The sequence below is a fragment of the Diaminobutyricimonas sp. LJ205 genome, assembly GCF_009755725.1.
In the GTDB taxonomy this organism is placed as follows: Bacteria; Actinomycetota; Actinomycetes; order Actinomycetales; family Microbacteriaceae; genus Ruicaihuangia.
The window spans coordinates 1,031,595-1,086,214 of record NZ_CP046619.1; the positions used below are offsets into that span (position 1 = coordinate 1,031,595).

A 54,620-nucleotide genomic window follows, 5' to 3' on the forward strand; every position below is an offset into this window, starting at 1 on the left:
CTTCGATGTGAACCGGGCGACGTGTTCGGCGAACAGCTGGGTGGTCACCGTGCCGTGCCGGTGCTCGGCTGTCCAGGTGCGCAACATTTCGAAGAACTCGGCGTCGCCGAGCATCAACCGCAGGGTGTGCACGGTGAGCGCCCCGCGCTTGTACACCCGGTCGTCGAACATCAGCTCGGGCCCGGGGTCGCCGATCGCGAAGTCCTGCGGCAGCACGTTCAATCGGGACCACTGCTGCTCGGCGATCCGGTGCGCACTCGGTCCTCCGGACCGCTCTGCCCACAGCCATTCCGCGTAGCAGGCGAACCCCTCGTGCAGCCAGATGTGCTGCCAGGACGCTGCAGTCAGGCTGTTGCCGAACCAGGAGTGCGCCAGCTCGTGGGCCACGAGCCGGTTGTGGGTCCTGAAGCCGTCGACGTGGTTGCGTCCGAACACCGACAGCCCCTGCGCCTCGAGCGGGATCTCCAGATCATCGTCGGTGACGATGACGGTGTAACTGGCGAACGGATACGGCCCGAACAGATCCTCGAAAACCTGCATCATCGCCGGCTGGTCGGCGAAATCGAGCGCGGCATCGCCGTCGAGATCCGCGGGCAGCCACAGGTGCTGCGGAACCGGCCCCGCCTCCAGTTCGCGCGGCACATACGCACCGATCTGCACCGTCGCCAGGTACGGAGCCATCGGCTCGGTCATGAGGAAGACCCACTCGGTCCGGCTGGACCGGGTCCGGGATGCCGCCAGCTGACCATTCGCGATGACCCGGTAGCCCGATTCAGCGGTGATCTGGAACCGGTAGGTGGCCTTGTCGTTCGGGCGGTCGTTGCACGGGAACCAGGTCGGCGCTCCAGTCGGCTGGCCGGCGACCAGCACACCCTCGGTGAGTTCTTCCCAACCGACCGCGCCCCAGTCGCTGCGTCGCGGCGACGGCGATCCGCCGTAACGCACCGTGACCGTGAACGGGGCACCCGGCTCAATCGGGGCGGCCGGGGTGATGGTCAGTTTCCCGCCGGTCTCGGTGAACCTGGGCGCCCGGCGCCCGTCGACGCTGACCTTGAACGCGGTGAGCCCGACCAGATCAAGGCTGACCTTCTCGAGGCGCTCCAGGGCCGTGGCGGTGATCACGGCCGCGCCGGCGAGCCGGTTGCTGGACACCCGGTAGTCCAGCTCCAGGTCGTAGTGCGACACGGTGTATCCGGCATCCCCGCTGCCCGGGGTGTACTCAACCAGGCTCATGCCGTTCGCGCCTGGGTCTGGGCGGGCTCTGCCTTAGCGGAAGCGGCCTTCGAGGATGTCTTCGTCGCCACTGTCTTCGCGGGCACCGGGTTCCACGGCGCGATCGGGTTGCCCGCCCACAGGGTGGAGCCGGGCACCATCTCACCGCGCATGACCAGAGAGGCCGGCCCCACGGTGGCGCCGCCGTCGATGGATGCCGCGGGCAGGATCACGCTGTGCGGCCCGAGTGTGCCGCCGTCGCCGATGTCGACCCGATCCAACTGCATCACCCGATCCTGGAACAAATGCGTCTGCACGACGCAGCCGCGGTTGACGGTGGCGCCGTCGCCGAGCCGCACCAAGTCTGCCTCAGGCAGCCAGTACGACTCCGTCCACACGCCACGGCCGATGGTCGCACCGAGCGAGCGCAGCCACCACGCCAGCGCCGGGGTGCCGGTCGCTGCGGTCGCGAACCACGGTGCGGCGACCATCTCGACGAAGGTGTCCGACACCTCATTGCGCCAGACGAAGGAGGACCAGAGCGGATGCTCCTGCACCCGGATCCGTCCGACGAGGATCCATTTCGCCGCAGTGGTCGCCGCGGCAGCGACAGCGCCGGCCGCGAGCAGCACGACCCCCGACAGCAGGATCGCGGCCCAGATGCCCCAACTGGCGACCATCCACTCGAGCGCCACCAGCACGCCGAGGGCGATCGCCCCGCTGATGACGACCGGCACGAACCGGCAGAGTTCCCACAGCGAACGAGCCAGCTTCAGCCGGGCGGGCGGTTCGAACGTGCGCGCCGCATCGAACTCGGTCACCGTGCGACGCAACCGCACCGGCGGGTTGCCGAGCCACGACGATCCGGACTTCGCCTTCTTCGGCGTCGCCGACAGCACCGCGACCAGCCCGTTCTTCGGCACCGTGCGCCCAGGCCCGGTCATCCCGGAATTGCCGAGGAACGCCCTGCGCCCGACCTTTGCCTCGTCGATCCGCAGCCAGCCGTGGCCGAGTTCGTAGGTGGCCACCATGGTGTCATCGGCGAGGAAGGCGTGGTCGCCGATGGTGGTGAGCTTCGGCACCAGCAGCACCGTGGATGCCTCGACATTGCGTCCGACGCGGGCGCCGAGGAGGCGCAGCCACACCGGGGTGAACAGGCTCGCGTAGAGCGGGAACAACAGCACCCGCGCGGCATCCAGCAGCCGTTCGGTCGCCCACACCTGCCAGCCCACCCGGCTGCGCACCGGGTACACGCCCGGCTTCACGCCGATGCTGAACAGCCGCACGGCAACGACGACGAGCGCCGCGTACGTCGCACCGGCTGCGGCGACCGCGACCGGCAGCCAGAGCAACGCGAGCAGCGCGGCGGCGCTGAGGCTGGCGGCATCCCGGATGCCGGTGCCGATGATCAGCGCACCCAGCACGACCCCGATAGCGGGAAGCATGGCCAGCAGCACCGAGGTGACACCGTAGGCGACCACCCAGCGGCGTGCCTCGGCTGGGCGCTCCTCGGGCCAGTTGTGCTTCGCCTTGCCGATGCGTTCGGCGGGGGAGCCGGCCCAGAGCTGGTCCGCGGGAACCCGCGAGTGCACGGCGGAGCCCGCCGCGACCTCGGCGCCCCGGCCGACCCGGGTGCCGGGCAGCAGGATGCTGCGGGAGCCGATCGTGGCCTCCGCGCCGATGGAGATCGCACCGAGGCGCAGCACGTCGCCGTCGATCCAGTAGCCCGACAGGTCGACCTCGGGTTCGATCGAGGCACCGGCACCGACCTTCAGCATGCCGGTGACCGGAGGAAGCGTGTGCAGGCTCACCCCGGGGCCGATCTTGGCGCCCAGCGCCCGCGCGTAGTAGCCGATCCACGGGGCGCCAGCGAGGTCGGTGGCGCCGGCCAGGTGAGCGATCTGCTCGCTCAGCCAGAGCCGCAAGTGCACGCTCCCGCCCCGCGGGTAGTCGCCCTCCGTGACGCCGCGCAGCAGCAGCCGGGCGGCCAGCACGCTGATCGTCATCCGTCCGAACGGGGTGACGAACAGCAGGAAGCCGACGATCAGCCACCACCAGGACACCGTCGGCGCCCACGGCGCGTCGGTGAACAGGTTCAGCACGTTGTTCGCCGCCAGCAGGTAGATCGTGAAGCGCAACCCGACCAGCACGAACAGGGGAACGCCGAGCAGGGTCTGCACGATCTGGGTGCGGCGAGGTGTCGGTGCCACCACGCGGGCTGCACGCTGAGCGCGGGGGGTCCGCGAGTCGAGTTCGTCGGCGAGGGCGCCGATGCGGGGGTGGTCGTAGATGTCGGTGACCTTGGCATCCGGGATCCGGGTGCGCACCGCCGAGATCAGTTGGGCGGCAGTGAGCGAGCCGCCGCCGTGGGCGAAGAAGTCGTCATCGGCCGAGGCCACCGGGGTGCCGAGGATCGAGGTCCAGTGTTCGGCGAGCCAGGTGCCGGTCGGGCTGAGGCCCTCGACTTCGTCAACGGATGTTGCAAGCGGCCACGGCAGCGCCTTGCGGTCGACCTTGCCTGAGGTGCGGGTCGGCAGTGACTCGACGACCGCGAGCAGCGGCACGTTCGAGGCGGGCAGTTCCTCGCGCAGGTGGGCGTTCGCGGCATCCGTGTCGAACGGCACCGACGGGTCGATCGGGGCGATGTAGCCGACCAGGATCTGGTTGCCGGCCGGGGTGGTCTGCACGACCGCGGCTCCGCCGGCGACGCCGGGCAGCGCAGCCAGGGCGGCGTCGATCTCGCCGAGTTCGATGCGGCGGCCGCCCAGTTTGATCTGGTCGTCGGCGCGGCCCTGAAAGACGAGGCCTTCCGGCTCATAGCGCACCAGGTCGCCGGAGCGGTATGCGCGCTCCCAGCCGAGGGTCGGCATCGGCGCGTACTTCTCGGCATCCTTCGCCGGGTCCAGGTAACGGGCAAGGCCGACGCCGCCGATGATGAGCTCACCCACCTCGCCGTCGCCCACCGGCAGGCCGGCGGCATCCACGACCGCGAGATCCCAGCCGTCCAGCGGCAACCCGATGCGCACCGGCGGCTCACCGGTGAGCTGGGCGCCACAGGCGACGACGGTCGCCTCGGTGGGGCCGTAGGTGTTCCAGACCTCGCGTTCCTCGGTCGCCAGTCGGGCGGCGAGTTCGGGCGGGCAGGCTTCGCCGCCGAAGATCAGCAGGCGCACGAGTTCAAGCGACTCGGCCGGCCACAGCGCGGCGAGCGTCGGCACGGTGGAGACCACGGTGATGCTGTGCGCGATCAGCCAGGGGCCGAGGTCGGCGCCCGACCGCACCAGCGACCTGGGCGCGGGCACCAGGCAGGCACCGTGTCGCCAGGCCAGCCACATCTCCTCGCAGGAGGCGTCGAACGCCACCGACAGGCCGGCCAGCACCCGGTCGCCGGGTCCGATCGGGTCGTCCTGCAGGAACATCCGCGCCTCAGCGTCGACGAACGCGGCCGCCGAACGGTGGCTCACCGCGACGCCCTTCGGCACACCGGTGGAGCCCGAGGTGAAGATCACCCAGGCGTCATCGTCGGGAGTGACCGTGGCCACCATCGGCAGGCTCCCGGTCGGCGTGCCCAGGGTCGGGATGCCCGCGGTCGGCGGTTCCCGGTCGGCCAGGGCTGCGGCAGCCAGGTCGGCACGTGGCGTGAAGACGCCGCCGTCGCCGATCACGCCGACCACCTTGGCCTCGCCGAACACGAGCGCGGCGCGCTCCTCGGGGTCATCGGCGTCGACCGGCACATAGCTCGCGCCCGCGGCCATCGTCGCCAGGATCGACACGTACAACACCCGGGTTCCCGAGGGGATCCGGATGCCGACACGGTCGCCGCGGCGTACCCCGGCGAGGCTCAACCGGGCCGCGGCCGCACTCACCTCACGCAGCAGTTCGCGGTAGCTGAGGGTGCCCTCGGCATCGGCCAGTGCGGATGCCTGGGGGTTCTGTTCAGCCGTCTCGCGCAGCACGTCGATCAGGGTTCGCGGATCCGGAGTCCGGTTCGAGGAGAGCAGCAGGCCCGTTGTCGTATTCACCTGATTGTCTCCCGTCACAGCGCCCTCCAGTCTACGTGCGGCCTCGGCGGGCGGCGCCGGGATCCGCCCGAAGCAGGGTTCTGCTCGACTGTGTCGTTCTGTGACGGCTCGACGTGCGGCAGCGGAATCGACTGCCTACAGTCGTTGCAATCGATCCGTCGTTCCCCGTGATCCGAGCCGGCAGAAGGAGGTCAGCATGACGAATCTCACCCGTGTGGGTAGCGCGCTGCAGTGCAGCCACACCCCAGGCGATTCGTGCGTCAACCGAGGAGCCGGCCACACGATGCAGCCGATGCAGTTGCGCGTGGTCTCAGCCACCCCGAGCAAGTGGGTGGACGGCATCGTGAAAACCGCGACATCCGACGGTTGGATCGGCGTAGTGCCGTTCGACGGCGGCGACACGGTCTGGCTGTGGAACCACGAGGACCTCACCTCGCAGCTGCCGGTCGGCCAGCCGGTCGCCGTGCACTCGCTGTACAACGCACTCGCCGTGGGCGAGGCGAGGATCAGCGTCTTCCAGCTGTAGCGCCCAGCAGGGCTCAGCTGGTGGTGGTCATGTTCTTCATCGACTCCATCATCTTCTGGCAGGCCATCGCGGCCTGACGGCAGACCTCAGCGCACATGCGGCAGTCTTCGCTCACGTCGGCGTGGTCCATGCACTCGTCGGCGCACGCGGCGCACATCGTCATGCAGGCGTCCAGCATCTTGATCATGCTGTTCAAGTGCATGCCGTTCGGGCGCATCATCATGCGCATGGTCGTGTTCGCCATGTCGGCGGCGTTCATGCACATGTTGGCGCACATCATCATGCCGGGGCCCATGGTCGAGCCCGCACACATGGTGCATGCCTGCTCTGCTGCCGAGCCGGCCTCAATACACTCCTGCATCATCATCATGTCCATGCCCTGAACGGGCATGTCCTTCCGATGCATCTCCATCATCTGCATGGTCATGTTCATCATCGGCGGTCGTCCATCCCGGAGTCACCGTGCACCAGCGGATGCTGACGCGTTGCTTGCGGCACCCCACCTTTTCGGATGCTACGCCCGGGCAACCCGCGTCACTACCCAACCGCTGGTCGAGTCCACCACGCCGGTCGAGCCTGCCGAGACCCCGCCCTTGCGAGCCTTCACCAGCGACTGGCTGCCTCACCCAGAAACTCGCGGAATCTCGCAAGATCCGCGACGACATCCGCGGCTGATCCGACGCCGTCCGTGAGACCCGCGGACTGCCCGGCGTACACCGGCGCAACGCTCACATCGCCGGCCACCCGGGCAGCGTTCACCCGATCGGTCAGCTCGTCGCCAGCGTCGACGTCAGCCTCCAGCTCATCCACGTGCTCAGCCCACTGGTCGCTGAACCGGTTGCGCAGCGCCCGTCCGCCGAACTCGTGCGGCCACGGGATCCGCTGTGCCACGTCGAACGCGCGCGTATAGACGGTGTCGTCGACGCTCGCCTGGGCGATGCTGCGTTTCAGCGAGTCGGCCGACAGGGACTCCGCGCAGGCCGCGAACCGGGTGCCCACCCAGGCCGCACTCGCTCCGGCAGCGAGCACCGCGGCGACTCCGCGCGCGGTCGCGATCCCGCCAGCCGCGATCACCGGCTTGTCGGTCTTCTCGAGCACGAACTGCAGCAACGGCAGAGTCGCCACCTCATTCCGGCCGTGCCCGCCGCCTTCACTGCCGCGGCAGACGATCACGTCGATGTCATCCTCGAGCGCCCTGGCCAGGTCTGCTGCGTTGCCGATCTGCATGGCGGTGATCACGCCCGCGTCCTTGGCGAGGGCCGTCGCCGAGCCGGGGTCACCGAAACTCACACAGAGCAGCGCCGGTCGGTGTTCGAGCACCCGCCGTACCGGGTCCAACCCACCATCAAGCACCCAGGCCAGCATCCCGGCTCCCCAGGGACGACCGGATGCCGCGGCCAGCGTCAGCTCGCGGTCCAGCCAGTCCTGCTCGACTCCGCCGCCGATGCCGACCATGCCGAGACCGCCGGCCGCTGACACTGCAGCCGCCAGTCGTCCACCGGCGGCCCCCGCCATGGGTGCGTTCACAATCGGCTCGGCCAGGGTCAGGTCGCTCAGTAGGTGCACGGGCATGCGGTCAGTCTAGGCAGCGACCTCGTCCCACCCTCCGCGGGTGCGCCACGCACGCCGCCGGCCGCGGTGTCTGAGCCAGTTCGGGACGTCTGAGCCTGCGCGCGCGCAGGCTCAGACGCGACAAACGGGCTCAGTCACTCCTCTTCGTCGTCGTCGAGGTCGATGTCCTCGTCCGCGAGGTCGTTCCGTGACGTCGCCGGTTGCGCTTCGCCCTCTGGGGTCTGCCCCTCGACCGTTTCACCGGCGGCGGCGTCATTGGTGGTCGCCTCTTTGCGTTCGTAGGCCAGCTGCTCGGGGGACTCTCCGTTCGGTCCGGTTTCGCTCATGGTGCGCTCCTAACTTGCTTCCGGATGCTCGTGGTGTGTGAGCCCGCGCCCGGTGGGACTGCCGGTCGCGGTGCTGCCGGGGGAGAGTGCCCCGCCCGGCATGCTCGCCCGCTTCTCCTGCTCGACGTCGTCGATCTCGTAGGCGAAGTCGTCGCCGTTCTCGCTGTCTGTGTCCGCGTCCTCTGCAGGCTCGGAGGTCGGCGGCGTCGTTATCGAAGGCATGGTCACAGCTCAGGGGAGGGGTGCCGGGCCGCTCGGCTTGATCTCGTCAGCGACCTCCGGCTTGTGCTTGCCGGTGGACTCGTCGCTGTCGTCATCGTGAATCGTGTCGGCGTCGGTTGCCTCGTTCAGCCTTCCGGCACCGGGCATCGCGTCGATGAGAGCGTCGCGGTCGTCGTCTTCGGGCACATTGCCGCTGCGAATGAGGGACGGGTCGTCGGGGTTGTCGCGCTTGGTCATGCCGCCAACCTACGCACGCCCTCTCGACGGTGCCGTAAACGCTCAGCGAACGCCCAAGAACACCGCCCTGCCGCCCGCGGACCCCCGAGCGTACGGTGGGCCGCAACGATAGGGAGCCGTCATGACCGTCACCAAAGACATGCTTGAGAGGCATCCGATTCAGGTTCCGGATGCCGCTTCCCTCGCCGTCGCGATCGACGCCTGCTTCGAGTGTGTGCAGGCCTGCACGACCTGCGCCGATGCCTGTCTCAGCGAGGACAACGTGGCCGAGCTGACTCGGTGTATCCGCACCGACCTGGATTGTGCCGATGTCTGCGCCGCGACCGGTACCGTGCTCAGCCGCCAGACCGCGCCGGACAGCAATTTGATCGCCGCCGTCCTCGCTGCGTGCATCACCGCGTGTTCGACGTGCGCCGATGAGTGCGAGAGCCACGCCGACATGCACGTGCACTGCGGCATCTGCGCCGAAGCCTGCCGCCGGTGCCAGCAGGCCTGCCGGGAACTGCTCGAGTCCATCGACTGAGGCGTTCTCCACAGGCTGGAGTTGTCCACAGGCGTGTCGGAAGCGGGTGCAGACGCGAGCGAGAAGCCGAAGGTGGACGCATGAAGACCTTCGACGACACCTCCCTCGGGCCCCTCACCACCGACGCGCTCATCGAGCAGCGCGTTGGCGAGATCGTCGGTCGAGCGATCAGCAGGCAACTCTGGTTCATGTTCGTCGACGAAGACAATCTGCAGCTGCCGATGATCATCCCGATGGATCTCCCGAATCATCCCGGCGACGACCTCGACCTGTTCGCCGCGAAGATCAAACGCACGTCTGAACTGCTCGACGCCGCCGCGGTGATCGTGGTGATCGAACGACGTGCCGGTGATGACCTGACTCCGGTGGACATCGCCTGGGTGCGGGGAATCGCGAGCTCGTTCGAAACGGTCGGGGTGACCCTCCGCGGCATCGCGCTCAGCCACCAGCACGGTGTCCGCTGGATCGCCCGGGACCACTATTCCGCCCGCTGATCGAGCTCGCCGAGATCTCGGCAGGCTCGATCAGCGGCTCAGGCCTCACCAAGTAATGCGAAACTCGGTGTCCCCGGCCACGTCCAGATCCGCGACATCCACTCGCTCCACCCGTGCACCGCGCGGTCCGGCGCGCAGCCAGCTCACCATGTGGGCAACGGATTCCTCGTCGCCTTCGAGCTGCGCCTCGACTGCGCCATCCTGGCGATTGCGCACAAAGCCGGTGAGGCCGAGTCGGGTCGCTTCCGCCTGCGCCGAATAGCGGAAGCCGACTCCCTGCACGAGACCGAACACGGTCACCTGTTTGCGAATCACCCTGAGAACGGTTCGAAGCCCTTATCCCGGTCGACGCCGTGCCTTCCGTCCCGCGGGCCGGGGTCGGGCAGTTCGGGATAGTCCTCATGCTCGTTGGGTACAGCCGCCGGCCGGTGATTCCGCACCCGCCGGGGCACCGGCGTGGTGGACAGGGCCTTGGCGGAGGTTGCGCCGCTCCCTTTCCTCCTGGTGCCGCGCGGGGGCGCCAGACGGGCGACAACAACGCCGTTGCGGCTGAGCAGAACCTCGTCGCCCATCTCGATGCGCATGATGAGCATGCCCAGGTGCCGCTTGGCATCTTCAATGCTCACTGTGAGGGCGCCGACGCCAGTGCTCCCACCCATTCGATACGGCGGATACGGGTCGTAGTCCTCGTCCCGATCGACACCGTGCCGGCCGTCGCGGGGTCCGAAGTCAGGGAGCGGTGGAAGCTGGTCGCTGTCGTCGTTGTAGTACACGCGCGGCTCCTGTTCTTCGTCGACGGATGCCTGAGGCTGACGGTACGCCCCAACCGCAGTGCGCGCCAGCACCCGGACACGCCCGACCGAGCACTAGAGAAATGACCGGGGTCGCAGTACCGTTCAGTGATCCCACTGCCCGAGGGAGGCGCCGGTCATAGGCGATCGGCGCGTACCCACCCTTGGCGGTGACCATCCAAGGAGTGATTCCATGCGTGTCCTGTTCCTTGTTCTAAGCATCCTGATGTTGATCGCCCTCACCGTGCAGTTCTACCTGGCAGGCATCGGCGTGTTCTCCGACCCGGCGGATGAGCTGTTCGCCATTCATGGCATGAACGGCCGATTCGTGCTGCCAATCGTCGGCCTGCTCCTCTTCATCAGCGCGATCCTCGCCAAGGCGGGCGGCCGCACCATCGGCCTCGCGTCGTTGCCGCTCGTGCTGGTGCTGTTCCAGACGCTCTGGTTCATTCTGTCCGGGATGCTCACCGGTGGCGAGGAAGGGGACGTGAACATGGCGGCCACGATCATGGTCAGCTTCCACGTGCTGATCGGTCTTGCCGCGTTCGTCGTCACCTACATGCTTGTCAGCCGCGCCCGTCGACTGATCGCGACCGGCAGCGCCACCGTGGCACGTGACCAGGAGACCGTGCGCAGCGTCTGATGCCCACGCAGCTCCTGCTCGGTTTGGACCTCGCGCTCGTCGCGGTCGGAACCGGGCTGTGGCTCACGGGAGCGGTGCTCGTTCTTCGAAGCAAGCGAGCACTGCTCCCGCTCCTATGCGCGGCGGGTGCCGTGGCGATCGTGCTCGGCCGCATCGCGACGACGGCAGCGCTCGCCGCGGCCGGCTGGTGGTTCGCCGCCGAGAAAGTGTTGCTCGCGGTCCCGCTCGCCATCGCGGGTTGCATCGTCGCGATCGTTCTCTCCGTGCCACCGCTCTGGCGCGGGGTCCGGTTGCGGCATCCGCCCGACGACCGCGCCCGCATCGCGACCGGCCTGTTCTGCGCGGGCTATGCCTCTGTCGCCGGCCTGGTCACGACACTGATCCTCGGCTATCCGGTGACCCCGATCGCGGCGGTGGTGCTCATCGGCGCGGTCGTCCTGGTGTCGGCCGTCACCTGGGCGGTGCTCACGCATCGCGGCGGGCGAACGATCGGCGGGCTTGCCGGGCTGACCGTGCTCGTGCTGCTCGCCGGCGTCGGGTACGGCTGGCTCGGTTCGGCCGCGGGTGCCACGGATGCCGCCGCCAGCCACGGGCATGGCCCGCAGCCGGCACAGCCCGAGTCGCCACCGACCGCCACTGTGTCCGTGGACGAGCTACGCACCCCGCCCGCCGTCGGTGAAGTCGTGCGCTACGAACTCGAGGCGCGGATGGAGCAGGTGCGCCTGGCATCCGGCACGACCGTGAACGCCTGGACGTTCGGTTCGCTGCCCGGCCCAGCGATCGAGGCGACCCTCGGACAGACCGTCGAGGTCGAGCTGCGCAACCGGGACATTGACGACGGTGTGACCGTGCACTGGCACGGGTACGACGTTCCGAACGGCGAAGACGGGGTCGCCGGGGTCACCCAGGACGCCGTCCTGCCCGGTGAGAGCTTCACCTATCGGTTCGCGGCCGACCAGCTCGGCAGCTACTGGTTCCACACCCACCAGCACTCCGCGGAGGGCGTTCGTCGCGGACTGTACGGCACGCTCGTGGTGCGGGCTCCGGATGCCGAGGCCGAGGCATCCGATGTAGACCTCACTTTGCCGTTCCATACCATCGGTGACGCGGCGCTGCTGGGGGCGAGCGACCAGCTCGAGAAGCAGCAGGTCGCGCCAGGCGAGCGGGTGCTGCTGCGGCTGATGAACACCGACCAGGTGCCGCGCTTCTTCCGACTGAGCGGAACCCCGTTCCGCGTGGTCGCGGTCGATGGACGCGACATCGACGGAGCCACCGATATCGAGCGGCAGAGCCTTCGTGTGCCGGCTGGCGGACGGCTTGACATCGCGTTCACGATGTCGCAGGAGGCGGTGTCACTGCGGGTTGCGGGCGCCGCGGGAGCCGGCCTCGATCTCGTCACCGGGGATTCGCCTGCTGCCGAGCCGGACGATGGACGCTGGCTGGAATTCAACCTGCTCACCTATGGCAGTCCCGGTGAAATGCTGTCTGGCCCGTTCGATGTGGACGAGACCCTCGTGCTCGATCGCACCATGCGGTTCCTCAATGGGATGCCGGCCTTCGGCTACACCGTGAACGGCGCCGTGTACCCGTTGATCCCGGCGACCCGGGTGACCGAGGGCGACCTGGTGCGGCTGACCGTCGTCAACCGCGGCTCGGAAACCCATCCGATGCATCCGCACGGACATCACGTGCTCGTGCTCTCCCGCAACGGGGTGCCGGTGACCGGTGCGCCGCTTTGGATGGACACCTTCGACGTGCAGCCGGGGGAGGTGTGGCAGGTGGCTTTCCGTGCTGACAATCCGGGAATCTGGCTCGATCACTGCCACAACCTCGACCACGCGGCCGAAGGGATGCTGCTGCACCTCGCCTACACCGGCGTGAGCTCGCCGTTCCAGCACGGTGGGCCGTCAGGTAACACCCCCGAGTGAGGCAATCTCGCGCCTTAGTGTTCGCTGGGAATAGACTCCGAGCACACAACTGAAGGGGTTAGTCGTGATTCCTGAGATCAACTACCTGGCCGTCATCCTCGCCACGCTCTCCAGCTTGGTCATCGGCAGCATCTGGTATGCCCGTCCGGTATTCGGCACGTGGTGGGAGAAAGCCGCCCGAGTCGAGGCTCCCGCGAACGCGGTCGTCGCCATCGTGGTCACCGTGGTCGTCAGCTTCGTGACGGCGTGGGTGCTCGCCGGGGCATCCGCGATCGCCCAGGAGTTCTACGGTGGCAGCTTCCTGCTGAACAGCCTGCTCACCGCGCTGATTCTCTGGGCGGGGTTCACCGCTGCGCGGTTCATCACCCACGACGCCTTCGAGAACCGGCCGAGAGCCCTCACCCTGCTGAACATCGCCCACGAACTGGTAACGGTGCTGGTGATGGCGCTCATCATCGGCCTGTTCGGGATCTAAGTCGCCGAAAGTGTTGAGCGCCGCCACAAACGTGGCGGCGCTCAACACTTCATGTTGGCGCTGGCCCCCGATGCTCTAATCCCCGAGGGCCGCTCACGGCATCTACTTCTGTATTTACTTCTGTGCGCCGGAGATGAGCTCGACGAGCTCGGCCTTGCTGAGCTTCGAGTATCCGGTCAGGCCGAGCGACTTCGCCTGCTCGCGCAGTTCGGCGACCGTGACGGCGGTGGCTGCGGGCTTGGCGGCAACGGGCTTGCCAGCTGCGGTCTTCGCGGCTGGCTCGCTGGCGGCGGTCTTCGCAGCTGCCGGCTTGGTGGTTGCGGTCTTGGCGGCTGCGTCGGTGGCCGGCTTGGCTGCGGCAGTCTTCGCGGCGGTGGTCTTGGGAGCGGCGGTCTTCGCGGCGGCAGTCTTGGTTGCGGCCGTCGTGGGCGCTGCGGTCTTGGCAGCTGCGGTCTTGGTGGCCTCGCTCGTCGCAGCAGGCTTCGTCGCAGCAGGCTTCGCCGCGGTGGCAGGCTTCTTGGCCGCACGCTTGGCGGCGGCGGGCTTCGCGGCCGCAGGCTTCGCAGCAGGCTTCTTCGCAGCGGCCGGCTTCTTCGCGGCAGCGGGCTTTGCAGTGGCGGCCTTCTCTGCCGCCGGCTTCTCCGCGACCGGCTCCGCCTCAGCGGTCGCGGCGGTCGCGGCATCCGATTCAGTGGTGGCGGCCTCGACCGGCGCAGCGGCGGCGGACGACTTCTTGCGCTTGAACAGATTCCAGAACATCAGTGGTTACTCCTCTTTCCGCCCCCGGCCGGGAGCGCACACATGGGAACAATTCTCTCTTATTCGGAGGAACTCTCGGTACGCGCGCGGCGATGGTTAGCGATCCTTGCTGATACGACATCGATCAGCAGGCCGAGCGTCACCGCCACCACGACCGACACCAGCACGGCCAGCAATGGGTTCTCCTGCAGCCAGACGCCGAATGCGGCCCCGATGACCGTGTTGTAGACGGCCCAGCCGCAGCCGGCGATGACCGTCAGCGGCACGTAGCGGCGCAGCGGGAACCGCATGGCGCCGGCCGTGAGGTTCACCGCGATGCGGGCGAACGGGATGTACCGCGCGGTGAGGATCAGCACCGCCGCCCGCCGGTCGAGCGCCCGCTGCGCCCAGCGGATCGCGGCGGCGACTTTCTCCCCGCGCATCCACCGGAACCGGGTCAGCCCGATCCGCTGTCCGAGCAGGTAGCAGGCCGCGTCGCCGAGCATGGCGCCGATCGCCGCGACCGGGATCAGCAGGCCCAGATGCGGTGCTCCTGTGGACATCGACAGTGCGGCCAGGGCGACGACCACCGTCTCGCTGGGCAGGATCACCAGGAAGGCGTCGGCGACGGTGAGCATGAACACCAGCGGGTACATCCATGCTGATCCGGTGACGGAGAGCACGAGTTCGGTGAGGTCGTCCACGTGCTAGAGCTATCGCATCAAGGTGAACAGTGGGCGCGGCTAGCATGAGCGGCATGCCACTGCCTCAGGTCTGCGTCGTCTATCTGCTGCGCGAGGGCGTCACCGGTCCGCAGGTGCTGCTCGGTCGCAAGAAGAAGGGCCTCGGCACCGGCAATTACGTCGGCTTGGGCGGCAAGCTCGAGCCCGGCGAGTCGGTGACGGATGCCGCGGTGCGCGAGGTCTGGGAGGAATCCGGCATCCGCCTCACCCCTGACCTGCTTGAAGCCCGCGGACGCCTGACCTACCTGTTCCCGCACCGGGAGGCCTGGAGCCAGGAGTCGTCGGTGTTCGTCTGTTCCCGGTGGTCGGGCCAGCCGGTCGAATCGGACGAGCTCGCGCCGGAGTTCTTCGACCTGGACGCGTTGCCGCTGGACGAGATGTGGGACGACGCGCGGCATTGGCTGCCCGGCGTGCTCGCGGGCGGCACTGTGCGGGAGACCTATACCTTCGGCGATGACCTCGCGACGGTGCTGCGATAGTCGAGAGCCAGGCGGATTCCGGCTAGTACCCGACCCGGTTCTCGGCCTGCTCCCACGCGTCGAACGGATCGCTGCTGTTCGGAGTCGGAGCCTGGGTGACCGGCATCGCCCAGTGCGAGGGATGCTGCTCGAAGACCTGGTAGAACGCCGCGTCGTCGAAGCCGGCGGCCGCGGCATCCTTCCGGTCGGCGGCGAACTGCACCCGGTCGATGCGGGCCCAGAGCGCCGCACTCAGGCAGAGCGGGCAGGGTTCGCAGCTGGAGTAGAGGGTTGCCCCGGTCAGATCGAACGTTTTCAGCGCCGTGCAGGCCGCGCGAATAGCGACGACTTCCGCGTGCGCGGTCGGATCATTGTCCAACGTGACCCGGTTGACCCCCTCGAACACCTGACCGTCCGGGGCGACCAGTACGGCACCGAATGGGCCGCCGCCAGCCGCGACGTTCCTCGTCGCCAGGGCGATCGCTTGGTCGAGGTACTGAGTCATGCTCCGACCCTAGACCCGAGAGCCGCCCACGTCACCTGTCGCATGCCTAGACTGGCGACAGGTCAATCAAGGGAGACAACCAGTCATGGCACAGCCGTCGCACACATTTGATGAAGAGGCGATTGTGGGGGACGAGAACAAGTACGTCACGACCGGGCCAGAGCCGGCAACCGCAGAGTTGCACGACCCGGCAACGGCGACCCGGCGCGAACGGGATTCACTGGGTGAGGTCGATGTTCCGGCGGACGCCTACTGGGGGGTCCACACCGCTCGGGCACTCGAGAACTTCCCGATCACGCGGCGCGCAATCAGCAACTACCCGCAGCTGATCCAGGCCCTCGCCATGGTCAAGCAGGCGGCGGCACGGGCGAACAAGGAAATCGGCGTCCTCGAGCCGGCCAAGGCCGATGTGATCGACCAGGTCTGCCAGGAGATCATCGACGGCGCCCTGCACGAACAGTTCGTGGTCGGCGTCATCCAGGGCGGTGCCGGCACCAGCACCAACATGTGCACCAACGAGATCATCGCCAACCGCGGACTCGAACTGATGGGTCATGCCAAGGGCGAGTACTCGTTCCTGCACCCGATCGATGACATCAACCGCAGCCAGAGCACGAACGACGTCTACCCGACCTCGATCAAGCTGGCGATGGTCATCTCGCTTAAGACGCTGCTCGCCGAGCACAAGCTGCTCACCGGGGCGTTCATCAAGAAGGGTGCCGAGTTCAACGACATCCTCAAGGTCGGCCGCACGCAGCTGCAGGATGCGGTACCGATGACTCTCGGCCAGGAGTTCACCGGCTTCGCGCACACCCTCGCCGAGGACTACGACCGCCTGACCGAGTCGGTCAAGTGGCTGAACGAGATCAACCTCGGCGCCACCGCGATCGGGACCGGCATCACCGCCGACCCGCGCTACGCGGAGACCGTGCGCCGCCACCTCGACGGGGTGACCGGCTTCACCTTCGAGACCGCACCGGACTTGATCGAGGCAACCAGCGACGCCGGCATCTTCATGACCCTGAGCGGGATCCTGAAGCGGGCCGCGGTCAAACTGTCGAAGATCTGTAACGACCTGCGCCTGCTGTCCAGCGGCCCCCAGGCCGGTTTCGGTGAGATCAACCTGCCCGCCCGCCAGGCGGGTTCCTCGATCATGCCGGGCAAGGTCAACCCGGTCATCCCCGAGGTCGTCAACCAGGTCGCGTTCAGCGTGATCGGTGCGGATGCCACGGTCACCGCCGCCGCGGAAGGGGGCCAGCTGCAGCTGAACGCCTTCGAACCGGTCATCGCGCACAGCCTGCTGCAGTCCCTGGCCTGGATGACGAACGCCTGCCGCACGCTGCGGATCAACTGCATCGACGGCATCACCGCGAACACCGAGCGCCTGTCGCGTCAGGTGGAGACCAGCGTCGGCGTGGTCACCGCACTGACGCCGTACATCGGCTACGCGGCATCCGCGACCCTGGCCCACACCGCACTGACGACCAACGCGTCGATCGCGGAACTGGTGGTCGAGTCCGGGCTGATGAGCCTCGAGGAGGTCGAGCGGGTGCTTGCCCCCGAGCGGTTGTCCGGGCTGGTGCCGATTACCGGGGTGATTGAGCTTCCGAAGCAGTAGCGCCGAGTGCGCTGCGGACGGCGGGGGCGACCTCGCCGGCGAGCAGCTCCACGGATCGCAGCACCTTGTCGGTGGGCATGTTGCCGATGAACTGCGCCATGAAGCGGTCGTGCCCGATCGCCTCATGCTGCGACAGGATCTTGTCGGCGACCTCGGCCGGGCTGCCCACCAGCAGCGCACCGGTCGGTCCGGTGGCGAACTCGTAGTGCTCCGGGGTCATGTCCACGGTGCGCGGGGTGTTCTCCGCCCAGTACCGGCGGTAGTTCTCGTAGAACTCGGCCTTCGCCTGCTGCGAGTCCTCGGCGACGTAGAAGTGGCCGGTCATCCCGACCCGCAGCGAGTCGGCGGAATAACCGGACTGGGCGCCCGCCGCACGGTACAGATCCGCGAGACGGGAGAAGCCGCGTGGGTCGCCGCCGATGCCGGCGAACATCACCGGCAGGCCGCGCACCGCGGCCCGGACCGCGCTCGCCGGGGTGCCGCCGACGCCGAGCCAGACCGGGATCTGGTCCTGATGCGCGCGGGGCATCACCGGTGCATTGTGGAGCGCGGGCCGGAAGTTGCCCTGCCAGCTCACCTCGGCAGAGCGGTTCACCTCGAGGAACAGGTCGAGCTTCTCTTCGAACAGCGGCTCGTAGTCGGTGAGCTCGTAGCCGAACAGCGGGAACGAGTCGATGTACACGCCACGCCCGGCGATGATCTCGGCACGCCCGCCGGAGATCAAATCGAGGGTCGCGAAGTCCTCATACAGCCGCACCGGGTCGAGCGTCGACATCACGGACACCGCGCTGGTGAGCCGGATGTCCCGGGTCGACGCCGCGATGGCGCTGAGCACGATCGCGGGGGAGGAGATCGCGAAGTCGGGCCGGTGGTGCTCGCCGGCGCCGAAGAAGTCGATACCGGCGGCATCGGCCACGACCGCGGCCTGAACGATCTGGTCCAGCCGTTCCCGCGCGGTCGGTGCCGCGGCCTCCGGTGAACTGGTGAGTTCGCCGAAGCTGGCGATGCCGAACTGGAACGTGGAGGTGCTGGAGCTCATACTGAGGTGCAACCGCGACCGGGTGGTTCGCTATTCCACCAGTTGAGGTATTCGTGATCAGACGGGTCGTTCGTCATCGATCGGGATGTCGGTGTCCTCCTCGGCCTCCACCCGCTCGTCGGGGTCGATCGTCGGCGGGGCGACCGGCTCGCCACCTTCCTTTTCGAGATCCACCTCGCGCTCGTCATCCGGGTCGGTCTGGTACTCGCGCTCGAAGTCGCTCATCGTGTCACCCTTCCTTGACCACGTCAGCCGGAGTCTTATCCGGCCGCCAACCACGCCAACTGGGCTGCCGCAGCCGCCCGGTCGTCGTCCATTCGGCAAACTCCACCTCGCCGACGAAGCGGGGTGTGATCCAGTGTGCACCCCGAGCATCCAAGGCGGGAACGTCGGTGAGCGGGCTGGTCTTCCGGCCCGCCCGTTCGAACCGGGTGCGCATGTCGTCCAGGTCGCGTTGCCGGAAACCGGTGCCCACCCGGCCGACATAGCGCAGCCGGTCCCCGTCCGGGACGCCGAGCAGCAATGAGCCGACACTGTCGGCCCGTCGACCCTGCCCGGGCCGCCAACCGGCGACCACGACTTCCTGCGTGCGGGTGAGCTTCAGCTTGATCCACGCCCGGGAGCGCCGGCCGACGTACTCGCTGTCGCGCTGCTTGGCCATCACGCCCTCGAGCCGCAGCTCGCGGCTGGCCTGGAGTGCCGCCTCCAAGTCGCCGTCGAAGGCAGGGGGAATGTGCACGCGCCCGCCGGGGGAGACCACTCGTTCGAGCGCGTCACGTCGCTCGTCGTAGTTGTCCTTGACCAGGGACTCACCGCCGGTCTCGAGCACATCGAACAGCATCAGCTGCACCGGGACGCGGGTCGCGGCATCCCGGATGTCCGCCGGTTTCACCAGATTCATGCGCTGCTGCAGCCGGCCGAAGTCGGGCACGCCGCGGGAGTTCAACGCGACGATCTCCCCGTCGAGCACCGCAGGGCCGCTCACCCGATCGGCGAGCTCGGCCAGCTCCGGGTAGCCGTTGGTCACGTCGTTGCCGTTGCGGGAGATCAGCCGCACGCCGTCGTCGACATAGGCCAGGGCGCGGATGCCGTCCCACTTCATCTCGAACGCCCACTCGGCGTCATCGTGCACCGCCGAAGCATCACCGGCACTGGCGAGCATCGGTGAGTAGTGATGGCCAGTCGGGCGGCTCGTGCTCCGAGAACGTGCGGGTCGCTCGCGGGCGGGTGCCGTCGCGCCGGCGGGCTTCATCCGGTGCAGCAGCCAATTGGTGTCGCCGGTGTGGATCAGCGCGACCCGGGTGGGCTCGATCAGACCGCCGTCGGGGCGACCGTGCAGGGTGACGATGACCTCCTTGCCCTCCCGCCACTTCTCCAGCTCGTATTCACCGTTGTCCCAGATGGTGACCTCGCCCGCCCCGTACTCACCGGCCGGAATGGTGCCCTCGAACTCGCCGTACTCGAGTGGGTGGTCCTCGGTCTGCACGGCGAGGTTGTTCTTCTCCGGCGTCGCCGGGATGCCTTTCGGCACCGCCCAGCTGACCAGCACCCCGTCGTTCTCCAACCGGAAGTCGTAGTGCAGTCGCCGGGCGTGATGCTCCTGGATCACGAACCGGCGTCCGTCGCTGGTCGGCGCCGGATGGCTCGGCACCGGTTCCGGCGTGCGGGCCGCATCCCGCATCCCGCGGTATTTCGCGAGCCGGTCAGGGTGGGTCGGATGTCCCGCCGACAACTCGGCGAGCGGATCGCCGTTCGCCTCCACCCTCTTGAGGACTTCCCGGTAGTCGAGGTGCTGCAGTTTCGGCGAGGACAGTTCCCGCCAGGTGCGCGGCGCTGCGACCGTCGGATGCGCCCGCCCGCGCAGCGAATAGGGCGCGATCGTGGTCTTGTTGGCGTTGTTCTGGCTCCAGTCCACCAGCACCTTGCCGGCCCGCAGGGTCTTCTTCATGTCACTGACCACCAGGTCGGGATTGTCCGCTTCGAGCGCCCGGGCAAGTTCCTTGGCGACCTGGGAGACCTGGTCGCTGGTCTGGGTGCCGTCCAGCGCCGCGTACAGGTGGATGCCCTTGCTGCCGCTGGTCACCGGCATCGGGTCGAGCCCCATCCCCTTCAGGATCACCCGGGCCAGGCGCGCCACTTCCGCGCACTCGAGAAGGCCGGCCCCTTCACCAGGGTCGAGGTCGAGCACCAGTCGATCGGGGTTCAGCTGGGCGCCCTTCGGCCCGAACCGCCACTGCGGAACGTGGATCTCCAGCGCCGCCATCTGGCCGAGCCAGGTGAGCGTCGCGCGATTGTTCACCAACGGGTAGCTCTTGGGGCCCTCGGAGTGCTGGATGGCGCGGCGGGTCACCCAGTCCGGGGTGCCGGCGTCGAGGTCCTTCTGGAAGAACACCTGCCCCGGGGCATCCGGCGTCCCCACGCCGTGCACCCACCGTTTGCGGGTCGCCGGGCGGTCGTGGATGTGGGGGAGCATGACCGTCGCGACCCGGGCCAGGTAGTCGATGACGTCCGCCTTGGTCGTGCCGGTCTCCGGGTAGAGCACCTTATCCAGGTTCGTCAGACGCAGGCGGTGGCCATCGACCTTCACCAACTCGCCCCCGCCAGCCATGCGGTCAATGTACCCCGGACAGGGGTGAAATCGCCGAGGTTGGGGGAATGATGGAGCCATGCGATCGATATGGAAGGGCGCGATCACCTTCGGTCTCGTCAACGTGCCGGTGAAGTTGTACAGCGCGACCGAGGACCATGACATTTCACTGCATCAGGTCCACGACAAGGACGGCGGACGGATCCGGTACCAGCGCAAGTGCGAGGTCTGCGGCAAAGTCGTGAACTACGAGAACATCGACAAGGCGTATGACGACGGTGAACGCACCGTGGTGCTCACCGCCGAGGACTTCGAGGCGCTGCCGGTGGAGCGGTCGCGTGAGATCGATGTCGTCGAGTTCGTGCCGAGCGACCAGCTCGACCCGATCATGTTCGACCGTAGTTACTTCCTCGAGCCGGACTCGAAGTCGAACAAGGCGTACGCGCTGCTGCGCCGCACCCTTGAGCAGACCGACCGCACTGCGATTGTGAATTTCTCGCTGCGGCAGAAGACCCGGCTGGGGGCGCTGCGGGTACGCGGCGACGTGCTCATGCTGCAGTCGCTGCTCTGGGATGACGAGGTGCGCGAGGCGAAATTCCCGTCGCTGGATGAACCGGTCAAGCTGTCGGCGAAGGAACTGGAGATGTCCGCGGCGCTGGTCGAGTCGTTCGCGTCCGATTTCGAGCCGAGCGAGTTCACCGACGAGTACCAGGTCGAACTGAAGCAGCTGATCCAGGCGAAGCTGGAGAAGGGCGACGCCCTGGATACCGAGGAGACCTTCGGCGAACGCCCAGAGCGTGAAGGCGGCGAGGTGCTCGATCTGATGGAGGCGCTGCGCCGCAGCGTGGACAAGAACCGCTCCAAGGGCCGGGGAAGCAGCGCCGGCGATGACGAGGCCGAAGAAGCCGAGGAGCCCGCCCGCAAGCGTGCTCCCGCGAAGAAGCCTCCGGCGAAGAAGCCCGCCGCGAAGAAGCCTGCCGAGGCAAAGCCCGAGACCAAGAAACCCGCCGCACGCCGGTCGAAGACCGCCTGAACCTGCTTCTGAGCCATTCGGTCCTTGTTGAGCCACCGCGCCGTGGCTCAACCCCGACGAAGTGGCTCAACCGCGAGCAAGCGCGCCACACGGACAAAGCTCGGTCAGCGGCTGACCCGAACAACCGCCGACCGAGGGATCCGTGAGTGAATCAGTGATTGCGTAACCGGTCGACAAGCTCCGCTTTGGTGAGTTTCGAGTAGCCGGAGAGACCAAGCTCCTTGGCTCGCTTCTTCAGGTTGTCCACCTTCCAGTCCTCGTACGAACCGGATTCGCCGCCCTTCCGGCCGACGTTCGACCGGCCGCGCGCCGCGGCGGCGTTCGAGATGCGGGCAGCCTTCTCCTTCGAGGCACCGTCCTCGCGGAGCTCCTCATACAGCTCCGGGTCTTTCAACGATGGTGAGCCCTTGCCTTGGGGTGCCATGATCACAGCCCCTTTCCGCCGGTGACCGGCAGAACCGCCCCCGAGGTGTAGGTGGCGGCGTCACTCGCGAGATACACGTATGCGCCGGCGAGCTCGGCGGGCTGGCCGGCTCGGCCCAGAGGCGTGTCCTGGCCGAACTCGGGCAGCTTCCCTGGCCAGCCGGTGGCCGGAATCAGCGGCGTCCAGATCGGTCCGGGTGCGACAGCGTTGACCCGGATGCCCTTCTCGCCGAGTTCCTGCGCCAACGCCTTCGTGAAGGCGACCTGCGCAGCCTTGGTCATCGCGTAATCGATCAACTGCGGGGATGGGTTGAACGCCTGGATCGACGAGGTGACGATGATCGACGCCCCCGCCTGCAGGTGCGGGATGGCTGCCCTGGCAGTCCACATCATCCCGTACAGGTTGGTCTTGAACACCCGATCCAGTTCCTCGGTTTCGAGGTTCTCCAGACCGTCCCGGTTGGCCTGATAGCCGGCGTTCAGGACGAGGATGTCGAGACCGCCGAGTTCCTCGACGGCACGCGTGACGCTGCTCTGGCAAAACGCCTCATCCCGCCCGTCACCGGGCAGCAGCACGCTCTTCCGCCCCGCCTTCTTGATCCACGACGCGGTGTCCTCGGCATCCGCCTGTTCCTCGGGGAGGTAGGAGATGGCGACATCCGCCCCTTCCCGCGCGAACGCGATCGACGTTGCCCGGCCGATTCCCGAGTCCCCGCCCGTGATCAGGGCGCGGCGACCGACAAGCAGTTCGTGGCCGACATAGCTGTCCTCGCCGTGGTCGGGAGTCGGTTCCGTCTGCTCGGTGAGGCCGGGCTGTTCCTGGCCCTGCTTGGGAAAGCCTTCGCTGCGGAATGCGGTCGTTGGATCAGTCACGATTGAGAGCGCCTTTCGTCTGTTCCCCCAAAACGCTACGCCCCGCAAACGGGGGTCACAACGGAATCGGCGGCGGTATGTCTGAGTGCTCGCCGTGAATCCTCGACCGTGGGCCGCGCGGAACGAGCGCTCAGTCGCGCGACACTGCGTCGTCCCGCAACGCCCGCCCGTCCTGCTCATCGAGCGATCGCTGCCGGGCGAGCGATCGTGCTCGGGTCAGGTCACGGGCCGGCAGTCGGATGCCCTCCTCGGCCGGAATACCGGCGAGCAGTTGCCGCGCTCGGACGAGTTCGGCATCCACCTCGGCGCCGAGGACGAGCACGAGATTCGTCAGGTATAGCCAGAGCAGCGCGACGATCCCGCCGCCGATCCAGCCGTAGACGCGCTCGTACCGGCCGACCGTCAGGATGTACACCGCGAAACCCGCGGTTCCCAGCGCCCACACCGTGACCGCGAACGCGGATCCGTAGCTGACCCAGCGCATCCTGGTGTGCCGGACATTCGGGGTGAAGTAGTACAGCACCGACACCAGCAGGAACGCGATCACCGCGATCGGCAGCCACTTGCCGCCATTCCAGACCGTCAGCCAAGGCTCACCGAAGCCCGCGGTGGCGGCGATCGCCCGTGCCGCCCTCGGCGTCACCACCAGCATCGTCATGATCAGGCTGAACCCCACCATGAGCACGACGGTGACCAGCAGCATGAGCCCGCGGAACCGCCAGATCGGGCGGCCCTCCTGCATCTCGTAGACCGCGTTCATCGCCCGCCCGAAGGCGGTCGCGTACGCAGACACGGTCCACAGCGTCAGGCCGAGGCCGATGAACATGGCCAGGATCGGCTGGTCGATGCTGAGCAACTGGTCAAGCGGATCCGCCAGCGCCTGAACCGTGGACTCCTGCACGAACTCGCCGGCCAGGGCGAGCAGCTCGTCGGCGGCATTGGAGCGGCTGTCGAAGACGGCGAACGCGGAGACGACGGCGAGGGATGCCGGGAACAGACTCAGCGCTGCGAAGAAGGTCAGTGCGGCCGCAGCATCCACGCCGCGATGGCGCCGGAACCCGTGCCACGAGCGCCGCGCCGCGTATCGCCATGCCCGACGGTCGAGTTCCCGACTCGTCGGCGTCGGCTCAGTCAAGACTCCGTCCGAGCCTGTACGGCACCACCAGCCAGGTGATGGCGATGATCAGCAGGGTCATCGATCCGGCGATGAGGCCGATGATCCGGTCGAGGACGAAGTCGAAGATCAGCAGCACCGTGCCGGAGAGGGTGATCGCCACGAGCACGAGCGTGATCTTGAGGATGCGGTTGGCGGTGTCGACGATGCGTTGCTTCGCACCTTGGCGGAACAGCGCACGATGCAGGCTCACCGGCGCCAGGGCCAGCACGGTCGCGAGCGCCGCGGTGAGGACCAGGATGAGGTAGACGATCCGCTGGAAGTCATCGAGTTCGGTGAACCGCGGCTGAAACGCCACGGCGAGCAGGAAGCCGGTGAGGATCTGGGTGCCGGTCTGGGTGACGCGCAGCTCCTGCAGGATCTCGTTCCAGTTGCGGTCCAGGCGCTCCCGCAGAGTCTCCTCGTTGTCGGGCTGGGGCTCGCGCATCGCTTCATCCGTCGGCATGCTTTCCAAAGTACCGCCCGTGAGGCGCCTGAGCGTTTGGTTGGAACGACTGGGGTGCCCGAGTCGGGGCCGAGTACCGTGCGAGGCATGACAACGATCGAGAAGAGCATTGACATCGACGTGCCGATCAGCACCGTTTACAACCAATGGACCCAGTTCGAGTCGTTCCCGCAGTTCATGGGAGGCGTCGACTCGGTGCGCCAGGTGACTCCGACGCGCACCGTATGGGCAGTCTCCGTGGGCGGAGTGAAGCGTGAGTTCACCGCGGAGATCACAGAGCAGCACCCCGACGAGCGGATTGCGTGGGCGAGCATTGACGAGCCCCGGCACGCCGGAGTGGTCACCTTCCACCGGCTCTCCGCGGATCAGACCCGGGTGACGCTGCAGATGGACTGGCAGCCCGAGGGCCTGGTCGAGAAGGCCGGAGCCGCGCTCCAGGTCGACGACGTCCAGGTCGGCAGCGATCTGAAGAAATTCAAGGAGCTGATCGAGGACCGCGGGTTTGAGGAGGGCGGCTGGCGCGGCGACGTCGACCGCGATGCGGACGCCACCGGTCGCTGATCCGCGCCACCCACCTTGCTGCGCACGCTGGGCTGAGGCCCAGCGTGCGCCACTAATCTGGAGCCCATGGAGCCGTACGCGCAGCGCGTTCCCGACGCGCCGTTCCCCGTGCAGCAGGGAACACACAACGCAACGCAGCCTGTGCTGGTGCGGCCGGTTCGCCCGCGACCAGGACTGGCGCTCGCCGGAACCGCCGGCGTCGTCCTCGCCGGGATCGCGCTGCTCGTGGTGTTCGGCTACCTCGTCGCTGTGCTCGGCGCCAGCGGGTTCCTGGTGGCAGGAATCATCGCGCTCGTTCCGTTGACGATCGTGGTGCTCGTCGTGCGCTGGATCGACCGATGGGAGCCCGAGCCCCGCACGATCCTCGCTTTCGCCTTCCTGTGGGGCGCCGGGGTGTCGGTGCTGTTCGCGCTCCTCGTGGACAGTGAGGTGCAGAACCTCATCAACGCGATGGGCGGCACCGCCGACCAGTTCCAGTTCGCTCAGGCAGCAGTTCAGGCACCCATCGTCGAGGAGTTCGGCAAGGGCCTGGGCCTGCTGCTGATCTTCCTGTTCGCCAGGCGCTACTTCGACGGCCCGGTCGACGGCATCGTCTATGCAGCCTGCGTCGGGGCCGGATTCGCCTTCACCGAGAACATCCAGTACTTCGGGATCGCGATCCTCGAGGGCGGCGGCCTTGGCCCGATCGCCGGCGTGTTCATCGTCCGGGGCCTGATGTCGCCATTCGCCCATGTCATGTTCACCGCGATCACCGGATTCGCGATCGGCGTCGCCGCGCACCGAGCGGGGATGTTCGCGGGAGTGCTCGCCTTCTTCGTCGGCCTGGTGCCGGCCATCCTGCTGCATGCTTTCTGGAACGGGGCGCTCTTCTTCGTGCCGGACTTCTTCGGCTACTACGTGCTCGTGCAGGTTCCGCTCTTCCTGCTGGCGATCGGGTTCGTCGTCTACCTGCGCAAGCAGGAGCAGCGCCTGACCTTCGCCCGGTTGCATGAGTACGCCGAGGCAGGCTGGTTCAACCCCGCCGAGATTCCCGTGCTGGCCACCGCCGCGGGTCGCCGTCAGGCGAAACGCTGGGCGGCGTCTTACGGGCTGTCCCGCCAGATGAGGCGGTACATCGCCGACGCAACCGGGCTCGCGTTCGTGCGCCAGCGCCTCATCCGCGGCCACGACGACGCGCACACCCGAGACGAGGAACGCCAGTCCCTGAATGCGATCGTCGCCTCCCGCCGAGCGCTGCAGGGCGTCCCCGTCCGTCGCTGAAAACCGCCGTCGCAGGCGCTGGCGTCGCGGATCGCTGGCGCGATCCCCTTAGCTCCAGCGCGCGCGTTAAACCCTCGACCCCCGGGGCTGCGGCACTGCCTGCGAGTCTCCACGGGGGTCGAGTTGTGATACCAGCATGCGCTCTCATCTCGAACCACGCAAGACCCGTTCGATCTGGTCATTCGATGCGCGTAAGATTGATGCCCTTGAACCCGAGGGTGCATCACAGTGACCAATCAAGAACTTCAACGCGAGCGCGACTACGTCGCCGGGCTCTACGAACGGCTCGACGCCGTGCGGCACGAGGCCGAGCAGGCGCTCGCGCAAGTGCGCAAACAGACGCCAGGCGGAACCCACCAGCACCGCTCTGAACGCGACGCGTTCACCCGTGTCTACGAGGACCGCATCGTGCAATTGCGCGAGGTCGACCAGCACCTGGCTTTCGGCAAGCTGACTCCGGATGCCGGTGAACCGCGGTACATCGGCCGGATCGGTCTCCGCGATGAGAATCGTGAACCGATTCTGCTCGATTGGCGTGCGCCGCAGGCGAGCGCCTTCTACCAGGCGACCGCGGCGACACCGCTCGGAATGCGCGCACGCCGCCACCTGACCAGTCGCGGCCGTGATGTGGTCGCCATCAGCGACGACATCTTCGACGAGTCATTGCTCGGTGAAGAGGTGGCTGGCGAGTCTGCGCTGCTTGCCGCGCTGACCGCCCAGCGCACCGGCCGGATGCATGACATCGTCGCCACCATCCAGGCGGAACAGGATCGCATCATCCGCAGCGACCTGCGTGGCGTGCTCGTCGTGCAGGGCGGCCCTGGCACCGGGAAAACGGCGGTCGCACTGCACCGCGCCGCGTACCTGCTGTACGAGAACCGCAACCAATTGGCCCGCAGTGGGGTGCTCATCATTGGCCCGTCCCGCAGCTTCCTGCAGTACATCGAGCAGGTGCTGCCGTCCCTCGGCGAGACCGGCGTGGTGCTCGCCAGCGTCGGCCAGCTCTACCCGGGCATCGACGCCCAACGCGACGACATCGCTGAGGTCGCCGAACTCAAGGGCAGCAAGCAGATGGCCGAGCTGCTCAAACGCGCGGTGAAGAGCAGGCAGATCGTGCCCACCGAGACCCAGATCGTCGACGTCAGCGGCGAACGGCTCGAAGTGCGGCCCGAGCTCATCGAACAGGCCATGCGCGAGGCATGGCAGACCCGCAAGCCGCACAACGTCGCCCGGGTCACCTTCAACAAGTCAGCACTCAAGGCGCTCACTCGTCAGCTCGCCGCACAGCTGCGCACGCACGGCAACACCATCGACGACTCGGATCTGCCGATGCTGCGTGAAGACATCCGCTCGAGCTACGACGTGCGCGTCGCGCTGAACACCGCCTGGCTGCCACTGACCCCCGAGAAGCTGATCCAGGATCTGTACGCCAGGCCGAACTGGCTGGCATCGCTGACTCCACGGTGGACGCCCGAGAAACGCGCGCTGCTGCGACGGGCCCGCGACGCGGAGTTCACCATCTCCGACATCCCGCTGCTCGATGAAGCCGCTGAATTGCTCGGCGAGACCGACCCGGTCGGCGACGCCCGGCAGAAGGAAGAACGCCAGCAGCGCAAGCGCGACATCGAGAACGCCGAGCAGGCGATCCGGAACATGGGTGTCGAAGGCCTGGTCAATGCGGAAGCCCTCGCCGAGGGCTTTGCCCCGAGCGCCGAACGGTTGACTGCGGCTGAGCGCGCGGCCTCCGACCGCACCTGGACGTTCGGCCACATCGTCGTCGACGAGGCGCAGGAACTCTCGCCGATGCAGTGGCGGGTGCTGCTGCGCCGCGGGCCGATGCGAAGCTTCACGATCGTCGGCGACATCGCCCAGGCCAGCTCAGCGGCGGCCGCCCACAGTTGGAATACCGCCCTGGCCACCTTGACGCCCGACTTCCGCCTCGAAGAACTCACCGTGAACTACCGCACGCCGGCGCAGATCACCGAGGCCGCCGAACGCTTCGCCCACTCGCGGAATTTGCCGATCACGCCGTCCCGGGCGGTGCGCCGCTCGGACTGGGAGATCTTCCGGCGCCGCACCAATGAAGCCGGGCTGACCGCAGCCGTCATCGACGCGGTACGTGAGGACCGCTCCATCGACACCGGCGGCACCATCGCGGTGATCGCGGACGACGCCATGGTGCTCAGCGTGCGCGACTGGCTGCAAGCGGAGTTTGGGGCGGAACTCGTTGCCCTCGGCACCGCTTCCCTCGCGAAGCCGATCACGGTGCTCTCCCCGCAGACGGCCAAGGGCCTCGAGTTCGACGCGGTCGTGCTGGTCGAGCCCGCGCAAATCGAACGGTCCGGCAGCCGCGGCGCGAGCTCGTTGTACGTCGCTGCCACCCGTCCGACCCAGCGCCTGCATATAGTGACAACCGAGGAGATCGCCCTCGACTGAACAGGGGAACGGATGTCTCGGGCAGCGCGCTTTCACGAGATCGGCGATGACGCCGCAGTCACAGTTGACGAAGTCGACGAGCCGAGACCGGGCAGCGGGCAGGTCCGCATCCGGGTCAGCCATTCCAGCCTGAACCGCGCCGACCTCAAGGTGCGCGCCGGCTTGTTCCTGCCGGGGATGCCGAAATCCCTTCCCTCGGGTCTTGGCTGGGACGCCGCGGGCGTGATCGATGAGGTGGGTGACGCGGTCACCGGATTCGCGCCCGGCGATGAAGTGTTCGGACTGGTGCGCCTGGGCGGACTGGCCGAGTTGGCGATCGCGAAGGCCAGCTCGGTGGCCAGGAAGCCCACGGGTCTTCCCTGGGACGTGGCCGGGGCGCTGCCCACGGTAGGGCAGACCGCACTGGATGTCGTCGACTCCCAGTCGATCGACGAGAACGACACGGTGCTGGTGAGCGCCGCTGCAGGGGGAGTCGGGCTGATCGTCGCCCAGTTAGCGCGGATCCGCGGCGCGCATGTGCTCGGCACCGCCAGCGAGGCGAATGCTGCGTTCCTGGAGTCGATCGGCGTGCGGCCGATCGTTTATGGGCAGGGCCTCGCCGAACGCCTGCTCGACAGCGGCGCCGATGTCACCGTGGTTTTGGACCAGGCGGGTGCGGACACCGTACGCGCGGCGCTGGAACTCGGCATCGACCCCGACCGGATCAACAGCATCGCCGACGACGCCCGCGACCTGGGCGTACGCACGGTCGGCCAGGGCAAGGCCGACCCGGAGCGGCTCGAGACGCTTGCCGAACTGATCGCCGACGGGTCGGTGGTGCTGCCCATCGAGGCCAGTTACCGGCTCGATGAGATTGACGCCGCGCTGCGCCGATACGCGACGGGACACCTGCGCGGCAAGGTCTCCGTCGTCATCTGATCAGCAGCGACACGCCGGTGCCCCCTGAATTGGGGTAGTCGCGTGGCCTGTTCGGGGGGCAGTCGATCTTCAAGGTCGGGTTTAGCGTTACCCCTGAGAGCACTACCGCTGGGGGGCGGAAATAATGTCTGAGGGGGTTTCAGACGTTGACACGGCCGGGGGCCCTACGGGGCCCCCGTTCCGGGTAGGCGTCGACTGGTCTGAATCACTCCGCATTCGCGGTGCCGGCCACCAGACCATGCGCGACTGCCTCGGCGCCCGCGATTCGACCCCACGGTTGCCCCGGCTCAGCCGGTTCCTCGGCTTGCATCCGCTCACTCCCGCCGCTCGATCGCTGTACCGTCGGGCGCTCACCCAGCGCGCTGTCGCCGAGTTGCTTGAGGAACTCGGTGTGCGCTGGGACATCCTGCATGGCGTGCCCTGCCCGCAGGGCGGACCCCAGCTGGATCACCTGGTGATCGGACCTGCCGGCGTGTTCGTCATCCGCGGTTTCGACTTCCGCGCCGCCGACGTCTGGGTGAACGAGGAAGGCCTGCGCGCCGGCGGGCGGAAGCATCCGCTCGCCGACCTGATCGCGCAGGCGACCTCCGCTGCGCAGTGGCTGGAAACCGCGACCGGGCTGCAGCCCGCCGCCCGGGCCGTGGCCGTGGTGCTCGAGCCCGCGAAGATCTGGACCAAACGTGACTCGGATGCCGTCGCAGTGGTCACCGGCAAGGCCCTGGTCACCTGGCTGCTCGGGCAACCGCAGGTGCTGTCCGGCGCCGAGGTGGCGATGCTCTCGGATGCCGCGGACCGACCGACGACCTGGGACACTGCCGGTCTGGACCTCGGCGCTGAAATCGATCTGAGCACCCGCTTCGACGCGCTGCGCGCCGAAGTCGAATCCGCGGCACGGCGCCGCAAAGTCTGGGGTATCAGTGGTGTGGTCGCGGCTGCCGCCATGGCCTGGGCTGGCGCGTTCGGGATCGTCCTGATCCAGATCAGCTGAGCGGGGCGCAGAATAGTCACCATGCGCCGAGTCGTCCTTGCTGTGGTGACCCTCGGCTACCTTGCATTCATCGGCTGGGTGACCCTGCGGGCGGAACCCTACGACGACACCTTCGACAGTTGGATCGACCTGGTCATCGCCGCGTTCTCCGAGGATCAGCGCACCGCGTGGATCACCTTCGGAATGGTCGAATTCACCGCGAACATCTTCATGTTCGTCCCGGTCGGCGTGCTGCTCACCCTGCTTCTCGGCCGAAAGTGGTGGTGGGTCGCCGCGCTCGGGGGCTTCGCGTTGTCGCTGGCCATCGAACTCGTGCAGCTCGGCATCCCGAGCCGGGTGTCCGATCCCCGCGACGTGCTCTCGAACGGACTGGGAACCACGGTCGGCGCCATCGCCTGCTTCGTCGTGTGGGGCCTCGCGACTCGCGGACGTCCCACCGTGGTCGGCCGCGAGGAGCGTGCATCCGCTCGCTAGGGTGAGCACGTGACCGCGCGTGACGACGAGCAAGCCGGTACGCCGGTCGACGATGTCGTCCGGCGGGACGCGCTGTTGCCCGACCTCGACTGGAGCGCCCTCCCGGATGGCGTGGACCGCGTCAGCATCCCCGCGCCGAGCGGGTCGCTCGCCGCCCTTCAGGCCGGTGCGCCGGGTGCTCCGCCGGTGGTCCTGGTGCCTGGCGTCACCGGTTCAAAAGAGGACTTCGTGCTGATGCTGCCGCTGCTCTCGGCCGGCGGCGTGCGGGTCACCGCGTACGACATGGCCGGCCAGTACGAGTCCGCCGCGGCGGGACCGGCTGCCGGACGCACCTGGGATTACGACCTCTTCGTCGACGACCTCATCGCGGTGCTGGAAGCGGTGGGCGCACCGGCCCATGTGCTCGGGTACTCATTCGCCGGCACGATCACGCAGCTGGCGTTGGCGCGACGGCCCGACCTCTTCGCCAGCCTCACCCTGCTCACCTGCCCTCCGGATCCCGGCCGGGTCCTGCGCCGGGTGCGCTGGATCGGTCGGCTGTCAACGCTCGCCACCGACGCCCTCATCGCGCGGTTGATGGTGTGGGGGCTGCGCTCCAACGTGCTGCGCGCGCCCGCGGGCAGGCTCCGGCTTGTCACCCACCGGTTCGAATTCACCAGGCCGGACAGCATCGCCGCGGTGATGGGGTTGATGCAAAGAACCCCCGACGTGGAGGCCACGGTCGCGGCATCCGCGATTCCCAAACTGGTGGCCGTGGGGAAACTGGACTTGTGGCCGCTTCGCCGGCATGCGGCGTTCGCGTCGCGCATCGGGGCGCGGCTCGCGGTGTACCGCACCGGGCACAGCCCGTGCGAGACGGCGCCGCATCAACTCTGCCGCGACCTGCTCGAGCTCTATGCCGAGGTGTGACGGCTCACCCGTTTGGGCCTTCAGCGGCTGCGGCGGCTCAGGCGCTCGCGCACGTTCACCCAGATCGTCGGCGCCGCCCAGCCGATCCGCCGCAGCAGCGCGCCCGCCGACTCGAACGGTCGCGCCGACACCGGCATCACCAGGGTCTTCTCGTAGCGCACCCTCATGTCGGTGGTCAGCTGGAAGCTCATGTCGAGGTCGTCGTGGAACGCCCGGCGATCCCGGTGCACGCGATGTCGGATGCCTCGCCAGGTCTCTGCCCGCAGCGCACAGTTCGAAGCCCAGAACGGTGAATGACCGAGGAGGAGCCCCGTGAACCAGAAGTAGCCGCCGATGTAAATGTGCCGGCCGAGGGAGTTGGCGATCCGGCCGCCGTCGTAGAAGCTGCCCGGCCCGGTCACGACACTCGCGCCGGACTGCTCGAGCAGCGCGAGCACGCGTTCGATCCAGTCGGCGGGAGGGCGTGAGTCCGCGTCGAGCCGGGCGATCACGTCGCCGGTGGCGGCATCGAATCCGAGGGCGGTCGCGCGGGTGATCCCTCGGACCGGTTCGCTGAGCACTCGTGCGCCGGCGTTCCTGGCAACTGCGGCGGTGGCATCCGTCGACGCGTTGTCGACGACGATCACTTCGTCGGCCGGCCGGGTCTGTGCGCCGAGCGCTGCCAGGCACTTCTCGAGCAATTCGGCATCGTTGTACGCGGGAATGACGACGGACACCCGCGGCTCGCTCATTCGTCGAGCGTTCCGACCGCGGCCCAGCGCGCCGGGATCACCCGGGTCGCGAACACCGCGAGCTTGTACCGGAACGACGGAACCGACAGCGCCCGGCCCTTTGCCGCGTCGCGCAGCGCGACCCTGACCACCCGCTCGGCGGTCAGCCAGCCGACGCCGGGGATGGTGGCCGCTCGCACGCCCATCCGCCGGTGGAACTCGGTTCGCACGAGTCCGGGCGCGAGGGCGGTGACGGTCACCCCATGCCGCCGGTAGTGCAGGTTCGCCCAGCGGCTGAAGCTCAGCACCCAGGCCTTCGCGGCGCCATAGCTGCCCCTCGGGGTGAACCCCGCCACGCTCGCGACGTTGATGATGGTGCCCCGACCGCGCGGCAGCATCTGCGCGAGCGCGGCATGGCAGAGGCGCATCGGCGCGGTGACGAGCACGTCGAGCAGGCGCTGTTCGTCATCGACACGGCTGGCCTCGAAGGAGGCGCGCAGGCCGAAACCGGCGTTGTTCACGAGCAGGTCGACCGGACGCTCCCGCTGGCGCAGGCGCGCTTCGAGGTCGGCGAGCTCGTCATCCTCGGACAGGTCCGCGTCGATCACCTCGACATCGACGTGGAATCGCTCCGCGAGGGCAGCAGCGCTCTCGGCGAGGCGTTCCCGATCCCGGGCGACCAGAATCAGATCGTCGCCCCGCGCGGCGAGCTGCCGCGCGAACTCCGCCCCGATCCCGGAGGTCGCGCCCGTGATCAGGGCCAGGCTTGCCATGGGGCCAAAGTACCCGATTGCAGAGCATCCGGACGCGGGGTAGACCGGGCGCTATGACCGACAGCACCGCAGTGAACGCGTGGATCGAGGGTTACCGCCGCGCGTGGGAGTCCAATACTCCGGATGACATCGGCAAGCTGTTCGCCGATGACGCGGAGTACCGCACCTCGCCAGGCGCCGAGGCGTGGAAGGGTCGCGACCAGATCATCGAGAAGTGGATCGAGAACAAGGACGATCCGGGCACGACGACCTTCTTCTGGTCGCCCGTCGCGATCGAGGGTGACACGGCGGTCATCGAAGCCGAGACCCGCTACGAGGGAGACACCGACTACTTCAACCTCTGGGTGATCCGCCTGGACGACTCGGGCCGGGCGATGGAGTTCACCGAGTGGTGGATGGAGAAGTCCTGATCGGGCAGCGCCTGACTCAACCGCGAATGCAGCCGCCCGAGTCCACCGGCTCGGTCAACGCGGGAGCCTGGGCGATCACCGGGGCGACTTCTTCCATCGTCAGTGCGTAACCGACATCCGGCGTCGCTGCACTCTTCGCGAACACCACCCCGGCGATTGCTCCCTCTTCGGTGAGCAGCGGGCCGCCGGAGTTGCCCTGCTCGACCTTCGCGGCGAGCGTGTACACCGACCGTGGTGACTCGGACTCGCCGTAGATGTCCGGCATCGTGGCGGGGCCGACGCTGACCACCCCGGCCGGTTCGGAGTGGAACGGCCCGCCGAACGGGAATCCGCTGACCACAGCGGAAGCTCCTGCGGGGAGGGTGGGCACGAACGAGAGCGGCGAGGTGTCCAGCCCCTGGAAGAGCACGACGGCCAGATCCACGTTCGGATCGAAGTAGACGATGTCGCCGGAGCGCACCTGACCGTCCGCGGTCTCCACCAACGGTTCGTCGACGCCGGCGACGACATGCGCGTTGGTCATGACCAGTTCCGGCCCGACCACGAAGCCGGTGCCAGTCTGGTTCTGACCGCAGGCGTATGCCGCGCCGGTGACGCGCACGACCGAACGGGCGGCCGTGGCGATGGCCGCGTTCCCGGTGTCGACCTCGGGCACCTCGGGGCTGGTTCCGATGGCTTCGCCGATGCGGGGGATGCCTTGGTTCAGCACCAGCGAGCGCAACTGGGCGACGAAGGTCTTCGCGGGCGGAGGCGTGAGGGAATCGATCGTGCTGAGCACGCTCGACGAGGCGATCGCGGGAGTGAGGAACGGGATGCCGAGCACCGCAATGCTCGAGGCCACCGCCGCCATGGTCAGCGCTGAGACGACCAGGCCGACGGCTCCACCGAGGACCCGGTCGATCACGCGGATGGGTCCGCGGTCGACGCCCTTGCCGATCAGGCGCGCGACGGTGACCCCGAGGGTGTGCCCGATCAGGATCAGCAGCACTGCTGAGCCGATCACCGCGGCTGGGCGCCACTCGGGGGAGGGCACGATCGCGCCGACCAGCGGCATCACGAAGAAGGCCGCGATGGCGCCGGCGACAACGCCGAGGATCGCGCCCAGGCTGCGCAGGAAGCCGACCTGGATGCCGTACACGACGTAGCCGATGAGCAGCAGCACAAGCAGCACGTCGAGGATGAGGCCTCCCGACATCCGGAACTCCCTTCGGGTGGGTCCTTCGAGATTACGTGACCCGCGCTGCATGCATGCTTCCGATCCGCTTGGTCGCGGCTGAGCCGGCTCGCGTCGGCTCAGTCGCGACCTACTGGCTCAGACGCCGAGAAGGTGGATCGCTGGTAGACTCGTCCGGTTGCCGTTAGATCGGCCGCGGATAAAGAGAGCTCAAACATCAGGTTTCGGGCGCCGCGCAACGAGAGAAAAGGGGATCCCATATATGGCACTCGATGCAGATGTCAAGAAGGCGATCATCGAAGAGTACGCGACCCACCCCGGTGACACCGGATCCCCCGAGGTTCAGGTAGCAGTCCTGTCCCGTCGGATCAAGGACCTCACCGAACACCTCAAGGAGCACAAGCACGACCACCACTCGCGTCGTGGTCTGCTGCTGCTGGTTGGTCAGCGTCGTCGTCTGCTCGGCTACCTCCAGGATGTCGACATCAACCGGTACCGCGCTCTGATCGAGCGCCTCGGCCTCCGTCGATAACCTCAGGTCGTACGTCAGGCGATCCCTCGCACGCTCCCTGAGCTTGTCGAAGGGTCTCCGTTGACACCGCGAACTTCTTGCGAACGGGCCGTCACCCTCGGGTGACGGCCCGTTTCGCTTAACCTGGGGAGACGCCCGGCGCTAGTGTTGCGGCTTCGCGCCAGCGAATCATCGCTAGCGCGAAGCCGGGACTGTAGCGGGTCTCGACAAGCTCGACCAGCGGGGGAGCTAGAACGGGTAGCGCAGGATCGCCGCGACCGGTGAGCCGTTCGGCACGTCCTCCGCCCGCAGCGCCCGCACCGAACCGCCGCCGCGCAGCACCCGAGCCGCGATCTCGTCGATCACGCCATACCCTTCGCCGCCGTCGTCGAGGTGCAGAGCACCGTCGTCATCGATCGAACCGGCCAACGCGGCATCCATGTCGAACACCAGTTCCTCGACCGCCGACGAGGTCGCCGCCCGTGCCACATGACCGAGGTCGCCGGTCGCCCGGTCTTTGCTGCGCTGCAGCTCGAACCGTTCGCCCCAGGCGGTGATCTCGTCGCGGTAGAGCTCATCGAGGATCGCGCGCGCCTTCTCGGTCAATTGCGGCAGCGTGAGCGACTCGGGGTTGACATCGATTCCGTGTTTGGTCAGCCGGGGGTAGCTGTTCACCGCTCGATACGCGGGTGCGAGCTCGCGACTGGCGGCCAGGATCAGTGGCAGCGATGCCGCGCCGATCCGGTCCAGCACCGCGTCCTGCACGATCCGGCAGTAGCGCTGCTGCTCGGTCTTCTCACCGTTCGCGCCCAAGGCCCGCCCGCGCGGCAACTGGTCCTCGGCGGTGGTGTACTCGAGCACGCTGTGCAGGTCGGCCGGCAGCGTGAGATCGAGTTCGCGGGCCGTTTCCTGATCACCGGATACCCCGTACAGATGCGCGCCACCCTCGTTGATCGCCAGCACATACGCGCCCGGATCGAACGCCACCGCGCGCAGCAGCACGCCGATGTCGAACCGATCATTGGTGCTCACCTGCGAAGGCGTCTCGGTAACGAACCGGTACGCCTCAAGCATCCCGGGCGCTGCGAACACGGCCAGCCCGCGAGCCTGTCGTGTCCAGAACTCGTCGTCGGAGTCGAGCGCCTCCAGCTGTCCGATCACCTTGCGACACTTGGCGACCGGCACCCCGCGCGCATCGAGCGCCCGCGCCGCCTCTGCCGTCGCCGATTTCAAGGCTATTCGGGCGACGTCGCTCTCTCTCGGCAACGGCGACGCCGGCAGGTAGATCGTCACACTCGCATCATCGCGATGATCGGTCAACCGCTGGAGATCGGACGGGCTGGGCAGGTTAGCAAGCATTGAGCGCTCCTTTGTCGTAGCCAGTTCGTGGCAGCGACCCGTGGAGCACAAATCCATAGCGCCCGCGTCGGGTCGCTTCCCTGTACCGTACGCCGCGGGCCGAGACGGTGGAACCGTGGTTTGCAAACGTTAGGCAGACTGGGAGGTGTGACCGTGGGAATCGTGAAAGAGCGACCGGATGCCCCCGCCAGCTTCTTCGAAGCGGAAGCCGCAGGACTCGCCTGGCTCGCCGCAGCGGGCGGTGCACGCGTCGTGCGAGTGATCGACGTGGCGCCAGGTCGGATCCAGCTGGAGCGGGTCGTCGAGGCCCGGCCGACTCCCGCCGCGGCCCGCCGGTTCGGCGCCGACCTCGCCCGAACCCACAGCGCCGGAGCGGCCGGATTCGGATCACCGCCGGATGGCTGGGACGGCCCGCTGTTCATCGGCAGGCGTCCGATGCCGAAGACGGCCGAGTCCAGTTGGGGCCGGTTCTACGCCCGCGACCGGGTGCTGCCGTTCCTCGACATCGCGCTGCAGGTCCGCGGCGTGACCGCGGCGCAGGAACCCGACATCCGCGCCGCCTGCGATCTGATCGCAAGTGGCGCCTTCGACGATGACGAGCCGCCCGCCCGGCTGCACGGCGACCTCTGGAACGGCAACGTGCTCTGGTCGGAGTCCGGCGCGGTGCTCATCGACCCGGCGGCGCACGGCGGCCATCGTGAGACCGATCTGGCGATGCTGGCGCTGTTCGGTTGCCCGTTCCTGGATGAGGTGATCGCCGGCTACCAGTCGGTCGCACCGCTCAGGACCGGCTGGCGCGACCGGGTGCCGCTGCACCAACTGCATCCGCTCGCCGTGCACGCGGCCGGGCATGGCGCGCACTACGGGCGCGCCCTGCACGAGGCCGCCCGAGCGGTCCTCGCAGTTGATCGCACATAGGCTCGAGTGGTGTCATCCTCCGTGCGCCTGTCTGTTCTTGACCTGATCCCCGTCCGCAGCAACCAGACCTCGGCCGATGCGGTCGCCGCCTCGATCGGTCTCGCGAAGCGCGCCGACGAACTCGGCTACACCCGGTACTGGGTGGCCGAGCATCACAACATGCCGTCGGTCGCCTCAACCAACCCCGCCGTGCTGATCGGCATCCTCGCCGCGAACACCGAGCGCATCCGGGTCGGCTCCGGGGGAGTGATGCTGCCGAACCACGCGCCGCTGGTGGTCGCCGAGCAATTCGGCATCCTCGAGGCCGCCTACCCAGGCCGCATCGACCTGGGCATCGGTCGCGCCCCGGGCAGCGACCCGGTGATCACCTCGCTGCTGCGGCAGACCGGCACCACGAGCGACGTCGACAGCTTCCCGAACCACATCACCGACATCCGTTCGCTGTTGCATCCGGATGGCGCGGGCCTGCGTCTCACCTCCGGCCAGCTGTACGAACTGCGGGCCACCCCGAACGCCGCGTCGTCACCGGAGATCTGGCTGCTCGGCTCCAGCGACTACTCCGCGCGGCTGGCCGCCGGACTCGGCCTGCCCTACGTGTTCGCCCACCACTTCTCGGGCGGCAGCACCACCGCAGCGCTTGAGCTGTACCGGCAGTCCTTCCAGGCCTCGGACACCCTCGCCGAGCCGCGCACCTTCCTCACCCTGAACGTCTCGGTCGCCGACACGGCCGACGAGGCGCTGGCGCTGGCGCTGCCGCAGTTGCAGCACATGGCGCGGCTGCGCACCGGGCAACCGCTGACCGCCGTCGCGACCGTCGAGGAGGCCGCCGCCTACCAGCTGACTCCGGCGCAACAGCAGGTGGTTGACGGGATGCTGCAGTCCTGGGTGATCGGGGAACCGAAGGCGGCCGCGACCCGCGTCCGCGAGCTCGCCGCAACGTTCGGCGTGGACGAAGTCATGGTCTCGCCGGCGGCGTCGGCGGCGGCATCCGCTGACCCGCGCACCTCACCGGGCCGCGATCGCTCGCTCGAGCTGCTGGCGGCCGAGCTCCTCTGAGTTCACGAACCAACGAACTGCCGCACGAACGAACGAACGGATGACGATGACCTACACCTTGAACGACGGCCGCCACATCCCGAAGATCGGCTTCGGCACCTATCGAGTAGGACGGGCCGAGACGGCCACCGCCATCACCGCGGGCTACCGGCTGCTCGACACCGCGCTGAACTACCGCAACGAGGCCGAGGCCGGCCAGGCGGTTCGCGAGTCCGAGGTGCCCCGCCGCGAGCTGTTCGTCACCACCAAGCTGCCGGGCAGGCACCACGGGTATGACGAGACCACTGCGTCGCTGTCCGAGTCGCTCGGCAACCTTGGTCTCGATCACGTCGACCTTTACCTGATTCACTGGCCTCTGCCGCGGCAGGACCGCTACCTCGACAGCTGGCGGGCGATGATCGAACTGCGTGAGGCGGGGCTGGCCACCTCAATCGGAGTGTCCAACTTCACGAAAGCGCAGCTGGAGCGGCTGGCCGATGAGACCGGTGTGATGCCGGCAGTGAACCAGGTCGAACTGCACCCGTACTTTCCCCAGGAGGAACTGCGGACGTTCCATGCCGAGCACGGCATCCGCACCCAGAGCTGGAGCCCGCTCGGCCGCGGCTCTGACCTGCTCGAGTCCGAGGTGGTCGCGCAGGTCGCCGACGCTCACGGTGTCACACCGGCGCAGGCAGTCCTGCGCTGGCATGTCGAACTCGGCTCGATCCCGATTCCCCGGTCGAAGGATGCCACGCGCCAGGCGCAGAATCTCGACGTGTTCGGTTTCGAGCTGACGGACGTCGAGGTCGCCGCCCTGTCCGGCTTAGCGCGCGGACGGTTGTGGGGCGGCGACCCCGACTCGCACGAGGAGTTCTAGGCAGCTACGCCGTCTGCGCGGCGTGCTTGCCTTCGGCGAACTCCTCGACGAGCTTGGCGTTGAACGCCGGAAGGTCATCCGGTGTCCGAGACGAAACCAAGCCCGCATCGACCACCACTTCCTCGTCGACCCAACTTGCGCCCGCGTGACGAAGGTCGGTCTTCAGACTCGGATATGAGGTGATCGTGCGTCCATCGACGACGCCCGCTTCGATGAGGATCCACGCGCCGTGACAAATCACGCCGACCGGCTTGTGGTCTTCAAAGAATCCGCGAGTGAACGCCGCCGCGGTCTGGTCCATGCGCAGGTGGTCGGCGTTCACTACGCCGCCCGGTAGCACCAGCCCGTCGAAGTCGCGGAAGTCCGCGTCCCCGACCGTGAGGTCGACCGTCTGCTCGTGGCCCTTCTTCCCGGTCACAGTGCCGGGTTTCGGAGCGACCAGCACAGCTTGGCCGCCGGCATCGACGACGGCCTGCCACGGGCTGGTCAACTCGACATCCTCGAACCCGTCGGTCAATAGGAACGCGTACCGCTTGCTGCTGAGGATCTGATCGTTCATGCCGCCACGGTACGTCCGGGTCGCCGTTCCGTCACGGGATGTTCACGAGACTCTGAGGTACGCGGCGCAAAGTTTCGGGAATAGTGCGCCCGGGCCGCATGTTCAGTATGATGTTCATGCAAACGTATCGATAAAGGATGACACCAATGCAAATGCAGTTTGGAATCTTCAGCGTCGGTGACATCACCACCGACCCGACCACCGGCTACACCCCGACCGACGCCGAGCGCATTCAGAACATTCTGACCATCGCGCAGCACGCCGAACAGGTCGGCCTCGACGTCTTCGCCATGGGCGAGCACCACAACCCCCCGTTCTTCCCCTCCAGCCCGATCGCGATCAACAGCTGGCTCGCCGCCAAGACCGAGCGGATCATCCTCTCCACGGCGACCACCCTGATCACCACCAATGACCCCGTGCGTCTCGCCGAGGACTACGCCATGCTGCAGCACGTCTCCGGTGGCCGCATGGACCTCACCCTCGGCCGCGGCAACACCGGCCCGGTCTACCCGTGGTTCGGCGAGGACATCCGCCAGGGCATCCCGCTCGCAATCGAGAAGTACGGCCTGCTTCGCCGCCTGTGGCGCGAAGAGTTCGTCGACTGGGAGGGCCAGTTCCGCACCCCGCTGCAGGGCTTCCAGTCCACGCCGCGTCCGCTCGACGGGGTCCCCCCGTTCGTCTGGCACGGCAGCATCCGCAGCCCCGAAATCGCCGAGCAGGCCGCCTACTATGGTGACGGCTTCTTCTCGAACCACATCTTCTGGCCCGCCTCGCACACCGCGAAGATGATCCAGTTCTACCGTCAGCGCTTCGAGCACTACGGCCACGGCACCGCCGCGCAGGCGATCGTCGGCCTCGGCGGCCAGGTCTTCATGCGCAAGAACTCGCAGGATGCGGTCAACGAGTTCCGGCCTTACTTCAACAGCGCCCCGGTCTACGGCAACGGCCCGAGCATGGAAGAGTTCACCGAGCAGACCCCGCTTACCGTGGGCAGCCCGCAGCAGGTCATCGACCGCACCCTCGGCTTCCGCGACTACGCCGGCGACTACCAGCGCCAGCTCTGGCTGATGGACCACGCCGGCCTGCCGCTAAAGACCGTGCTCGAGCAGCTGGACATTCTCGGCGGCGAGGTCGTGCCGGTGCTGCGCGAAGAGTTCGCGAAGAACCGTCCGGCCGAGGTTCCGGATGCCCCCACCCACGCATCCCTGAAGGCTGACGCCGTACTGGCCGAGGCCGCCCAGAGCGCGGAGGTGAAGTGATGACCGCCAAGCGGATCGCAGTGCTGTCGGCCGGGCTGTCGAAGCCCTCGTCGACCCGGATGCTCGCCGACCGGCTGGCCGACGCGACCGTCGCCAGGCTCGCCGAGCAGGGGATTGAGGCATCCGTCGAGACATTCGAGCTGCGGGATACCGCGCAGGATGTCACGAACAACATGCTCACCGGGTTCCCGAGCCCCAAGCTCGAGAGTGTGATCGAATCGGTCACCACCGCGGACGGGCTGATCGCGGTGACGCCGGTGTTCACGACCAGCTACAACGGTCTGTTCAAGTCCTTCTTCGACGTCATCGACAACACCGCGCTGACCGACATGCCGGTGCTGATGGGTGCGACCGCGGGCACCGCCAGGCACTCGCTGGTGCTGGACTACTCGATGCGTCCGCTGTTCAACTACCTGCACGCCATCGTGGTGCCGACCGGCGTGTTCGCTGCGTCAAGCGACTGGGGCAACGGCGGCGACAAGGTCAAGACGCTGCACGATCGCATCGAACGGGCCGGCCGCGAGTTCGCGCCGCTGGTCGCGGCATCGACCCGATCGAGCGAGGTCAAGGACCCGTTCGCGCTGGACCCCTCGTTCAGCCCGACCGGCTCCTACGTGATCGACTGACGCCGGCTCAGCTCACTCAACCCGAGCCTCGTACCCGCGAGGCTAGGCACCACCGCTGATCGAGCCTGCCGAGATCTCGGCAAGCTCGATCAGCGGGGGTGCAAGCTCGATCAGCGGGGTGCAGTCTCGGCGCGACGGCCCAGCTACACAAGCGCCTTGATCGAACTCAGCACCTTGGTCAGCGACTCCTTCGCGTCGCCGAACAGCAGCGTCGTCTTCGGGTCGTAGAGCAGCTCGTTCTCGATGCCCGCGAAGCCCGGCCGCATCGACCGCTTCAGGAACACCACCTGGCCGGCCTGGCCGACCTCGAGGATCGGCATGCCGTAGATCGGCGAGCCTGGCGCGGTCTTCGCCGCTGGGTTCACCACGTCGTTCGCACCGACGACGAGCACGACGTCGGTGTGGCTGAACTGCGGGTTCACCTCGTCCAGTTCACGCAGCGACTCGTACGGCACGTTCGCCTCGGCCAGCAGCACGTTCATGTGCCCGGGCATCCGGCCGGCGACCGGATGGATGCCGAAGCTCACCTCGACACCGCGTTCCTCGAGCACGCTCGCCAGCTCGGCGATCGTGTGCTGCCCCTGCGCGACCGCGAGACCGTAGCCGGGCACGATCACCACCCGTTGCGCGTAACCGAGCTCCACCGCGACATCCTCCGGCGTCGACGAGCGCACCGGGCGGTCACTGACCGTGGTCGACCCGGCGGTCGATCCTCCGCGGAAGGCGCCGAACAGGATGCCGGCGACACTGCGCCCCATCGCCTGCGCCATAGCCTGGGTGAGGATGGTGCCGCTCGCGCCGACCAGGGTGCCGGCCACCAGCAGCAGCACGTTGCCGAGCACGATTCCGGATGCCGCCACCGCAAGCCCGGTGAACGCGTTCAGCAGCGAGATGACGATCGGGACATCCGCCCCACCGACCGGAAGCACCAGCAGCAGACCGGCCGCGAGCCCGAGCACGAGCACCGCGACCGCCCACTCGACAGACCCGGTCGCCACCACGACGCCACAGCCGGCGAGAGCTGCGACGATCGCGATCGTCATCACCAGCGGCATGCCGGGGAAGGTCAGCGGGCGCGTGCTGATGAGCTCCTGCAACTTGGCCACGGTGACCGCCGAACCGGCGAACGAGATGGCGCCGACCAGCATCGTGAAGACCACGGCGACGCGCATCCACAGGTCGTCGCTGTGCCCGAGTTCGAGCAGCGCCACGAGCGCCGCCGCGCCGCCGCCGACCCCGTTGAACAGGGCCACCAACTGCGGCATCTGGGTCATCTGCACCCGGCGGGCAATCGGCACCGCCACGCCCGCGCCGACCACGATCGCGGCGAGGATGAACGGAATGTTCTCCAGCCGCGCCGACAGGAACACCGTGACCACGGCGATGAACGCCCCGGCCGCGCCGATCGCGTTGCCGCGGCGGGCGCTCTGCGGGGAGCTGAGCCCCTTCAGGGCGAGGATGAAGCAGACGGCCGCGACCAGGTAGAGCAGCGCGGTCCATTCGGGGCTGAGCACGCTCACTTCGCGGTCTCCTTCGTCTTGGCGGCCGCGGGAGTCTTGCGGCGGAACATCTCGAGCATGCGGTCGGTGACGACGAAGCCGCCGACGAGGTTGGCGGTGGCGAGCACCACCGCGATCAGCGCGATAGTCAGCGCGCCCGGGTCGGTGGCCTGGCCGGCGACGATGATCGCACCGACGAGGATGATGCCGTGGATCGCGTTCGCGCCGGACATCAGCGGGGTGTGCAGCTTGCTCGTCACCTTCGAGACCACCTCGAAGCCGACGAACACCGCCAGCACCACAACAGTGAGCAGGGTCACCGCATCCATCACTTCGCCCCTTCCAGCATCTCGGCCGTCGGCTGATGCCGTACGGATCCCTCGTGGGTGAGGCACGCTCCCGCGATCACCTCGTCATCGAAATCAGGCGAGACGACGCCGTCAGCGGTCATCAGCGCCAACAGGTTGGCGACGTTCTTCGCGAACAGCCGCGATGCGTCCGAGGGGACTGCGGATGGCGCATCCTTCAACCCGACCAGGGTGATCGTGCCATCGCCCGACTTGGTCGGCACCGCGATGTCCTTTCCGGCGACGACACCTTCGACGTTGCCGCCGGTCTCGGCCGCGAGGTCGACGATCACCGAGCCGGCGCGCATGCCGGCGACCATGTCCGCGGTCACCAGCAGCGGCGCCGGCCGGCCGGGGATCGCGGCGGTGGTGATCAGGATGTCGGTGGCCGCCACGTGCGGGGCGAGCAATTGCCGCTGCCGTTCGGCGCGGTCGTCGCTCAGGCTGCGGGCATAACCGCTCGAATCCTGACCGGACTCGACATCGAGGTTGATGAAGGTGCCGCCCATCGAGGTGACCTCATCGGCTGAGGTGGGCCGGATGTCGTTGGCCGACACCCGCGCGCCGAGCCGTTTCGCGGTGCCGATCGCCTGCAGCCCGGCAACGCCGGCGCCCAGGACGAGCACCTTGGCCGGGGGGATCGTTCCGGCAGCGGTCATGAACTGGGGCAGGAACCGGCCGAACCGCATCGTGGCTTCGAGCACTGCCCGGTATCCGGCGACCAGCGCCTGGGAGCTGAGCGCATCCATCGACTGGGCGCGCGAGATGCGAGGCACCAGTTCGAGCGCGAACGCCGTCGCCCCGGCATCGGCGAGGGCACGCACCGAGTCGAGTTCGGAGGCGGGGGAGGCGAATCCGATCGTCACCGCACCCTGCTTCAGCGCCGCCGCGACTTCCGGCTCCAGCGGGCGCACGTGGCAGACCACGTCCAGGTCGCCGAGTGGCAGCCGAGGCACCGTCCGCGCGCCTGCTTCGGCGTACGCGGCATCCGCGATTCCCGCCTCGGTCCCCGCGCCCGCCTCGATGTGAACCTCGAGCCCCAGGGCCGTGATCTGTCTGACTGTCTCCGGTGTCGCCGCGACGCGACGTTCACCCGGGCGGTTCTCCCGCACTATGCCAACTCGCACTGTGTTTGTCCTCTCTGACGAGGTCAGCGTAGCGAGGAGATTTCGTCGCACAAGCAAGAAATGGGCACGCGCAAAAGAAATAAAAGGTCAAACTTTCGAAATCGCGAAAATGACGGATGCCCACTCCCAAACCCCGGGGAGTGGGCGTCCGAGCAAGCGGGAGTGACTCGAAGCGAGTTACTCGAGTACGAAGGTGACCTCGAGGACCACCTGCCACGCGACGATGGTGCCGTCGTTGGCTTCCACCGTTTGTTCCTTCACCCAGGCGCCCTCGACGTTCCGCAGGGTGGCGTGGGCTCGCTCGATACCGACGCGCACGGCGTCATCGAAGCTGGATTCCGAACGGGCACTGATGGTTGTGACGCGCGCAACCGATCCCATGATTCCTCCTTGAATGTGGGCGAACCTGTCAGCCACAGTCAACGCCCGAGCCGCGGCCGCGTCCAGCCTCTCCGCTGGAATGCGGCGTGGCGAACTGGGGTGCATCAGGCTTCGGCTGGGTAGGCGATGGTACGCTGAGCTCGGTTCAACCTGTGTCTGAAGGTTGAACCATGTAATCGAATAGTGAGCAACAAACGGAGCAGGCCGGCTCGAAGCTGGTCACCGGTGGTGGCATCCCGTCTCGAACGGTGTGTTTCTACTGTTGGCCAGAGCAGACGCCCGGCACCCACGTGTCGTGTCCCTTCCTGCCCGCTCCTGCTCCGATGCACTACGCCGCGCCCACCGGGGTGCGACAGAGCAAAGGAGAGAGACCTTAATGGAAGGTCCAGAAATCAAGTTCGCCGAGGCCGTTCTCGACAACGGCAAGTACGGCACCCGCACCGTCCGCTTCGAAACCGGCCGCCTCGCCCAGCAGGCGCAGGGCGCAGTCGCCGCCTACCTCGATGAAGACACCATGCTTTTGTCCGCGACCAGCGCGAGCAAGCAGCCGAAGGACAACTTCGACTTCTTCCCGCTGACCGTGGATGTCGAAGAGCGCAGCTACGCCGCAGGCAAGATCCCCGGCTCGTTCTTCCGTCGTGAGGGCCGCCCCTCGACCGAGGCGATCCTGGTCTGCCGTCTGATCGACCGTCCGCTGCGCCCGTCGTTCGTCGACGGCCTGCGCAACGAGGTCCAGATCGTGATCACCGTCCTCAGCATCGCGCCGGACGAGTTCTACGACGCGCTCGCGATCAACGCGGCATCCGCGTCGACCCAAATCTCCGGACTGCCGTTCAGTGGCCCGATCGCGGGCATCCGTCTCGCGCTCATGCCGCAGGCAGATGGCACCGGCCAGTGGGTCGCGTTCCCCAAGCACTCGCAGCTGGCTGACGCCGTCTTCGACCTCACCGTCGCCGGCCGGATCGTCACCGACGCGCAGGGCAACGAGGACGTCGCGATCATGATGGTCGAGGCGGAAGCCACCGAGGGCAGCTGGAACCTGATCCAGGGCGGCGCCGTGAAGCCGAGCGAGGAGATCGTGGCCCAGGGCCTCGAAGCTGCCAAGCCGTTCCTCGCGAAGCTCGTCAAGGCTCAGGCTGAGCTGGCCGCGCAGAGCGCCAAGGAGATCGCCGACTACCCGGTGTTCCTTCCTTACGCCGACGAGACCTACGCCGCCGTGTCCGAGCTCGCGTCCAAGGAACTGACCGCGGTCTACCAGATCGCCGACAAGGTCGAGCGTCAGAACGCGGATGACGAGCTGAAGGCTCGCGTCAAGGAGTCCATCGCGGCCAAGGTCGCGGCGGGCGAACTGCCCGAATCGGCCAACGGCCAGGTCAGTGCGGCCTACAAGTCGGTCACCAAGAAGATCGTGCGCGGCCGCATCCTCACCGAGGGTGTGCGCATCGACGGCCGTGGCCTGAGCGACATCCGTGCGCTCGACGCCGAGGTGCAGGTCATCCCGCGCGTTCACGGCTCCGCCATCTTCCAGCGCGGCGAGACCCAGATCCTGGGTGTCACCACGCTGAACATGCTGAAGATGGAGCAGCAGATCGACTCGTTGAGCCCGGTCACCAAGAAGCGCTACCTGCACCACTACAACTTCCCGCCCTACTCGACCGGTGAGACCGGCCGCGTCGGGTCGCCGAAGCGTCGCGAGATCGGGCACGGCTTCCTGGCCGAGCGCGCCCTCGTGCCGGTGCTGCCCAGCCGCGAGGAGTTCCCCTACGCGATCCGTCAGGTGTCTGAGGCTCTCAGCTCGAACGGTTCGACGTCGATGGGTTCCGTCTGCGCCTCGACCCTGTCGTTGCTGAACGCCGGTGTGCCGCTGAAGGCGCCCGTCGCCGGTATCGCGATGGGCCTCGTCTCCGACACCGTCGACGGTGAGACCCGTTACGCGGCGCTCACCGACATCCTCGGTGCCGAAGACGCGCTCGGCGACATGGACTTCAAGGTCGCCGGAACCGCTGAGTTCGTCACGGCGATCCAGCTCGACACCAAGCTCGACGGCATCCCGTCGTCGGTGCTCGATGGCGCGCTGCAGCAGGCGAAGGAAGCCCGCACGGCGATCCTGAACGTGATCAACCAGGCCATCGACTCGCCTGACGAGATGGCGCCAACCGCGCCTCGCGTCATCAGCGTGCAGATCCCGGTCGACAAGATCGGCGAGCTGATCGGCCCCAAGGGCAAGACGATCAACGCCATCCAGGATGAGACCGGCGCAGACATCTCGATCGAGGAAGACGGCACCGTGTACATCGGCGCTGTCGACGGCCCCTCGGCCGAGGCCGCTCGCGCCCAGGTCAACGCCATCGCCAACCCGACCAACCCCGAGGTCGGCGAGCAGTTCCTCGGCACCGTCGTGAAGCTCGCCACGTTCGGCGCGTTCGTCTCGCTGCTTCCTGGCAAGGACGGCCTGCTGCACATCTCTGAGGTGCGCAAGCTCGCCGGTGGCAAGCGTGTCGAGAACGTCGAAGACGTGCTCGGCGTCGGCCAGAAGCTGCTCGTTGAGATCACCAAGATCGACGACCGTGGAAAGCTGTCGCTGGTTCCGGTGCTCGAAGAGTCCGCTGATCAGGACGGCTCGGCCGCGCACAGCGAAGGCCCGCAGGCTCCGGCCGAAGGCTAAGCCACTTCGCTGGTCGAGCTTGTCGAGACCCTGAAAGGATGCCCGCGCCACTTGGCGCGGGCATCCTTTGTTAACGCCCCGGCGTGTCGCGACCCTAACTATCAAGTTGAGCATGAGACTTATGCCAGCACAGAGAGGGTGCGTTCTTTAGGGGAGATCACATGGGCCGGCACAGCGCGTATCAATCACCGTGGTGGTCATCTGCGCGTCATCGCGGCCCAGGATCGCTTGAGCGGTTCGTGCAGCGCGGACGTCATCAGCTCGTGCTCACGACCGCCGCGGCGATGCTCGTGGTGCTGATCCTCGGCACGACGCCGACGTTCCAGGAAAACCTGATCCGCTAGGCATCCACCGAGAGGTTGGTGTAGGCGAGGTATCCGCCGGCTTTCAGTTTCGACCGAATCAGCGCCCCACGTCACGAATGGCGAGACCGACCGCAGCGATGCCGAGCAGCGCAACGCAGACCCCGTACAGCGCTGCGAGACTCGCCCAATCGGCGCCCTCCGAGAGCGGGTCTGGGCCGAATGCCCAGAAATACGGGGAATACGGATGCAGCCAGTCCAAGTCCTCACTCTGATTGGCGATCGCATTGAGGGCGTACGCGAGCACAGCGACGCCGGCACCGACAGCCACGGCGAGGCTGTGCCGTCCGGTCAGGGCGCCGGCTGCCAGCGCCGAGAAGGCGAGCAGCAGGATGAGCCCCAGATATGCGGCAGCCGCTGCGACGAGGTTCACCGGCTCCAGCTCCAGCTCTGCGGAATCGTTGAGCGCGAGGATGATCAGCGCCGCCAACACGCTGAGCCACGCCAGTCGGACCGCGACAGCCAGCGCCCGCTCGAGCACCAGGCGCACCCGGCTGACGCCGTGCGCCAGGGTCAGCTCGAGGAGGCCATCCTCCTCATCGCCGGCGACGGCAGCCGCTCCCCACCCGATGCCGGCGATCGATCCCAGCGCGAATCCCATCAACCCGAAGAAGGTCGCCTGCACGTAGCCGGCGCCGGTGGCGATCTGGTCGTAGCCGAGGGTCGAGACCAGCTCCTGGGGGAGTGAGTCGAGCAGCCGTGTCAGCTCGGGGGTCGCGCCGAACGAGGGAAACAGCGGCAGATAGAGCAGCAGTGCGAACAGCACGGCGAGGCTCCAGGCGATCAGCGACCGCCAGGAGTCGGCGAGTGCGCGCATGAATACCGGCATCAGGATGCCTTTCCGCGCGTCGCCTCCGTCGTCTCAGAGCCAGTGGCCTCGGAGCCGGTGTAGTAGCGCAGCACCGATTCCTCCAGGTCGGGTTCTTCGACCACGAGGTCGAGCAGGTGGTGGCCGGCGATCGAGCGAACGAAGGCGTTGACATCCCCTTCCCACGTCGCATGCAGCAGTACCCGCGAATCCTCGTACTCCGCGCTGACCGGGCCGAGGCCGCTCAGCTGGCCGAGTGAAGCGCGCACCTGTTGCTCCTGATCGGGGGCCACTCCGATCCGGACGTGCCGGATGGCGGTCTGGCGCAGGTGCTCAACGGTGGCGACCGCGACGAGATGTCCGGAACGCAGGATCGCGGCGGTGTCGGCGGCCTGCTCGATTTCGCTCAGCACGTGGGAGCTGAGGAACACCGTCTGCGAGTTTGCGCTGGCTTCCTTCACCATGCGGAGGAACTCCTGCTGTACCAAGGGGTCCAGGCCGCTGGTCGGCTCGTCAAGCACCAGCAGCCTGGGCTCATGCATGAACGCCTGCACGAGGCCGAGTTTCTGCCGGTTGCCCTTCGACAGGGCACGTACCGATCGGGACAGGTCAAGGTTCAGGCGCTCCGCGAGCTGCTCGATGTAGCCCTTGCGCACCGGGCCGCTCAACCGCGCGTAGTGATGCAGCAGGTCGTGACCGTGCACCCGCCGGTCCAGGTTGAGGTTACCGGGGAGGTAGCCGATCCGACGTCGCAGTGGGGGCCCACCGGCCCGCGGGTCCTCGCCGAGCACCCTCACCGTCCCGCTCGTCGGTCGCAGGATATCGACGAGCAGTCGCAGCATGGTGGTCTTGCCCGCGCCGTTCGGCCCGATCAGGCCGAACACGGTGCCCTCGGGCACTTCGAGACTGACCGCATCCAAGGCGCGCACCGAGCCGAAACGCTTGCTGAGCGCCGAGGTCTCGACGGCGGATACGGTCATTTCAGTGGCTCGACCGGCAGCGGGATCGGTGTCTGCTGCGCGAGGATCACAATGCCGCCGCAGATCACAAAGGTGATCGGAATCAGCGCGGTGAGAATCGCCATCACCGCGAGTCGAACACGGAGCCGCTCCACGGTGAACCGCACCACCACCATCGCCGCGTACAGCAGGACGATGATCGCGATCCCGATCAGCGGCGCGCTCGTCAGCCTGCCATCGCCGCAGCCCGGCGGAGCCGGCTCGATGAATGGGCAGGCCTGGCCGATCTCCCGCATCTGCCACAGGAAACCGAGCGAGATGACCGCGAGGATGCCGCCGATAACCAGCCAGATCCGGCCGCTCGAGGTGGTCAGCGCAGCCTGCTGGGTCACCTTGGGAGAGTCCGATTTGTTCGGTGTATCTGCCATCTGAACCCCCTTCGGGTGACAATCCCTGCTCGGACATGACGGTGTCATCACAATCTTCCGCCTGCCTCGCAAAAATCGCAGGGGGTCACCGTATTGTCGTGAGCAAGCCCAGCAGTCGCTGGGCCACTACCCGGTTATTCAAGGAGCCCCGACAGATGACGCAGCTGTTCTCAAAACAGCGCGTCGTGCTGCCCGAGGTCACCATCTCCACCGCCGAAACCGCCGCAATCGTCCATGGGCGCGACCCCGCCGTACGGCCGCGCAGGATCGGCTCATCCGACCTGCGAGTGTTCCCCCTCGCGTTGAGCGGCAAGCTCTTCGGAGCGGAAACGGATGCCGATTCGGCCGCCGCCATCCTTGACGAATACACCGCGCACGGGGGCAACTTCATCGACACCGCCGATTCGTACGCCGACGGCGCGAGCGAGCGGATCATCGGCGATTGGATGCGCGGGCGCAAGAACCGTGACGGTTTGGTCGTCGCCACCAAGGTCGGCAAGAGCCGCGAGCATCCCGGGCTCCGCGGCCGGGCGATCCGCCAGGCGGTCGAGGCGTCGCTCCGCCGGCTCGACGTCGACCACATCGACCTGCTGTACCTGCACGTGGATGACACAGATGTCGACTTCGAAGAGACCCTGCTGGCGGTCGACGAACAGATCCGGGCGGGCCGGGTGCGGTACTTCGGCGGATCCGACCACACCGGCAACCGGCTTATCGAGGCACGAGTGGCCGCGGGCCAGATCGGTGTCGCACCGATGGTGGCGCTGCAGAACCAGTACAACCTGATGCATCGCGACGAGTACGAGGGCGGGCTCGCCCACGTCGCGCGCCAGCAGAACCTTGGCGTGATGCCGCGGTTCGCGCTGGCCGCGGGCTTTCTGGCAGGCGGCTATCGCAGTCGCGCGGATGTCGGCGGCCGACGAGGCAGGGGCGCGTCGAAGCACCTCACCCGTCGGGGGCAGAAGGTGCTGGCGTCGCTGGACGCGGTGGCCGCCCAGCATGAGGTGAGCGTGTCGACGATCGCGCTCGCCTGGTTGCTCACCAAACCGTTCGTGGTGGCGCCGGTGGCCTCGGCGAGCCGCGCCGAGCAGGTTCTCGACCTCACCGCCGCCGCGTCGGTGTCACTGACCAGGCAGCAGATCACCGAACTGGACCGGGTCAGCGCGACCTGAGCCGCCCTTCCCGGGAGGTCTTAGAACGCCAGCAGGCGCTCGACAGCACGGCCGAGCGAGGCAGTTGCCGCAATCGGGTCGCCCGCGTACCCGCCGGTCATCGCGCCGTCGTGCACCAGCTGCAGGTCGTCGGCGCCGTCACCCGGCAGCGGGTGGCCAAGCTCGCGGAGCAAGCCGGTCAGAAAATCGGCGAACCAGTCGCGGTGGTCGAGGATCAGGCCGCGCACCGGATGAGTCTCTGACGGGAACTCGGCGGCCGCGTTGATGAATGCACAGCCACGGAACTCAGGCGCCAGGATCATCCGCGCCGCATCGGCGAACACCGCCCGGATGCTGTCGGCAGGGTTGTCATGCTCGCTGACGATCCGCTCCAGCCGTTCCTGCTCCATCGCGGCGCGGGCGCGGATGTAGGCGAGGATGAGCGCATCCTTCGACCCGTAATGCTTGTAGAAGGTGGCCTTGGTGACGGACGACTCGCTGATGAGGCGGTCAACGCCGATCGAGTGGATGCCCTCGAGGTAGAACAGCTGGGTTGCCGTGTCGAGGATTCGGAGCTTCGCGCCAGGCGCAGGCTGGGCGGTCGACGGGGGGACTTCGACCGCCACAGCGTGCTCCTTCTGGCTCATCGGCTGGGTAGGCCCAAGCCGTCAGGGGTGGTGCTTCGCGCGATCAGGGGTGTCGCGTGGGTTGGCGGTCAGGGTGAGACCGGTTGGTCGTTCGGAGCGACCGCGGCGGATGAGACGGGGGGTTCCCACGTCGCCGTACCGTGCTGTTGCCTGCACCTGACTGCCTTCCGGATGCCACCATATATGAGGGAGGACAGACAGAGCTGTCTGTCCTGCATTGTGAAGATACCCCAGTTCGGGGGCAGACCCCTTCGGATGCCGCCGCGTGAGGCATGACCTAGGCTGAGCAGGATGAACGGCGCCGTCACATTCCCGCTTGGTACGCCCGAACTGTCGTTTCCAGCCGCAGGAGGGTCGCTCGTCAGACGCAGCATCCTGCCGAGCGGTGTGCGCATTCTCAGTGAGCAAGTTCCTGGAGCCCGCAGTTCGACTGTCGGTTTCTGGGTCGCCGTCGGTTCGCGGGATGAGCTGCCCGGGCACTTCGGCTCGACGCATTTCCTCGAGCACCTGCTCTTCAAGGGCACTGAGCGGCGCACCGCCCTCGACATTGCGGTGAGCTTCGACGCGGTCGGCGGTGAGCACAACGCGATGACGGCGAAGGAATACACCTGCTACTACGCCAAGGTGCGCGACCAGGACCTGCTGATGGCGGTCGGCGTGCTCGCCGACATGTTCACCTCGTCAACGCTCGACGCGGCCGAGTTTGAAACTGAGCGCGGCGTCATTCTCGAAGAGCTCGCAATGGCCGATGATGATCCGGCGGATGTCACGGGGGAGCGGTTCTTCGAGGCTGTTCTCGGCGCCCATCCGCTCGGCCGGCCGATCGGGGGCAACCCGGAGACCATTCGGGAGGTCAGCCGCGATGCCGTCTGGGACCACTACCGAGCCAACTACCGCCCGCAGGATCTGGTCATCAGCGTTGCCGGTGCGGTGGATCACGATGAACTGGTCGCTGCTGTGCGCGCCGCGCTGACCACAGCGGGCTGGGACCTGTCCCTCGAGGCTGCTCCGGTTCCGCGTCGCGAGGCGAGCGAGCCAGTCACCCGTGGCAGCGCTCTCTCAGTGACGCACCGCCCGATCGAGCAGGCGAACATTCTGATGGGCATGCCCGCCCTCGCCGCCACCGATCCCGAGCGGCCCACCCTCACCGTGCTCACCAGCATCCTCGGCGGCGGCATGTCGAGCCGCCTGTTCCAGGAGATCCGAGAAAAGCGCGGCCTCGCCTATTCGGTGTACTCCTTCGCACCCAGTTACTCCGACACCGGCTTGTTCGGGCTGTACGCCGGTTGCTCGCCCGCACGCGCCGGCGCTGTCGCCGAACTCATGCTCGCCGAGTTCCAGCGGCTGGCGGTGCACGGCGTCACCGACGAGGAGCTCCGCCGCGCGAAAGGACAGCTCGGCGGTGCATCCGCGCTGGCGCTTGAGGACTCCGACACCCGGATGACCCGCTTGGGCCGCAGTGAGCTGACCACCGGCGAGTTCACCGACCTCGACGAGGCGCTCCGGCGGGTCGAACTGGTCACCGCCGATGGCGTGCGGGACCTCGCGAGTCGGCTGATTGCCCGTCCGCTTTCGATCGCTGCTGTCGGCGCCGTCGACGAAGCAGCCTTCGCGGGTCTTGCCGCCCCACCATCCGCCGCCTGAGAGGGAGCAATGGTCCACTACCTGTATCTGATTCGGCACGGCGAACAAGTCGACGCCGAGCACGGACTTCCCGATGGACCACTCAGCGGCCGAGGCGTCCGCCAGGCCGAGGCGATCGCTGAACGACTCGGCGGTGTGCCGTTCACGGGAGCCTGGACCAGCCCGCTGCAGCGCGCGCAGGAGACGGCGCGGATCATGACCGACCGTCTTCCGGCGCTCGAGCCGGAGCCGTCGGCGC

General features: G+C 67.7%; 60 protein-coding genes (2 of these 60 cut by a window edge). 28 read left to right on the top strand and 32 right to left on the bottom strand.

Annotation, left to right across the window (positions count from 1 at the left end):
* Together GO591_RS04855 and GO591_RS04860 are read right to left on the bottom strand one after the other, a co-directional pair.
* A protein-coding gene (locus GO591_RS04855) for a M1 family metallopeptidase (protein ID WP_157155777.1) crosses the window boundary here: on the bottom strand, positions 1 to 1,233 show its 5' portion. Its footprint begins 72 nt before the window's first position; the window shows 1,233 of its 1,305 coding nt (coding positions 1–1,233); its start codon is at positions 1,231 to 1,233; its stop codon lies off the left edge, out of view.
* Positions 1,230 to 5,234 carry a Pls/PosA family non-ribosomal peptide synthetase gene (locus GO591_RS04860; protein ID WP_198295567.1) on the bottom strand — a complete coding sequence of 1,335 codons (4,005 nt, stop codon included), beginning with the start codon at positions 5,232 to 5,234 and terminating at the stop codon, positions 1,230 to 1,232. Before GO591_RS04860 ends, GO591_RS04855 begins: the two co-directional genes overlap by 4 nt.
* Positions 5,235 to 5,430: 196 nt before the next feature.
* Here GO591_RS04860 and GO591_RS04865 point away from each other — a divergent pair, with 196 nt between their 5' ends.
* On the top strand, positions 5,431 to 5,760 hold the full coding sequence (locus GO591_RS04865) for a hypothetical protein (protein WP_157155778.1): 330 nt from the start codon (positions 5,431 to 5,433) through the stop codon (positions 5,758 to 5,760).
* Between the two features lie 13 nt (positions 5,761 to 5,773).
* Here the strand turns inward: GO591_RS04865 and GO591_RS04870 are convergent, their stop codons facing one another.
* The 5 genes from GO591_RS04870 to GO591_RS04890 form a co-directional block, all read right to left on the bottom strand.
* A complete protein-coding gene (locus GO591_RS04870) occupies positions 5,774 to 6,187 on the bottom strand; it encodes a four-helix bundle copper-binding protein (protein ID WP_232466278.1) in 414 nt (137 codons plus the stop codon).
* Positions 6,188 to 6,363: 176 nt separating this feature from the next.
* Complete coding sequence (locus GO591_RS04875; RefSeq protein WP_157155780.1) at positions 6,364 to 7,332, bottom strand: NAD(P)H-dependent flavin oxidoreductase; 969 nt, start codon at positions 7,330 to 7,332, stop codon at positions 6,364 to 6,366.
* Between the two features lie 134 nt (positions 7,333 to 7,466).
* On the bottom strand, positions 7,467 to 7,658 hold the full coding sequence (locus tag GO591_RS04880; RefSeq protein WP_157155781.1) for a hypothetical protein: 192 nt from the start codon (positions 7,656 to 7,658) through the stop codon (positions 7,467 to 7,469).
* A gap of 9 nt (positions 7,659 to 7,667) precedes the next feature.
* Positions 7,668 to 7,880, bottom strand: coding sequence for a hypothetical protein (locus GO591_RS04885; RefSeq protein WP_157155782.1), 213 nt, complete (start codon positions 7,878 to 7,880; stop codon positions 7,668 to 7,670).
* 9 nt (positions 7,881 to 7,889) lie between these two features.
* The gene (locus tag GO591_RS04890; protein ID WP_157155783.1) at positions 7,890 to 8,117 is read right to left on the bottom strand and encodes a hypothetical protein; all 228 of its coding nucleotides are present in this window, start codon (positions 8,115 to 8,117) and stop codon (positions 7,890 to 7,892) included.
* 121 nt (positions 8,118 to 8,238) lie between these two features.
* Between GO591_RS04890 and GO591_RS04895 the strand changes: the two genes are divergently transcribed.
* On the top strand, positions 8,239 to 8,640 hold the full coding sequence (locus GO591_RS04895; RefSeq protein WP_157155784.1) for a four-helix bundle copper-binding protein: 402 nt from the start codon (positions 8,239 to 8,241) through the stop codon (positions 8,638 to 8,640).
* Between the two features lie 80 nt (positions 8,641 to 8,720).
* Positions 8,721 to 9,134 (top strand): hypothetical protein, encoded by a 414-nt coding sequence (locus tag GO591_RS04900; protein ID WP_157155785.1) that lies wholly within the window; start codon positions 8,721 to 8,723, stop codon positions 9,132 to 9,134.
* Between the two features lie 45 nt (positions 9,135 to 9,179).
* On the opposite strand, the gene GO591_RS04905 is transcribed toward GO591_RS04900, so the two are convergent.
* Both GO591_RS04905 and GO591_RS04910 read right to left on the bottom strand, forming a co-directional pair.
* A complete protein-coding gene (locus GO591_RS04905; RefSeq protein ID WP_157155786.1) occupies positions 9,180 to 9,449 on the bottom strand; it encodes an acylphosphatase in 270 nt (89 codons plus the stop codon).
* Complete coding sequence (locus GO591_RS04910) at positions 9,446 to 9,979, bottom strand: type II toxin-antitoxin system Phd/YefM family antitoxin (protein WP_157155787.1); 534 nt, start codon at positions 9,977 to 9,979, stop codon at positions 9,446 to 9,448. The genes GO591_RS04905 and GO591_RS04910 overlap by 4 nt, the downstream gene beginning before the upstream one ends.
* A gap of 139 nt (positions 9,980 to 10,118) precedes the next feature.
* On the opposite strand from GO591_RS04910, the gene GO591_RS04915 reads away from it, so the two are divergent.
* The 3 genes from GO591_RS04915 to GO591_RS04925 all read left to right on the top strand — a co-directional run bounded on the left by GO591_RS04915 (position 10,119) and on the right by GO591_RS04925 (position 12,971).
* Positions 10,119 to 10,568, top strand: a complete 450-nt coding sequence (locus GO591_RS04915) for a DUF6220 domain-containing protein (protein WP_157155788.1) — start codon at positions 10,119 to 10,121, stop codon at positions 10,566 to 10,568.
* Positions 10,568 to 12,496 (top strand): multicopper oxidase family protein, encoded by a 1,929-nt coding sequence (locus GO591_RS04920; protein WP_157155789.1) that lies wholly within the window; start codon positions 10,568 to 10,570, stop codon positions 12,494 to 12,496. The genes GO591_RS04915 and GO591_RS04920 overlap by 1 nt, the downstream gene beginning before the upstream one ends.
* Before the next feature lie 64 nt (positions 12,497 to 12,560).
* Positions 12,561 to 12,971 carry a DUF1761 domain-containing protein gene (locus tag GO591_RS04925; protein WP_157155790.1) on the top strand — a complete coding sequence of 137 codons (411 nt, stop codon included), beginning with the start codon at positions 12,561 to 12,563 and terminating at the stop codon, positions 12,969 to 12,971.
* Positions 12,972 to 13,085: 114 nt separating this feature from the next.
* Here GO591_RS04925 and GO591_RS15910 read toward each other — a convergent pair whose 3' ends face one another.
* Together GO591_RS15910 and GO591_RS04935 are read right to left on the bottom strand one after the other, a co-directional pair.
* A complete protein-coding gene (locus tag GO591_RS15910; protein ID WP_157155791.1) occupies positions 13,086 to 13,730 on the bottom strand; it encodes a Rho termination factor N-terminal domain-containing protein in 645 nt (214 codons plus the stop codon).
* A gap of 59 nt (positions 13,731 to 13,789) precedes the next feature.
* Positions 13,790 to 14,413, bottom strand: a complete 624-nt coding sequence (locus GO591_RS04935) for a DedA family protein (RefSeq protein WP_157155792.1) — start codon at positions 14,411 to 14,413, stop codon at positions 13,790 to 13,792.
* A 53-nt stretch (positions 14,414 to 14,466) separates the two neighbouring features.
* Between GO591_RS04935 and GO591_RS04940 the strand changes: the two genes are divergently transcribed.
* Positions 14,467 to 14,931 carry an 8-oxo-dGTP diphosphatase gene (locus tag GO591_RS04940; RefSeq protein WP_157155793.1) on the top strand — a complete coding sequence of 155 codons (465 nt, stop codon included), beginning with the start codon at positions 14,467 to 14,469 and terminating at the stop codon, positions 14,929 to 14,931.
* Positions 14,932 to 14,953: 22 nt separating this feature from the next.
* On the opposite strand, the gene GO591_RS04945 is transcribed toward GO591_RS04940, so the two are convergent.
* Complete coding sequence (locus tag GO591_RS04945) at positions 14,954 to 15,415, bottom strand: nucleoside deaminase (protein ID WP_157155794.1); 462 nt, start codon at positions 15,413 to 15,415, stop codon at positions 14,954 to 14,956.
* 85 nt (positions 15,416 to 15,500) lie between these two features.
* On the opposite strand from GO591_RS04945, the gene GO591_RS04950 reads away from it, so the two are divergent.
* Positions 15,501 to 17,033: an aspartate ammonia-lyase gene (locus GO591_RS04950; protein WP_157155795.1), complete on the top strand. Its 1,533-nt coding sequence runs from the start codon at positions 15,501 to 15,503 to the stop codon at positions 17,031 to 17,033.
* Here GO591_RS04950 and GO591_RS04955 read toward each other — a convergent pair.
* From GO591_RS04955 to GO591_RS04965, 3 genes are read right to left on the bottom strand one after another with little or no spacing between them, the layout of a single operon-like run.
* Positions 17,002 to 18,072 (bottom strand): LLM class flavin-dependent oxidoreductase, encoded by a 1,071-nt coding sequence (locus GO591_RS04955; RefSeq protein ID WP_157155796.1) that lies wholly within the window; start codon positions 18,070 to 18,072, stop codon positions 17,002 to 17,004. The two genes, GO591_RS04950 and GO591_RS04955, sit on opposite strands and share 32 nt — an antisense overlap.
* Before the next feature lie 57 nt (positions 18,073 to 18,129).
* On the bottom strand, positions 18,130 to 18,297 hold the full coding sequence (locus GO591_RS04960) for a hypothetical protein (RefSeq protein WP_157155797.1): 168 nt from the start codon (positions 18,295 to 18,297) through the stop codon (positions 18,130 to 18,132).
* A 4-nt stretch (positions 18,298 to 18,301) separates the two neighbouring features.
* Positions 18,302 to 20,680, bottom strand: coding sequence for an ATP-dependent DNA ligase (locus GO591_RS04965; protein WP_157155798.1), 2,379 nt, complete (start codon positions 20,678 to 20,680; stop codon positions 18,302 to 18,304).
* A 58-nt stretch (positions 20,681 to 20,738) separates the two neighbouring features.
* Between GO591_RS04965 and ku the strand changes: the two genes are divergently transcribed.
* On the top strand, positions 20,739 to 21,692 hold the full coding sequence (gene ku / locus GO591_RS04970; RefSeq protein ID WP_157155799.1) for a non-homologous end joining protein Ku: 954 nt from the start codon (positions 20,739 to 20,741) through the stop codon (positions 21,690 to 21,692).
* A gap of 151 nt (positions 21,693 to 21,843) precedes the next feature.
* Here ku and GO591_RS04975 read toward each other — a convergent pair whose 3' ends face one another.
* From GO591_RS04975 to GO591_RS04990, 4 genes are all read right to left on the bottom strand, one after another.
* Positions 21,844 to 22,116 (bottom strand): SAP domain-containing protein, encoded by a 273-nt coding sequence (locus GO591_RS04975; RefSeq protein WP_157155800.1) that lies wholly within the window; start codon positions 22,114 to 22,116, stop codon positions 21,844 to 21,846.
* Positions 22,117 to 22,118: 2 nt separating this feature from the next.
* Positions 22,119 to 22,988 (bottom strand): SDR family oxidoreductase, encoded by an 870-nt coding sequence (locus GO591_RS04980; RefSeq protein ID WP_279586863.1) that lies wholly within the window; start codon positions 22,986 to 22,988, stop codon positions 22,119 to 22,121.
* A gap of 130 nt (positions 22,989 to 23,118) precedes the next feature.
* On the bottom strand, positions 23,119 to 24,123 hold the full coding sequence (locus GO591_RS04985; RefSeq protein WP_157155802.1) for a YihY/virulence factor BrkB family protein: 1,005 nt from the start codon (positions 24,121 to 24,123) through the stop codon (positions 23,119 to 23,121).
* Entirely contained in the window at positions 24,116 to 24,607 is a 492-nt protein-coding gene (locus tag GO591_RS04990; protein WP_157155803.1) for a DUF6328 family protein, read from the bottom strand. The genes GO591_RS04985 and GO591_RS04990 overlap by 8 nt, the downstream gene beginning before the upstream one ends.
* Before the next feature lie 87 nt (positions 24,608 to 24,694).
* Here GO591_RS04990 and GO591_RS04995 point away from each other — a divergent pair, with 87 nt between their 5' ends.
* The 7 genes from GO591_RS04995 to GO591_RS05025 all read left to right on the top strand — a co-directional run bounded on the left by GO591_RS04995 (position 24,695) and on the right by GO591_RS05025 (position 32,153).
* Positions 24,695 to 25,168 (top strand): SRPBCC family protein, encoded by a 474-nt coding sequence (locus tag GO591_RS04995; protein ID WP_157155804.1) that lies wholly within the window; start codon positions 24,695 to 24,697, stop codon positions 25,166 to 25,168.
* 66 nt (positions 25,169 to 25,234) lie between these two features.
* Entirely contained in the window at positions 25,235 to 26,428 is a 1,194-nt protein-coding gene (locus GO591_RS05000) for a PrsW family intramembrane metalloprotease (RefSeq protein ID WP_157155805.1), read from the top strand.
* A 228-nt stretch (positions 26,429 to 26,656) separates the two neighbouring features.
* Complete coding sequence (locus tag GO591_RS05005; protein WP_157155806.1) at positions 26,657 to 28,864, top strand: HelD family protein; 2,208 nt, start codon at positions 26,657 to 26,659, stop codon at positions 28,862 to 28,864.
* A 12-nt stretch (positions 28,865 to 28,876) separates the two neighbouring features.
* A complete protein-coding gene (locus GO591_RS05010) occupies positions 28,877 to 29,782 on the top strand; it encodes an NADP-dependent oxidoreductase (RefSeq protein WP_157155807.1) in 906 nt (301 codons plus the stop codon).
* Between the two features lie 238 nt (positions 29,783 to 30,020).
* A complete protein-coding gene (locus GO591_RS05015) occupies positions 30,021 to 30,770 on the top strand; it encodes a nuclease-related domain-containing protein (RefSeq protein WP_157155808.1) in 750 nt (249 codons plus the stop codon).
* A gap of 21 nt (positions 30,771 to 30,791) precedes the next feature.
* Entirely contained in the window at positions 30,792 to 31,244 is a 453-nt protein-coding gene (locus GO591_RS05020) for a VanZ family protein (RefSeq protein ID WP_157155809.1), read from the top strand.
* 9 nt (positions 31,245 to 31,253) lie between these two features.
* The gene (locus GO591_RS05025) at positions 31,254 to 32,153 is read left to right on the top strand and encodes an alpha/beta fold hydrolase (protein ID WP_232466279.1); all 900 of its coding nucleotides are present in this window, start codon (positions 31,254 to 31,256) and stop codon (positions 32,151 to 32,153) included.
* Between the two features lie 20 nt (positions 32,154 to 32,173).
* Here the strand turns inward: GO591_RS05025 and GO591_RS05030 are convergent, their stop codons facing one another.
* Together GO591_RS05030 and GO591_RS05035 are read right to left on the bottom strand one after the other, a co-directional pair.
* Complete coding sequence (locus GO591_RS05030; RefSeq protein ID WP_157155810.1) at positions 32,174 to 32,884, bottom strand: glycosyltransferase family 2 protein; 711 nt, start codon at positions 32,882 to 32,884, stop codon at positions 32,174 to 32,176.
* Entirely contained in the window at positions 32,881 to 33,636 is a 756-nt protein-coding gene (locus GO591_RS05035; protein ID WP_157155811.1) for an SDR family NAD(P)-dependent oxidoreductase, read from the bottom strand. The genes GO591_RS05030 and GO591_RS05035 overlap by 4 nt, the downstream gene beginning before the upstream one ends.
* A 53-nt stretch (positions 33,637 to 33,689) precedes the next feature.
* Here GO591_RS05035 and GO591_RS05040 point away from each other — a divergent pair, with 53 nt between their 5' ends.
* A complete protein-coding gene (locus tag GO591_RS05040) occupies positions 33,690 to 34,046 on the top strand; it encodes a nuclear transport factor 2 family protein (protein ID WP_157155812.1) in 357 nt (118 codons plus the stop codon).
* A gap of 16 nt (positions 34,047 to 34,062) precedes the next feature.
* On the opposite strand, the gene GO591_RS05045 is transcribed toward GO591_RS05040, so the two are convergent.
* The gene (locus GO591_RS05045; RefSeq protein WP_157155813.1) at positions 34,063 to 35,241 is read right to left on the bottom strand and encodes a MarP family serine protease; all 1,179 of its coding nucleotides are present in this window, start codon (positions 35,239 to 35,241) and stop codon (positions 34,063 to 34,065) included.
* A gap of 241 nt (positions 35,242 to 35,482) precedes the next feature.
* Here GO591_RS05045 and rpsO point away from each other — a divergent pair, with 241 nt between their 5' ends.
* Positions 35,483 to 35,752 carry a 30S ribosomal protein S15 gene (gene rpsO / locus GO591_RS05050; protein WP_157155814.1) on the top strand — a complete coding sequence of 90 codons (270 nt, stop codon included), beginning with the start codon at positions 35,483 to 35,485 and terminating at the stop codon, positions 35,750 to 35,752.
* A gap of 228 nt (positions 35,753 to 35,980) precedes the next feature.
* Here the strand turns inward: rpsO and GO591_RS05055 are convergent, their stop codons facing one another.
* The gene (locus GO591_RS05055) at positions 35,981 to 37,090 is read right to left on the bottom strand and encodes a baeRF11 domain-containing protein (protein WP_157155815.1); all 1,110 of its coding nucleotides are present in this window, start codon (positions 37,088 to 37,090) and stop codon (positions 35,981 to 35,983) included.
* 147 nt (positions 37,091 to 37,237) lie between these two features.
* Here GO591_RS05055 and GO591_RS05060 point away from each other — a divergent pair, with 147 nt between their 5' ends.
* Genes GO591_RS05060 through GO591_RS05070 form a run of 3 tightly spaced genes read left to right on the top strand, consistent with a single transcriptional unit; the run spans position 37,238 to position 39,920 of the window.
* Positions 37,238 to 38,008: a fructosamine kinase family protein gene (locus tag GO591_RS05060; RefSeq protein WP_232466280.1), complete on the top strand. Its 771-nt coding sequence runs from the start codon at positions 37,238 to 37,240 to the stop codon at positions 38,006 to 38,008.
* A 6-nt stretch (positions 38,009 to 38,014) separates the two neighbouring features.
* A complete protein-coding gene (locus GO591_RS05065; protein WP_157155816.1) occupies positions 38,015 to 39,064 on the top strand; it encodes an LLM class flavin-dependent oxidoreductase in 1,050 nt (349 codons plus the stop codon).
* Between the two features lie 40 nt (positions 39,065 to 39,104).
* The gene (locus tag GO591_RS05070) at positions 39,105 to 39,920 is read left to right on the top strand and encodes an aldo/keto reductase (protein WP_157155817.1); all 816 of its coding nucleotides are present in this window, start codon (positions 39,105 to 39,107) and stop codon (positions 39,918 to 39,920) included.
* Between the two features lie 4 nt (positions 39,921 to 39,924).
* Here GO591_RS05070 and GO591_RS05075 read toward each other — a convergent pair whose 3' ends face one another.
* Positions 39,925 to 40,479, bottom strand: a complete 555-nt coding sequence (locus GO591_RS05075; protein WP_157155818.1) for a type 1 glutamine amidotransferase domain-containing protein — start codon at positions 40,477 to 40,479, stop codon at positions 39,925 to 39,927.
* 152 nt (positions 40,480 to 40,631) lie between these two features.
* Here GO591_RS05075 and GO591_RS05080 point away from each other — a divergent pair, with 152 nt between their 5' ends.
* Both GO591_RS05080 and GO591_RS05085 read left to right on the top strand, forming a co-directional pair.
* Positions 40,632 to 41,738 carry an LLM class flavin-dependent oxidoreductase gene (locus GO591_RS05080; RefSeq protein WP_157157784.1) on the top strand — a complete coding sequence of 369 codons (1,107 nt, stop codon included), beginning with the start codon at positions 40,632 to 40,634 and terminating at the stop codon, positions 41,736 to 41,738.
* Positions 41,738 to 42,364, top strand: coding sequence for an FMN reductase (locus tag GO591_RS05085; RefSeq protein WP_157155819.1), 627 nt, complete (start codon positions 41,738 to 41,740; stop codon positions 42,362 to 42,364). Before GO591_RS05080 ends, GO591_RS05085 begins: the two co-directional genes overlap by 1 nt.
* A gap of 143 nt (positions 42,365 to 42,507) precedes the next feature.
* Here the strand turns inward: GO591_RS05085 and GO591_RS05090 are convergent, their stop codons facing one another.
* The 4 genes from GO591_RS05090 to GO591_RS05105 form a co-directional block, all read right to left on the bottom strand.
* Positions 42,508 to 43,884, bottom strand: coding sequence for an NAD(P)(+) transhydrogenase (Re/Si-specific) subunit beta (locus GO591_RS05090; RefSeq protein ID WP_157155820.1), 1,377 nt, complete (start codon positions 43,882 to 43,884; stop codon positions 42,508 to 42,510).
* Positions 43,881 to 44,192, bottom strand: a complete 312-nt coding sequence (locus GO591_RS05095) for an NAD(P) transhydrogenase subunit alpha part 2 (protein ID WP_157155821.1) — start codon at positions 44,190 to 44,192, stop codon at positions 43,881 to 43,883. The genes GO591_RS05090 and GO591_RS05095 overlap by 4 nt, the downstream gene beginning before the upstream one ends.
* Positions 44,192 to 45,337 carry a Re/Si-specific NAD(P)(+) transhydrogenase subunit alpha gene (locus GO591_RS05100; protein ID WP_157155822.1) on the bottom strand — a complete coding sequence of 382 codons (1,146 nt, stop codon included), beginning with the start codon at positions 45,335 to 45,337 and terminating at the stop codon, positions 44,192 to 44,194. Before GO591_RS05100 ends, GO591_RS05095 begins: the two co-directional genes overlap by 1 nt.
* A 177-nt stretch (positions 45,338 to 45,514) precedes the next feature.
* Positions 45,515 to 45,718, bottom strand: a complete 204-nt coding sequence (locus GO591_RS05105) for a dodecin family protein (protein WP_157155823.1) — start codon at positions 45,716 to 45,718, stop codon at positions 45,515 to 45,517.
* A 376-nt stretch (positions 45,719 to 46,094) separates the two neighbouring features.
* On the opposite strand from GO591_RS05105, the gene GO591_RS05110 reads away from it, so the two are divergent.
* Entirely contained in the window at positions 46,095 to 48,383 is a 2,289-nt protein-coding gene (locus tag GO591_RS05110) for a polyribonucleotide nucleotidyltransferase (protein WP_157155824.1), read from the top strand.
* 161 nt (positions 48,384 to 48,544) lie between these two features.
* The gene (locus GO591_RS05115; RefSeq protein ID WP_157155825.1) at positions 48,545 to 48,727 is read left to right on the top strand and encodes a hypothetical protein; all 183 of its coding nucleotides are present in this window, start codon (positions 48,545 to 48,547) and stop codon (positions 48,725 to 48,727) included.
* Between the two features lie 58 nt (positions 48,728 to 48,785).
* Here GO591_RS05115 and GO591_RS05120 read toward each other — a convergent pair whose 3' ends face one another.
* From GO591_RS05120 to GO591_RS05130, 3 genes are read right to left on the bottom strand one after another with little or no spacing between them, the layout of a single operon-like run.
* The gene (locus tag GO591_RS05120; RefSeq protein WP_157155826.1) at positions 48,786 to 49,574 is read right to left on the bottom strand and encodes an ABC transporter permease subunit; all 789 of its coding nucleotides are present in this window, start codon (positions 49,572 to 49,574) and stop codon (positions 48,786 to 48,788) included.
* Complete coding sequence (locus GO591_RS05125) at positions 49,574 to 50,533, bottom strand: ABC transporter ATP-binding protein (protein WP_157155827.1); 960 nt, start codon at positions 50,531 to 50,533, stop codon at positions 49,574 to 49,576. The genes GO591_RS05120 and GO591_RS05125 overlap by 1 nt, the downstream gene beginning before the upstream one ends.
* The gene (locus GO591_RS05130; RefSeq protein ID WP_157155828.1) at positions 50,530 to 50,940 is read right to left on the bottom strand and encodes a hypothetical protein; all 411 of its coding nucleotides are present in this window, start codon (positions 50,938 to 50,940) and stop codon (positions 50,530 to 50,532) included. The genes GO591_RS05125 and GO591_RS05130 overlap by 4 nt, the downstream gene beginning before the upstream one ends.
* A 155-nt stretch (positions 50,941 to 51,095) precedes the next feature.
* Here GO591_RS05130 and GO591_RS05135 point away from each other — a divergent pair, with 155 nt between their 5' ends.
* Positions 51,096 to 52,112, top strand: a complete 1,017-nt coding sequence (locus tag GO591_RS05135; protein WP_157155829.1) for an aldo/keto reductase — start codon at positions 51,096 to 51,098, stop codon at positions 52,110 to 52,112.
* Between the two features lie 20 nt (positions 52,113 to 52,132).
* Here GO591_RS05135 and GO591_RS05140 read toward each other — a convergent pair whose 3' ends face one another.
* Positions 52,133 to 52,717, bottom strand: coding sequence for a TetR/AcrR family transcriptional regulator (locus GO591_RS05140; protein WP_232466281.1), 585 nt, complete (start codon positions 52,715 to 52,717; stop codon positions 52,133 to 52,135).
* A gap of 312 nt (positions 52,718 to 53,029) precedes the next feature.
* Here GO591_RS05140 and GO591_RS05145 point away from each other — a divergent pair, with 312 nt between their 5' ends.
* On the top strand, positions 53,030 to 54,382 hold the full coding sequence (locus GO591_RS05145; protein WP_157155831.1) for a M16 family metallopeptidase: 1,353 nt from the start codon (positions 53,030 to 53,032) through the stop codon (positions 54,380 to 54,382).
* A gap of 9 nt (positions 54,383 to 54,391) precedes the next feature.
* On the top strand, positions 54,392 to 54,620 hold the 5' portion of the coding sequence (locus GO591_RS05150; protein ID WP_157155832.1) for a histidine phosphatase family protein. 374 nt of this gene lie beyond the right edge of the window; only the first 229 of its 603 coding nucleotides appear in the window; the start codon lies at positions 54,392 to 54,394; its stop codon lies beyond the right edge, outside the window.

Coding starts and splice junctions, on each gene's coding strand:
- GO591_RS05125 (WP_157155827.1), bottom strand. CDS start 50,533: ATGACCGTATCCGCCGTCGAGACCTCGGCGCTCAGCAAGCGTTTCGGC.
- GO591_RS05135 (WP_157155829.1), top strand. CDS start 51,096: ATGACGCAGCTGTTCTCAAAACAGCGCGTCGTGCTGCCCGAGGTCACC.
- GO591_RS04865 (WP_157155778.1), top strand. CDS start 5,431: ATGACGAATCTCACCCGTGTGGGTAGCGCGCTGCAGTGCAGCCACACC.
- GO591_RS04870 (WP_232466278.1), bottom strand. CDS start 6,187: ATGACCATGCAGATGATGGAGATGCATCGGAAGGACATGCCCGTTCAG.
- GO591_RS05045 (WP_157155813.1), bottom strand. CDS start 35,241: ATGTCGGGAGGCCTCATCCTCGACGTGCTGCTTGTGCTGCTGCTCATC.
- GO591_RS05145 (WP_157155831.1), top strand. CDS start 53,030: ATGAACGGCGCCGTCACATTCCCGCTTGGTACGCCCGAACTGTCGTTT.
- GO591_RS04915 (WP_157155788.1), top strand. CDS start 10,119: ATGCGTGTCCTGTTCCTTGTTCTAAGCATCCTGATGTTGATCGCCCTC.
- GO591_RS04920 (WP_157155789.1), top strand. CDS start 10,568: ATGCCCACGCAGCTCCTGCTCGGTTTGGACCTCGCGCTCGTCGCGGTC.
- GO591_RS04995 (WP_157155804.1), top strand. CDS start 24,695: ATGACAACGATCGAGAAGAGCATTGACATCGACGTGCCGATCAGCACC.
- GO591_RS05110 (WP_157155824.1), top strand. CDS start 46,095: ATGGAAGGTCCAGAAATCAAGTTCGCCGAGGCCGTTCTCGACAACGGC.
- GO591_RS15910 (WP_157155791.1), bottom strand. CDS start 13,730: ATGTTCTGGAATCTGTTCAAGCGCAAGAAGTCGTCCGCCGCCGCTGCG.
- GO591_RS04875 (WP_157155780.1), bottom strand. CDS start 7,332: ATGCCCGTGCACCTACTGAGCGACCTGACCCTGGCCGAGCCGATTGTG.
- GO591_RS05015 (WP_157155808.1), top strand. CDS start 30,021: ATGCGCGACTGCCTCGGCGCCCGCGATTCGACCCCACGGTTGCCCCGG.
- GO591_RS04890 (WP_157155783.1), bottom strand. CDS start 8,117: ATGACCAAGCGCGACAACCCCGACGACCCGTCCCTCATTCGCAGCGGC.
- GO591_RS05035 (WP_157155811.1), bottom strand. CDS start 33,636: ATGGCAAGCCTGGCCCTGATCACGGGCGCGACCTCCGGGATCGGGGCG.
- GO591_RS04960 (WP_157155797.1), bottom strand. CDS start 18,297: ATGAGCGACTTCGAGCGCGAGTACCAGACCGACCCGGATGACGAGCGC.
- GO591_RS05130 (WP_157155828.1), bottom strand. CDS start 50,940: ATGGCAGATACACCGAACAAATCGGACTCTCCCAAGGTGACCCAGCAG.
- GO591_RS05010 (WP_157155807.1), top strand. CDS start 28,877: ATGTCTCGGGCAGCGCGCTTTCACGAGATCGGCGATGACGCCGCAGTC.
- GO591_RS05095 (WP_157155821.1), bottom strand. CDS start 44,192: ATGGATGCGGTGACCCTGCTCACTGTTGTGGTGCTGGCGGTGTTCGTC.
- GO591_RS04895 (WP_157155784.1), top strand. CDS start 8,239: ATGACCGTCACCAAAGACATGCTTGAGAGGCATCCGATTCAGGTTCCG.
- GO591_RS04990 (WP_157155803.1), bottom strand. CDS start 24,607: ATGCCGACGGATGAAGCGATGCGCGAGCCCCAGCCCGACAACGAGGAG.
- ku (WP_157155799.1), top strand. CDS start 20,739: ATGCGATCGATATGGAAGGGCGCGATCACCTTCGGTCTCGTCAACGTG.
- GO591_RS04950 (WP_157155795.1), top strand. CDS start 15,501: ATGGCACAGCCGTCGCACACATTTGATGAAGAGGCGATTGTGGGGGAC.
- GO591_RS04945 (WP_157155794.1), bottom strand. CDS start 15,415: ATGACTCAGTACCTCGACCAAGCGATCGCCCTGGCGACGAGGAACGTC.
- GO591_RS04900 (WP_157155785.1), top strand. CDS start 8,721: ATGAAGACCTTCGACGACACCTCCCTCGGGCCCCTCACCACCGACGCG.
- GO591_RS05115 (WP_157155825.1), top strand. CDS start 48,545: ATGGGCCGGCACAGCGCGTATCAATCACCGTGGTGGTCATCTGCGCGT.
- GO591_RS04955 (WP_157155796.1), bottom strand. CDS start 18,072: ATGAGCTCCAGCACCTCCACGTTCCAGTTCGGCATCGCCAGCTTCGGC.
- GO591_RS05040 (WP_157155812.1), top strand. CDS start 33,690: ATGACCGACAGCACCGCAGTGAACGCGTGGATCGAGGGTTACCGCCGC.
- GO591_RS04975 (WP_157155800.1), bottom strand. CDS start 22,116: ATGGCACCCCAAGGCAAGGGCTCACCATCGTTGAAAGACCCGGAGCTG.
- GO591_RS04965 (WP_157155798.1), bottom strand. CDS start 20,680: ATGGCTGGCGGGGGCGAGTTGGTGAAGGTCGATGGCCACCGCCTGCGT.
- GO591_RS05030 (WP_157155810.1), bottom strand. CDS start 32,884: ATGAGCGAGCCGCGGGTGTCCGTCGTCATTCCCGCGTACAACGATGCC.
- GO591_RS04885 (WP_157155782.1), bottom strand. CDS start 7,880: ATGCCTTCGATAACGACGCCGCCGACCTCCGAGCCTGCAGAGGACGCG.
- GO591_RS05080 (WP_157157784.1), top strand. CDS start 40,632: ATGCAGTTTGGAATCTTCAGCGTCGGTGACATCACCACCGACCCGACC.
- GO591_RS05105 (WP_157155823.1), bottom strand. CDS start 45,718: ATGGGATCGGTTGCGCGCGTCACAACCATCAGTGCCCGTTCGGAATCC.
- GO591_RS05000 (WP_157155805.1), top strand. CDS start 25,235: ATGGAGCCGTACGCGCAGCGCGTTCCCGACGCGCCGTTCCCCGTGCAG.
- GO591_RS05120 (WP_157155826.1), bottom strand. CDS start 49,574: ATGCCGGTATTCATGCGCGCACTCGCCGACTCCTGGCGGTCGCTGATC.
- GO591_RS05055 (WP_157155815.1), bottom strand. CDS start 37,090: ATGCTTGCTAACCTGCCCAGCCCGTCCGATCTCCAGCGGTTGACCGAT.
- GO591_RS04880 (WP_157155781.1), bottom strand. CDS start 7,658: ATGAGCGAAACCGGACCGAACGGAGAGTCCCCCGAGCAGCTGGCCTAC.
- GO591_RS05075 (WP_157155818.1), bottom strand. CDS start 40,479: ATGAACGATCAGATCCTCAGCAGCAAGCGGTACGCGTTCCTATTGACC.
- GO591_RS05070 (WP_157155817.1), top strand. CDS start 39,105: ATGACGATGACCTACACCTTGAACGACGGCCGCCACATCCCGAAGATC.
- GO591_RS05085 (WP_157155819.1), top strand. CDS start 41,738: ATGACCGCCAAGCGGATCGCAGTGCTGTCGGCCGGGCTGTCGAAGCCC.
- GO591_RS04940 (WP_157155793.1), top strand. CDS start 14,467: ATGCCACTGCCTCAGGTCTGCGTCGTCTATCTGCTGCGCGAGGGCGTC.
- rpsO (WP_157155814.1), top strand. CDS start 35,483: ATGGCACTCGATGCAGATGTCAAGAAGGCGATCATCGAAGAGTACGCG.
- GO591_RS05020 (WP_157155809.1), top strand. CDS start 30,792: ATGCGCCGAGTCGTCCTTGCTGTGGTGACCCTCGGCTACCTTGCATTC.